Origin of the sequence: Streptomyces zhihengii (assembly GCF_016919245.1) — a bacterium.
Classification (GTDB): Bacteria; Actinomycetota; Actinomycetes; order Streptomycetales; family Streptomycetaceae; genus Streptomyces; species Streptomyces zhihengii.
Genome location: NZ_JAFEJA010000001.1, coordinates 5,846,450 through 5,902,541 on the forward strand (window position 1 = coordinate 5,846,450; position 56,092 = coordinate 5,902,541).

Below are 56,092 nucleotides of genomic sequence, written 5' to 3' on the forward strand. Positions count from 1 at the left end.
GCTGCGCGGGGTGGAGCATCCGCTGCCCGACCCGCTGACCCTGCTGGAGACGCTGACCGACGCCTGCGCCCGGTACGCGGATGAGCGGGAGCACACCGACCACCACGAGCCCGCCTGGCCGCTGGGCCGCTGAGCCGGCCCGGCCGGGCGCGGTCCACCCGGGCCCCGGCTCCGGCAGCCCGGCTCCGGCGGCCCGGACGCGACTGCCCGGACACCGCGGCCCGGGTACGGCCTAGGAGCCCTTGGCCGAGGTGAGCCCGGCCATCCTGCCGAGTATGTCGGACTGCCCGCCGCCGCCTGCCGGGACGGACACGAGCTGGCTGGAGACCCGCTCCTTGGTGAGCGTCGTCTTCACCTCGCCCGTGAGCAGCGCCTTCACGTCCGGGACGACCTTGAGCTGCACGCCCGGCGCGGCGGTCTGGCGTTCGAAGTTCTTCACCGCGAAGAAGACCAGCGCCCCGCCGTCCTGCTGGACGAGTCCGAGCGGCGCGAAGGTGCCCGAGTCCAGCGCGTGGTCGATGTACTGGGTGGACAGCCCGGGCAGCGAGGTGTTCTTCGCCCGGGTCTGGCGCCAGCCCGTGGTGTGGGGGCCCGCCTTGAAGTGCTCCGGGCTGCCGTCCTGGAGGTAGGAGGCGTAGTCCTTGCTCAGGTCGCGCGGGGCGACGGCGAGCTTCGCGTCGTCCGGGGCGACGGCCTCGGCCCAGCCGTCCGCGTCCCGCTTGAACGCGGGGATCCGGTCCGGGGCCAGGATCGTCAGGTAGGCGGCCTTCCAGGTGTCCTCGACCCCGGTGCGGACGAACACCAGCAGCCAGCGGTTGTCGAGCTGGCCGCTGTTGTCCCGGTCGCGGTTGGAGTCGGTGTCGGCGAGGAACCAGCGGGGCCAGCCCGCCTTCTTGGGGATGACGAACCGGGCGTCCGTCAGCTCCAGCGGCACGTGCTGCGGGTTGCCGTCGGGGTAGTTGGTCCCCCGCGCCTTCAGCCCGGCCTGGTTGACGGCCCCGAGGGCGCCGGTCACGTGGTCGGCGTCGAGGGCCGGATCGTACGCCTTGTCGGCCTCGTTGTACGCCGCCGTGAACTCCTCGAGCGCCTTCGCGGCCTCCGCCTCGGTCGCCGTCGGGACGACCTCCCGCTCCCCGTGCACGGTCACGCACGCGCTCGCCGTCAGGGACAGCACCACTGTCGCCGCGAGCCCCGCCGCCGCCCGACCAAGCCTTCTCATCGGTTGCCTTCTGCTCCTCGCCCCGCACTGACCGTTGGAACCCTACCGGTGCCCGGGGCGGGCCGGGTGCCGGGACCGGCCACAGCGTCCACACCGTGACCTGCCGGGCGCCGGTGGCCCGTTCACGGGTGCGGCCGGGGCGCCGCCGCGCTCACGGGGAGCGCAGCGGCAGGACCAGCGGGACTCCGGTGCGCGGGTGCGGCAGCACCTCGACGGGCTGCCGGTAGACGCGGTCCAGCAGTTCGGGGCCGAGCACCTCGGCGGGCGGCCCGTCGGCGGCGACCCGGCCGTCGTGGAGCACCGCGATCCGGTCGGCGCAGGCCGCCGCCAGGGAGAGGTCGTGCAGCACGACGACGACGGCGTCCCCGGCGTCCGCCCGCTCCCGGCAGATGCGCAGCACCAGTTCCTGATGGCGCAGGTCGAGCGCGGCGGTCGGCTCGTCGAGCAGCAGCAGCCGCACCCGCTGGGCCAGCACCCGGGCCAGCGCCACCCGGGCCCGTTCGCCGCCGGACAGCGCGGAGAAGGTCCGCCCGGCGAACTCCGTCACCTCGGTCGCCGCCATGGCCGCGGCGACGGCGGCGTCGTCCTCGTCCTCGGCGGGGGTGCCGTGCCAGGGGGCGCGGCCCATCCGCACCACCTCGGCCACCCCGAACGGGAAGGAGAGGTTCGCGGACTGCGGCAGTACGGCCCGCCGCAGGGCGAGTTCGGCGGCGGACCAGGCGCGGGCGTCCCGGCCCGCGATCCGCACCGTGCCGCCGGCGGCCGGCTCGTCGCCCGCCAGGACCGACAACAGGGTGGACTTGCCCGCCCCGTTGGGGCCGACCAGCGCGAGCACCTCGCCGGCGCGCACCGCGAGCGAGGCGCCGCGCAGCACCGGCCGGCCGCCGAGGGACAGCCGTACGCCGTCCGCCTCGGCCGCGGCCCCGCCGGCCTCGGCGGGCCCCGGGAGTTCGCGGGCACGGCGGCGGGAGAAGGGGAGTGTCAGCATGGGGGCCTTCCCTCGGACGGGGCCGCGGTCACCGCGGCGGAGTGTGCCGGGCGGAGGACGGGGCTCATGCCCAGCCTCCCTGCCTGCGCCGGGTCCTGCGCAGGAGCCAGAAGAAGAACGGGCTGCCGAACAGGGCCGTCAGCACACCGAGCGGCAGCTCCGCCGGGGCGGCGGCGGTCCGTGCCGCGAGGTCGCCGGCCGCGAGGACGACGGCGCCGCCGAGCGCGCTGCCGGGGACGAGGAACCGGTGGCCCGGCCCGTTCGCCATGCGCAGCAGATGGGGCACCAGCAGGCCCACGAAGGTGATGATGCCGGCGACGGCGACGGCTGCCGCGGTGAGCAGCGCCACCACCAGAATGAGCACCATGCGCAGCCGCTCCACGTCCACGCCCAGGTGGCGCGCGGGGCGTTCGCCGAGTGCGAGGAGGTCCAGCTTGCGCGCGTAGAAGGGCGCGACGAGCAGACCGAGGAGCGCGAACGGCAGGACGGCGAGCACCTTGGGCCAGGTCGCCTGGGAGAGCGAGCCGAGCTGCCAGAAGGTGATCTCGGTGATCTGCGCGTTGTCCGCGAAGAAGATGGACAGGCCGATCAGGGCGCCCGCGAAGGCGTTGACGGCGATGCCCGTGAGGATCAGGGTGACCACCTCGGTGCGGCCGCCCGAGCGGGACAGCGCGTAGACGAGGAGGACGGTCGCCAGGCCGGAGACGAACGCGCAGGCGGTGACGGTCCAGGTGCCGAAGAAGGAGAGCCCGAGGGCGATGGCGCCGACCGCGCCGACGGCCGCGCCGGAGGAGATGCCGATGACGCCCGGTTCGGCGAGCGGGTTGCCGAACACGCCCTGCATCAGGGCGCCGGCGCAGCCGAGGGACGCGCCGACGAGCAGCGCGAGGACGACCCGGGGGAAGCGCACGTTCCACAGCACGCTCTCCCCGACCCGGTCGAGCGCGTGCCCGCCGAGGCCGATCCGGTTGCCGATGGACGCGAGGATGTCGCCGAGCGGGATCTCGTACGCGCCGACCCCGGCGGAGACCAGCGACACGAGGGCGAGGGCGACCACCAGCCCGGCGGTCAGCGCCCAGCCGGCCCCGCGCGGCGCCCGTGCCCGCCCGTCCGTCTTCGCCGCGGACTGCCTCGCGGCCTTCGCCGCGAACTGCCCTGCGGCCATCTCCGCGGCCTTCTCCGCCGGGCGAGCGTCCGTGACGGGAGCGGCGCCGGTGTCCCCGGGTGCGTCGGGCGGGTTCCCGGTGCTCGCCGGGTGCGGTGGTGTCGTGGTCACGCCGCGTCCCCGGATCCGTAGAGCTGCTCGACGATGGTGGCGAGCACCTGGTCGGTGCGCGGGCCGTAGTTGAGGAGGACGCCGTCGGCCACCGAGACCACGCGGCGGTCCATGCCGGCCGGGGTCTGGGCGACGCCGGGGATCTTCACCAGTCCGTCGATCCCGTCCACGGACTCGAGTCCCTTGGTCATGACGAGGATCGCGTCCGGTGCCGCCTTGACCAGGGCCTCGCTGGTGATGGGCGTGAAGTCCTTCGTCAGCCCGGACTCCTTGCCCGCGTCCACCGCTCCGGCGGCCTCCAGCAGGGAGACCGCGCCGGACTCGGCGCCGCCGATCAGATAGACGGCCGCCGAGCCCCGGACGTAGAGGAAGGCGACGCGGGGCTTCTCGCCCCCGTGGGCCGGGATCTTCTCCTGGACGGCCGCGATCCGCTCCTCGGTCCGCTGCTTCAGCTCGGCTCCCCGCTCCTCGACCCCGAGGACGGCGGCGACCCGCTCGATGCGCCGGCCGACGTCGGCGAGGCTCTTCGCCGGTTCGACGACGACGAGCGGGATGCCCGCGTCCCGGATCTGGCCGATGGCCTCGGCCGGGCCGGTGCCGCTCTCCGCGAGGACGACCGAGGGCCGCAGCGACAGCACGCTCTCGGCCGAGACGTCGTGGGCCCGGGTGACGACCGGCAGCTTCTCGGCCTGCTGGAAGGTGGCCGTGATGTCCCGGGCCACCACCCGGTCGCCCAGACCGAGGGTGAACACGATCTCGTTGAGGGAGCCGGTGAGCGGGACCACCCGGTCGGCGTTCTCGATCGTCACCCGGCGCCCGTCCGCGGAGTCGACGGTGACCGGCATCGCGGGCTCCGGCCGGCCGGCCAGCGGTTCGACCCGGTCGGCGGCCGCCTGCGCGGGCCGCTGCGTCCCGCCGGCCTCGTCCGGGGCCTCCTGGTTCGCGCAGCCGGTGGCGGCGATGGCGAGGGCAAGCACGGCTATGAGTGCACCTGCCAGGCGTGGAGTGCGCACGAAGGGCACCGTCCTGTCTGTCCGTCAGCTATGGCTTCGTCGTCCCCGTGCCGGCCCCGTGCGATCGGCGCCCGCGAGGTGTGCGGATCGTCGGGGGTTCCCGTGAAGGAAGGGTTCCGGTCCAGGCTGGAGATAGCTTAGGTTAGCCTTACCTTGCTTTCCAGCTCCGGGCCGGTTCGGCCTGTTCCTCCCGTTTTCTGTGCTCTCGTATCCCGTGCGGAGTGACCTCATGCTTTCCTTCAGGCCGTCCCGTGTCTTCGCGGTGACGCTTCTCGCGGCACTGCTCGGTGCCCTGCTTCCCGTGCACGCGGCCCACGCCGAGAACCGGACGGTGCAGGGAGGCCGGCTGGACTGGGGCATCAAGGCGTCGTTCCAGAGCTACATCACCGGGCCCATAGCGGGCGGAAGCTGGCGCCTCACCGGGGGCGCGGCGACCGTCGGCGGCAGCCTCTTCCGCTTCCACTCGGCGACCGGCTCCTACGACCCGGCGACCGGTGCCCTGCGCTCCGGATTCACCGGCGGGGTCCACTTCCTCGGCCACCAGAAGCCCGGCGGCGGCCACGAACTCGACCTGCGGGTCAGCAATCCCACCGTCCGGATCTCCGGCGGCCGGGGCGCCGTCCACGTCGACATGGTCAGCAAGGCGCGCGGCAGCGGAAAGGTGACCACCTATCAGCAGGTCGCCTTCGCCTCCCTCGACCTGTCCGGCGTCGACATGCGCGGCGGCGGCAGCCCGGTCTCCCTCTCCGGCGTGCCCGCCACGCTGACCGCGCAGGGCGCGACCGCCTTCGCCGGCTACTACACGGCCGGCACCCCGCTCGACCCGGTCAGCCTCTCCGTCGACGTCACCGCCCCCGCCGCGAAGCCGACCGCCCGGCCGGACCCCTCGGCCGGCGCGGACGGGAAGAAGGACGACAAGGACGCGCGGGCCGAAGGGGCCTTCCACGACGCGGCCGTCGACTGGGGCGTGCGCCGCACCTTCCGCGAGTACGTCACCGGCTCCATCGCCCAGGGCGAATGGACCCTCTCCGGCGGGGCGCAGGACGGCGGCGCGCTGTTCCGGTTCGCCGGCGGCAAGGGCGCCTACGACGCGCGGAAGCAGACCCTCGACGCCGCCTTCGCGGGCAGCGTCCGCTTCACCGGCAAGGACCTCGACCTGACCCTGGCCGGCGTCCGGGTCCGCGTCGAGAAGGGCAGGGGCAGCCTCCTCGCCGACGTCACCGGCGGCGGGAAGACCGAACGGGCCGTGCCCCTCGTCACCTTCGAGGCCCGGGACTTCGCGCCGAAGGACGGCCTCGCGCGGCTGACCGAGGCGCCGGCCACCCTCACCGAGGGCGGGTCGAAGGCGTTCGGCTCGCTCTACCGGGCGGGCACCGAGATGGACCCGGTCTCCCTCGCCGTCGCCGTCGACGACGCGGCGGAACTGCCCGCCCTGCCCGACCTCGGCAGCGCGCCCACCCCCTCGGCTTCCGCCGCCCCCGCGGCCCAGAAGCCCTCCCCGAACCCCACCGAGCAGGCGGACGGCACACAGAAGGCCGCCTCGTCGTCCTCCACCGGGACGTACGCGGCCCTCGCCGCCGCCCTGCTCGCCCTCGTGGCGGCCGTCGTCTGGGCCGCCCTCCGGCGGCGCCGCGCGACCGCCCCGGCTTCTCCCCCCGCGGCCGCGGACCCCCGTCCGGCCGCCGGCGACGAGAGCTGAAACCACCCCCACTCCACCCCCGTTGAACCCATCAAGGAGACCTCCGCCCATGGCCGCAACCCGCCGCCCCCTCGCCCTCGGCGCCGTCATCGCGACCGCCGTCGCCCTCGGCGCCACCGGATTCGCGCTTCCCGCCCTCGCCGCCGACGCCGCCCCGGCCGCCGCGCCGAAGCTGGAACTCGTGGACGGCACCCTGGAATGGGGCCTCAAGGAGTCGTTCCGCAAGTACGTCGCCGGCCCGATCGCCCACGGCAGCATCACCGCCTCCGACGGCGCCTCCCAGGCCGCCGGCAACGGCGTCTTCACCTTCACCGACGGCGCGGGGAGCTACGGCACCGGCACCCACGCCTCCGACACCGCCTTCAAGGGCACGGTCCGCTTCCAGGGCCACGGCGGCGTACTCGACGTCCAGATCGGGGACATCAAGGTCGCCACCGGCCGTGAGTCGGGCACCGTCACCGCCGACTTCACCAGCAAGAAGATGGACGGCACCGTCGTCACCAAGGACGACGCCGTCATCGCGAACCTGAACCTCACCTCCGTCCGCCCGGGGCAGGGCGAGGGCGGCGCGATGGTCTTCAAGGACATCCCCGCCACGCTCACCGCCGACGGCTCCGAGGCGTTCGCCGGCTTCTACGCGGCCGGCGCCGCCCTCGACCCGGCCACCCTCACCGTGAAGCAGGCGCCGCCGGAGCCCAGCCCCTCCCCGTCCGAGCCGACGACCGACCCGGAGCCGACCCCGTCCACGGACCCGAAGCCCACGCCCACGAAGCCGACGACCGACCCGGAGCCGACCCCGTCCCAGCCGACGGCCGAACCGGCGCCCGAGGACGGCCCGGTCGTCGACGGCAACCTCGACTGGGGCGTGAAGGAGTCCTTCCGCGCCTACGTCGCCGGCCCGATCGCCAAGGGCAAGGCCGAACTCGGGGACGGCGCCGTCAAGAACGGCGAGATCTACCGCTTCACCAAGGCCCGGGGCGCCTTCGACAAGGACGGCCAGAGCCTCGACGCGGGCTTCGACGGATCGGTCCGCTTCCTCGGCCACCAGGAGGCCGGCGGCGCGTACGTCCTCGACCTCGAGCTGAGCGACCTGCGCACGGAGGTGAAGAACGGCAAGGGCACCCTGCTCGCCGACGTCTCCGCCAAGGACCAGAAGACGCACGAGGTCGCCACCTACGAGGACCTGCCGCTGGCCGCCCTCGACCTGCCGAAGGGCGACATCGCCGCCAAGGACGGCGTCGTCACCCTGAGCGGCGTCCCGGCCGAGCTGACCGCGGACGGCGCCAAGGCCTTCGGCGGCTTCTACCAGGCCGGCGCCGAGATGGACCCGGTCTCCCTCGCCGTCTCCCTCGACAAGGACGCCGAACTCCCGGGCGGCACCGGCGGCTCGACCGGCGGCGGCACCGGCGGTTCGACGGGCGGGTCGGGCGGCTCGACCGGCGGCGGAACCGCAGGCGGCGGCACGGTCGGCGGCGGAACCGTCGGCGGCGGCACCGGCGCCCTCGCGAACACCGGGGCCGGCGCTCCCACCGGCGCCCTGCTGGCCGGCGCCGGCGCGATAGCCGCCGCGGGCGCGGCCGTCGTCGTGGCCGTGCGCCGCCGCGGCACGGACGCCACCGCCTGACCGGCCGGGCCCGTGCCCGCCCCGCGTGACACCCGCGCCTGACCTGCGGGTTCCCCCGCACCACCGCGCCGCCGCCCCGGACCGTCCACGGCCCGGGGCGGCGGCACGCGTGCGTGCCCCCGCCCGGAGCCCGGCCCTCCGCCGCGGGCGCGGAGTACGCCGGCGCCGGACGGATGCCGGGGGCAAGTGCTTCAATGCCGGGGTGAACGAACTCGACGTGCTCCAGGTCTTCTGCGCCCCGGACGGCGGCTTCGGCAACGCACTGGCCGTCGTACGCGACCCGCGCCCGTACCCCGACCAGGCGTCCCGGCAGGCGCTCGCGGACGAACTCGGCTACAGCGAGACCGTCTTCGTCGACGACCCCGAGCGCGGTGTCGTCGACATCTACACCCCGGGCGCGCGGCTGCCGTTCGCGGGCCACCCGCTCGTCGGAGCCGCCTGGCTGCTGGACCTGGAGGCGGTCAACCCGCCCGCCGGCGAGGTGTGGGCCCGCAACGACGGGGAGTTCACCTGGATCACCGCCCGCGCCGAGTGGGCGCCGCCGCGCACCCTGGAGCGGTACGCCTCACCGGCCGAGGTCGACGCCCTGCCGGCGCCGCCGCCCGGCGAGGGCTGGCTCTACGCCTGGGCGTGGGAGGACGAGGCGGCCGGGCGGGTGCGGGCCCGGGGCTTCCCGCGCCGCGAGGGCGGTGTCGTCGAGGACGAGGCGACGGGCGCCGCGGCCCTGCTGCTGACCGAACTGCTCGGGCGGGCGCTGAACATCACCCAGGGCCGGGGGTCGCAGATCCTGACCGCGCCCGGCCCCGACGGCATCGTGGAGATCGGCGGCCGGGTCCGCCTGGTGTCCGCCGCCGGGGCGGCCGGCGAGGGCGTCCCGCGTGCGGACGGCGGCCGTGCGGACGGCGGCCGGGGAGCGGCCCGGATAGCGCCCGTGGAACGCCTCACCCGCTCCCGCCTGCCCCACGCGGTCACCCTCCCCTCCACCCCGGTCCCGGCCCCCTGAGGCCACGGGGCGGCCGCCCGGTGTTCCGGGCCTGAGGCCGGGGACCGCCGGGCGGTGTCCCCGCTTCGAGGCCACGGGCCGCCCGGTGTGCCGGCCTTGCCGGCTCCATGCCGCCCGGGGCCGGTGTCCCGGTCCTGAGGCCAGGGGCCGCCCCGGAGCTCGGCGGGTGCGCGGGTACGGGACGACGACGAGGGCGGGGCGCGGCCGGAAGTCCGGCCGCGCCCCGCCCCGTCCGCCCGCCGGGACCTCCCGGCGGCGGGCTCACGCGCTGAGCGGGAACTCCGCGTCCAGTTCGCGGAAGACCGCCCCGTTGTAGTCGAAGGCGCGCTTGCACTCGTCGACGATCCGGCGGCGCTCCAGCTCGTCCGCCTCGACGGCGTCCAGCAGCTCCCGGTAGAGGCGCTTGAAGGCGGCCGGGTTGGCGATCTCCTCGAAGACGTAGAACCGGACGCCGTCGCCCTTGCGGTCGAAGCCCCAGGTCTTCTCCGCGCGGTCGCGGATGATCTGACCGCCCGAGAGGTCCCCGAGGTAGCGGGTGTAGTGGTGGGCGACATAGCCGCCGGTCCAGCCGCTCGCGCACTCCGTGACCCGGGCCGCGTACGCGGCGGTCGCCGGGAGCGCGGTGAGGCCCTCGCGCCAGTCCGGGCCGCGCAGGTGCGCGAGATCGCGCTCCAGGGCCGCCGTCCGCATCAGCTCCGGCCGCACGAACGGGCCGGCGACCGGGTCGTCGCGCAGCGCCGCCGCCGAGTCCTCCAGCGCGCGGTACACGAACCAGAGCTGTTCGGTGTAGCGCGCGTACGCCTCCACGCCGAGCCGCCCGCCGAGGAGGTGCCCCATGAAGGGCGAGGTCTCCGCCTCGGTGTGCTGCTCGTGCGAGGCGACACGGATCTGTGTGGAGAAGGGCGTGTCCAAAACGGACCTCCGGAGCCGGAAAGGGACGGGAACCGGTGAGGATCATCGCAACTTAGGCTTACCTAAGTCAACTGGTTCCCGACGTCTCGTCGGTAACATTCCCGACGCCCTGTCGGTAAAAACGGCCGCGACGCCTCCGTACGCGGCGCGGACGGGACCTCTCCGCCGCGCCCTACGGCAGGGTGAGGATCTCCGCGCCCGTCTCCGTCACGACCAGGGTGTGCTCGAACTGGGCCGTCCGCTTGCGGTCCTTGGTGACGACCGTCCAGCCGTCCTCCCACATGTCGTACTCGTACGTCCCCAGCGTCAGCATCGGCTCGATGGTGAACGTCATGCCCGGCTGCATGACCGTCGTCGCGTGCGCCGCGTCGTAGTGCGGGATGATCAGGCCGGAGTGGAACGACGAGTTGATCCCGTGCCCGGTGAAGTCGCGCACCACGCCGTAGCCGAACCGCTTCGCGTACGACTCGATGACCCGGCCGATGACGTTGACCTGGCGGCCCGGCTTCACCGCCTTGATCGCGCGGTTCAGCGACTCGCGCGTACGCTCCACCAGCAGCCGGGACTCCTCGTCCACCTCGCCGCACAGGTAGGTGGCGTTGTTGTCGCCGTGCACCCCGCCGATGTACGCGGTGACGTCGAGGTTCACGATGTCGCCGTCGCGCAGCACCGTGGAGTCCGGGATCCCGTGGCAGATCACCTCGTTGACCGAGGAGCACAGCGACTTGGGGTAGCCGCGGTAGCCGAGCGTCGACGGGTAGGCGCCGTGGTCGCACATGAACTCATGGGCGACCCGGTCCAGTTCGTCCGTGGTCACCCCGGGGGCGATGTGCTTGGCGGCCTCCTCCATGGCCTGGGCGGCGATGCGCCCGGCGACACGCATCCGCTCGACGGTGTCGGCGTCCTGGACCTCCGGTCCGGTGTAGGGCGCCGGCGCCGGCTTCCCGACGTACTCGGGGCGGCGGATGGCGGCGGGAACGGAGCGGTGGGGGGAGAGCTCCCCCGGTACGAGCAGCGACTGGCCAGACATGCCAGCGAGTCTAACCAGGCTCGGTGGGGCAGCATGGCCTAGAGGAAGGAGCAGCAGATGGCCCTGTTCAAGAAGCGCACGGTGGGCAAACCGGGCGAGTGGTACTACTGCCTGGAGCACAAGAAGGTCGAGGAGGGGCCGGAGTGCCCGGCCAAGGACCGGTTCGGGCCGTACGCGTCGCGGCAGGAGGCGCAGCACGCGATGGAGACGGCACGCGAACGGAACCTCGAGTGGGAGAACGACCCGCGCTGGCACGACGCGCCCGCGCGCCCCGAGGAGTGAGCGTCCGCCGCGCGGGACGGGTGCCCCCGTACCCGCGCGGCGCGTCCCGCCCGAGGGCTCAGCGCCGGGCCGCGGGCTCCTCGCCCGCGGCCTCACCGGCGTCCTTCGGCGCGCCCCCGGCCGCGGCCTCCGCCGCGGCCTGCTGCTGCGCACGGCGGCGCTGCGCGTCCTCGTCCGTGAGCGCGTCGTAGGTGACCAGCTTCGGCAGCGTCGCCGCCAGCAGCCCCACCGAGACCACGCACACCAGACCGCCGGACCAGATCGCCGGACGGGTGCCCGTCCAGCCCGCCATCGCGCCCGCCCGGACCTGTCCGAGCTGCGGGCCGACGCTGTACGAGAGCACCTCGATGCCGGCCAGCCGGCCGCGCAGCTCCTCCGGGATCGTCTGGTTCCAGATCGTCGAGCGGCCGAGCCCGCTCAGCATGTCGCCCGCCCCGGCGAAGGCCAGGCACACCAGGACCAGCCAGACGTTCGAGAACCAGCCCGCGGCGAAGATCGCCAGACCCCAGCCCGCCGCGCCGAACACCACGAACAGGCCGTGCCGCCGGACCCGGGACGTCCAGCCGCTGGTGAGGCTCAGCACCACCGAACCGACCGATCCGGCCGCGTACATGAGGCCGAGCGACCACTCGGCGTCCAGGTCGTCGGCGAGGAACGGGAAGATCGTGTTGGGGAAGGCGAAGAGCATCGCCGCCAGGTCGATCGCGTACGTCCCCAGCAGCACCGGCCGGCTCCACGCGTAGCGCGCGCCCTCCGCGATGCCGCGCAGCGAGGGCTTGTCCGCCCCCTGCGCGGGCGGCGCCGGCGACAGGCGCAGACAGAGCACCACCGAGACGGCGAACCCGGCGATCGTGATCCCGTACGCGGTCGCGTGACCCGCGTACGCCACCACGACACCCGCCAGCGCCGGACCGGCGATCGCGCCGACCTGCCAGCGCAGGGCGTTGAGCGCGGCGGCGGCCGTGAGCTGGTCGTGCGGCACGATCCGCGCCATCAGCGAGTCCAGCGCGGGGCGCTGGAGCCCGGCGAGCGCGGAGACGCCCGCGGCGACCACGTACAGCGGCCAGAGCATGGGCTCCGGCAGCATCGCGTTCACCAGCAGGATCAGCGCGAGCAGGCCGAGCCCGGCCTCCGTGCCGAGGATCATCCGGCGGCGGTCCACCGCGTCGGCGAGCGCGCCGCCGTAGAGGCCGAAGACGATCAGCGGCACCAGTTCGACGGCGCCCATCGCGCCGACGGCGAGCGGTGAGCCGGTCAGGTCCTTGATCTGGAGGGGCAGCGCGATCATCGCCATGAAGCTGGCGAAGTAGGTGACCAGCCCCTGCACCCACAGCAGCCGGAAATCGGGTGAGGAACGCCATGGCGAGAGGTCGGGCAGCACGGCGGAGAGCTTTGAGGTCACAGAGGGCCATGCTCGGCGTGATGGTCGTCCGGGGCAACCGGATTTGACCAAGATCACAGGTCGGGAGGGTTGCCGGGACGCGCGGCGGGTGGCGGGGAGGGGCTCCGGCCGGGAACCCCGGGGCACCGTGGGGAGGGCCTCCGGCGGGGACGCGGCGGGCGGCTACCAGCGGGGCGGGGGAGGGGCGGTGAGCTGGTCCGCCAGGCGGGACAGCCGGTCCCGCAGCCGGGGCCGGGTGCTGCCGCGCGGCGCCGGTACGCCGTTCTCCCCGGCCGCCGCGCTCACCAGATGCTGCACGGTGTCGATGTCCACCTCGCCCGCCGCCGGGACGGTCAGCGCCTCGTGCGCCAGCCCGTGGACCTCCGGCTCCCCGCCGTCCACGGCGAGCACCGTCGCACCCGCCCGCCGGGCGTCGTGGACGCGTTCGAGCAGGTGCTCGCCGGGCAGCCCCGGCGCCACCAGCAGCAGGGTCTCGCCCCGGCCCGCCGCCTCCAGCCGGCCGAGGCCCACCGCGAGATGCGCCGGGTCGCCGGGGCGCACCCGGTGCCGCACGAGGGTCGGGTTCAGCTCCGGCCGGCCCGACCACGCCGCCTCGTCCACCAGATGGGCCGCCAGGTGCCACGGCTCGTACGCCTCGGTGCCCACCAGCAGCAGACCGCCCCCGCGCCGTTCCACGGAGTCGCGCAGCGCCCCGGCGAAGTGGCGGGCGGCCGCGGGCCAGCGGGTCGTGGCGAGGACCTCGCGGAGCAGCGCGACACGTACGGCATCCATGCCGCCCCATGCTGCCCCGGCCCCGGGGCGGCGCGGGCCCGGTCGCGGCCGGGTCACTCTTTCGGGAGACCTGCCGCGCCCTGGGGAAGCGACCCGACGCGCCAGTAAGGTCGGGCCATGACTTCCACTGAGAACACGGGAACCGCTGCCAAGGCCCCGGCGAAGGACCCCTGGGACCTCCCCGACGTGTCGGACCTCGTCGTCGGTGTGCTCGGCGGCACCGGGGACCAGGGCCGTGGGCTCGCCTACCGGCTCGCCAGGGCCGGCCAGAAGGTGATCATCGGCTCGCGTGCCGCGGAGCGCGCCGAGTCCGCCGCCGCGGAGCTGGGCCTCGGCGTCGAGGGCGCCGACAACGCCGAGTGCGCCCGGCGCAGCGACGTCGTGATCGTGGCCGTGCCGTGGGACGGGCACGCCAAGACCCTGGAGACGCTCCAGAAGGAGCTGGCCGGGAAGATCGTCGTCGACTGCGTCAACCCGCTCGGCTTCGACAAGAAGGGCGCCTACGCCCTCAAGCCGGAGGAGGGCAGCGCCGCCGAGCAGGCCGCCGCCCTGCTGCCCGACTCCCGGGTCACCGCGGCGTTCCACCACCTCTCGGCGGTGCTGCTCCAGGACCCGTCGATCGACGAGATCGACACCGATGTGATGGTCCTCGGCGAGGCCCGCGCGGACACCGACGTGGTGCAGGCCCTCGCCGCGCGGATCCCCGGCATGCGGGGCGTCTTCGCCGGCCGGCTGCGCAACGCCCACCAGGTCGAGTCGCTCGTCGCCAACCTGATCTCCGTCAACCGCCGTTACAAGGCGCACGCCGGGCTGCGCGTCACCGACGTCTGACGCGCCCGCCGCGCCCCCGCCCCCGACACCTCCCCGGTGTCCGGGGCGGGGGCGCGGCGGCGGGCGGGGCATGGGGGACACTGGGGGGACGCACCTCCCCCGACGTCCTGGCGGGCGCGGGAGGCGCCCCCATCCGCAGGACCCGACAGGAGCCGCACCCCATGCCCCGCCTCGCTCTCTACTCCCTCGCCGTCTGTGTGCTCGCCGTCGCCGCGGCGGTGGTGTCCTTCGTCCAGGGCATGTGGTTGGGGATCGTGTGGATCCTGCTCGCCGGCGTCTCGTCGAACATGGCCTGGTACTACCACCGCCGTGCGCGGGCGGAGCGCGAGGCGTCCGCGCACGCCGCCTGAGGGCCGCACCGCCCGGTCAGGGGGCCGTGCAGTACGCGCTCGTGCCCTGCCAGAACATGAAGAGGTCCCGGCCGCACCAGATCTCCGCCTCGCGGACGCCGAAGGCCTCCATCACCGCGTAGACCGCGTCGAAGAAGACGCCGTTCACCGCCGGGATCCACAGCACGACGAACACGGCGAGCAGGCCGAAGGGCGCGATCGGCTCCACCTGCCGCCGCACCGCGTGCGACAGCCACGGCTCGACCACCCCGTAGCCGTCCAGGCCCGGCACCGGCAGGAAGTTCAGGATCGCCGCCGTGACCTGGAGCATCGCGAGGAATGCCAGGGCGAACCGGAACGGCCAGGGCACCCCGTCCAGCGCGCCCAGCCAGAACGGGGCCGTGCACACGAGGGCGAACAGCACGTTGGTCAGCGGACCGGCGGCCGAGATCAGGCTGTGCCGCCAGCGCCCCCGGATGCGGTGGCGCTCGATGAACACCGCGCCGCCCGGCAGACCGATCCCGCCCATGATCACGAACACGACCGGGAGCACGATGCTCAGCAGGGCGTGGGTGTACTTCAGCGGGTTCAGCGTCAGATAGCCCTTGGCGCCGATCGAGATGTCGCCGCTGTGCAGGGCCGTGCGGGCGTGGGCGTACTCGTGGAGACAGAGCGAGACGATCCACGCGCCGACCACGAAGAGGAAGACGGCGAGACCCGGGACGGCCGAGAAGTCCGTCCACACGGCCCAGCCCGACACCGCCGTCACGGCCACGATCCCGAGGAAGACGGGACTGATCCGTCGGTCGCTGTGACGCCGGGCGGCAGTGGTCATGGGCGCGTCTCCTGAACGGGGCGGGGTGCGTGCGGGCCGGGCTCGGCGGCGCGGGGGACGGACCGCGGTGGTGACACGGGGACAACGTGCCCGTCCCCGCGCCGGTTCCTGCCGCCCCGGGGACGCGCCGTCCCGCGCCGCTTCCTGGCGTCTGCCCTGCGCCGGGCTTCGGGAACAATGGGCGGCGTGCGTTTCAGTCTCCTCGGCACCACGCGGGCCGTTCACGACGACGGCAGCCCCGTCGCCCTCGGCGGCGCCCGGCTGCGCGCCCTGCTGACCGTGCTCGCCGAGCGGGCCGGGCGCACGGTGCCCGTGGCCGTCCTCGTCGACGAGGTGTGGGCCGGCGACCCGCCCGCGGACGCCCCCGGGGCGGTGCAGGCGCTCGTGGGGCGCCTGCGGCGGGCGCTCGGCCACGCGGCGGTCGCCTCGGCCGAGGGGGGCTACCGGCTGGTCGCCGACGCGGACGACGTGGACCTCCACCGCTTCGAGCGCCTCACCGCCCAGGGCGTCCGGGCGCTCGCGGACGGCCGCGCGGCCGACGCCGCCGCCGCCCTCGACGAGGCGCTGGCGCTGTGGCACGGGCCCGCGCTCGCCGATCTGCCCGACCGCACCGCCGCCGGGGCCCGCTGGGAGTCCCGCCGCCTGGACGCCCGCCGCGCCCGCCTCGGCGCGGCACTCGCCCTCGGCCGCGCGGAGGAGGCCCTGCCGGAGCTGACCGGGCTGTGCGAGGCCCACCCGCTCGACGAGTCCCTGCACGCCCTGCGCATCCGCGCCCTCCGCGACACCGGCCGCGCCGCGCAGGCCCTCGCCGCGTACGAGGAGGTCCGCCGCGACCTCGCGGCCCGCCTCGGCACCGACCCGGGCCCCGACCTGACCGCCCTCCACACGGCCCTCCTGCGCCCCCGGCACGCCGCGCCGGAGGCGGGCGCGGGCGCGGGCCCCGGCCCGGCCGCGCCGGGGGCGCACCCCGGGTGCGGGGCAGCCGGTGGGCCCGCCCGCCCCGGGGCGCCCGCCCCGGACGCGGGGCACTCCGCGCCCGCGGGCCCGCACACCCCGGGTGCTGGTGTGGACTTCGGCCCGTCCGTGCCGGGCGCCGAGCCCGCGCATGTCCCGGGTGCGGGGCACTCCGCGAGCGCCGGGGCCCCGCCCGCCCCGGGTACCGGGCAGCCGGTGGGGCCGCCCGCCGTAGACGCGCAAGCCCCGGACGCGGGGCACTCCGCGCCCGCGGGCCCGCACGCCCCGGGTGCGGGGCACTCCGCGAGCGCCGGGGCCCCGCCCGCCCCGGATGCCGGGCAGCCCGCGAACCCGCCCGCCCTGGACGCGCACGCCCCGCACGCGGGGCACTCCGCGCCCGCGACCCCGCACACCTCTGGCGCGACGCCCGCGCACACCCCGGGTGCGGGGCACTCCGCGAGCGCCGGGGCCCCGCCCGCCCCGGATGCCGGGCAGCCCGCGAACCCGCCCGCCCCCGGGGCCCAGTACCCGGACGCCCCCGCCCCGCGGGGCAACCTGCGGGCGCGGCTGACGAGTTTCGTGGGGAGGGAGCCCGAGGTGCGGGCCCTCACCGGGGATCTGGGGGCCGCGCGGCTGGTGACGCTGCTCGGGCCGGGCGGGGCGGGCAAGACGCGGCTGTCCCAGGAGGCGGGCGAGGCGCTCGCCGGCCGCTGGCCGGACGGCGTCTGGCTCGCCGAGCTCGCGCCGGTGGACGACCCGGCCACCGTGCCCGAGGCCGTGCTCACCGCCGTCGGCGGGCGCGAGACGGTGCTGCGGGCGGGCGGCGCCGAGGAACTGCGGGCGGCCGACCGGCACGGCGACGACGCCACGACCCGGCTGACCGAGCACTGCGCCCGCCGCCGGATGCTGCTGCTCCTCGACAACTGCGAGCACGTCGTGGACGCGGCCGCGGCCCTGGCGCAGCGGCTGCTGGAGGAGTGCCCCGGGCTGACGGTGCTGGCGACCAGCCGTGAACCGCTGGGCGTCCCCGGGGAGTTGCTGCGCCCGGTGGACCCGCTGCCCGACCCGATGGCGGTCCGGTTGTTCGCCGAACGCGGCGCCTCCGTGCGGCCCGGCTTCCGCGCCGACGCCGACGAGGAGACGGCGTCGGCGGTCGCCGAGATCTGCCGCCGGCTGGACGGCATGCCCCTGGCGATCGAACTCGCGGCGGCCCGGCTGCGCATGCTGACGCCGCGCCAGATCGCGGACCGTCTCGACGACCGGTTCCGGCTGCTCACCACCGGCAGCCGCACCGTCCTGCCGCGGCAGCAGACCCTGCGCGCGGTCGTCGACTGGTCCTGGGACCTGCTCGCCGACGACGAGCGCGCCGTCCTGCGCCGGCTCTCGGTCTTCGCCGGCGGCTGCGACCTGGAGGCGGCGGAGTCCGTCTGCGCCGCGACGGCCGCGACGGCCGAGACGGCCGCGACGGCCGAGACGGCCGAGACGGCCGTGAGCGCCGGTGCCCCCGCCCCGTCCGCCGGTCTGCGCGCGGCCGACGTGGCGGAGGCCGTCGGCGCCCTGGTGGACAAGTCGCTGGTGGTCGCCGAGCCCGCGGACGACGGGCGGATGCGCTACCGGCTGCTGGAGACCGTGGCCGAGTACGCCGGGGAGCGGCTCGACGAGGCCGGGGAGCGGGCCGGGGCCGAGTGGCGCCACCTCGTGCACTACCGCGAACTGGCCCGCACCACCGACCCCGAGCTGCGCGGGCACGGTCAGCAGGCCGCCCTCGGCACGCTGCGCCGCGAGTACGAGAACCTGCGCGCCGCCGTCCGCCGGGCCGTCGCCCGCGGCGCGGAGCAGGAGGCGCTGTGCCTGGTCATCTCCCTGTCCTGGTACTGGCAGATGCGCGATCTGCGGTCCGACGCCCGCCAGTGGACGGGCATGGTCGCCACCCTGCACGAGGACCCGTTCGCCTCCCCGCCGCGGCCCGCGCCCCCGCTGACCGCACGCTGCACCGACGAACCGCCGCCCTTCGCGCCGGAGATGCTGGCCGAGGCCAGACGCCAGGTCGCGCTGATCCGGATGGTCAGCATGGACTACGGCGCCGAGGACTGGACCGCCCCCGACAGGACGAAGTGGCTGGAGAGCGTCGTCGGCGTGTACGACCCCGGTCTGCCGCAGGCGTGCCGCTTCCCGGCCTCGCTCTGGTTCTACGCCGTGCTGCTGACGGGTGACGGCGCACGGGTGGGCGACATCCTGAACGAGAGCGTGCGCACCGCCGAGGCGGCGGGCCACCCCTGGGACCTCGCCGTCACGCTCCAGCAGCGCGCCAACCTCCTCGCCAACCGCGCCCAGTGGGCGGGGGACGCGCTCCGGGACGCCGACCGCAGCCTGGAGATCTTCGAGCGGCTCGGGGACGCCTGGGGCATCGCCGAGGCGCTGTCGTCGCGGGCGGAGGCGCACGAGCGGCGCGGCGAGTTCGAGCGGGCCGCCGCGGACTGCCGGGCGGCGATCACCCATGCGCGCCGGGTCGGCGTCGGCGGCCAGGTGGACCTGCTGCGCGCCCGGCTCGCCAACACCCTCGCCGAGAGCGGGCACACCGGCGAGGCCGAGGCGATCCTGCGGGACGTCGTCACCGGCGGCGGCGAGGCGGCGCACGAGGCGCTGCCCGCCGCCCGTCTCTTCCTCGCGGTGCTGCTGGGCCGCACCGGGCGGACCGGCGAGTCCAGGGAGCAGCTCCGTCTGCTGAGCGAGGACCTGAACGGGGAGACGCTGGTGCTCTTCCAGGCCATGGTCACCGGCATGGTGGCCTGGCTGGACCTCCGGGAAGGCCTGGTCGCCGAGGCGCTCGCCGGGGCGCGGGCGGCGCTCGTGACGGCGATGGAGCCGCTGTCGATGACCATCGCCCCGCAGCTTCCGGCGATGCACGTGCTCACCGCGGCCGGCGCGCTGATCGCCCTCGACACGGACGCGGCGCGCAGGGGCGCGCGGCTGGTCGGCGCGCACGCCGGTCTGCTGCCGCCCGGCCATGTCGCCACCGTGACGGAACGCGACGACCTGCGCCGGGTCGAGGAGGCCGCCCGCGCCCGGCTCGGCGACGACTTCGCCGCCCTGTACGAGGAGGGGGCCGCCCTCACCCTGGAGGAGGCCGCCGCCCTCGTCCGCGCCCCGCAGGGGCCGGCCACGACCACGGACCGGCCTGCCCCGTAGCCCCCGGCGGGCGGACCGGCCGGCCCCGTAGCCCCCGGCCCCGGGTGACCGCCGCCGCACCGGACGGGTGCCGGGCACCCGTCCGTCAGGTCTTGCGGCGGAAGCGGGCGACCGCCAGCGGGGCGGTGACCACCGTGATGCCCACGGCCCAGGCCAGCGTCACCCAGACCGAGTGGGCGACCGGGCCGCCGCCCACCAGCGCGCGGGCCGCGTCGGCCAGGTTCGACAGCGGGTTGTAGTCGGTGAAGGTCTTCAGCCAGCCCGGCATCGACTCCGTGGGGGTGAAGATCGACGAGCCGAACTGCAGGGGCATCAGCACGAGCATCGCCACTCCCTGGACGGACTGGGCGGTCTGCATGGTCAGACCGAGCAGGATGAAGATCCACATCAGCGAGGCGCCGAACGCCATGGACAGGGCGACGGCCGCGAGCAGCCCGAAGGCGGACGTCTCGACCTGCAGGCCGAGCAGGAAGCCCATGGCCAGCAGGATCGTGATCGCGATCAGCATCCGGCCGGCCTCGACGACGATCTTGGCGATCAGCACCGAGGAGCGGGCGATGGGCATGGTCCGGAACCGGTCCATCACGCCCTTGCGGAAGTCGTCGTTGATGCCGGTGCCGACGGCCATGGCGATGTTCATGCCCATCATGGCCATCAGCCCGGGGACCAGGTAGCTGACGTATGCGTCCTGGTTGCCCTTGCCGGAGATCGCGCCGCCGAAGACGTACACGAACAGCAGCGTGAAGACGACCGGCATCAGCAGGACGTCGAACATCGACTCCGGGTCCTGCTTGATCTGGAGGGCGTTGCGGCGGACGAGTGCGCCGATGTGCCGCAGGTTGGCCCGCAGTCCGATCCGCCCCTCCGAGGCGGGGACGGCGGTGGGGACGGTGATCGCTGCCGCGCTCATGCCGCGACCTCCTCGGGGATCGTGCCGCTGACGGCGGGGGCGGCGGGCGTGGTGCGCTCGCCGGTGACGGCGAGGAACACCTCGTCCAGGCTGGGCAGTTGGGTGGCGATGTGGGCGATGCCGAAACCGTGTCCGGCGAGCAGGCCCACCACCGCGGTGAGCTGTTCGTCGGTGAGGATCGGCACATGGAGCTGTGCCTCGTCGGGCACGGCCTGCACGCCGCCGACCCCGTCGAGCCCGGCCTCGGTCACCGCCCGCGCCATGGCGGGCAGATGGGCCGGGTCGCTCGGCCTGATCAGCAGCGTCCGGCCGCCGACGGTGCCCTTCAGCTCGTCGACCGTGCCGCCGGCGATGACCCGTCCGCGGTCGATGACGGTGAGCTCGTCGGCGAGCTGCTCCGCCTCCTCCATGTACTGGGTGGTGAGCAGCACGGTCGCGCCTTCGGCGACCATCCGCCGGACCTCGTCCCAGACCTCGTTGCGGGTGCGCGGGTCGAGCCCGGTGGTGGGCTCGTCCAGGTACAGCACCGCGGGGCGGCCGATCATCGAGGCGGCCAGGTCGAGCCGGCGCCGCATGCCCCCGGAGTACTGCACGGCCGGACGCTTCGCGGCCTCGGTGAGGGAGAAGCGCTCCAGCAGCTCGTCGGCGCGGGTGCGGGCGTCCTTGCGGGACAGGTCGAGCAGCCGCCCGATCATGTACAGGTTCTCCCGGCCGGAGAGCTTCTCGTCGACGGAGGCGTACTGGCCGGTGAGCCCGATCCGGCGGCGGAGCTGCCGCGGCTGGCGCACCACGTCGCAGCCGGCGACGACGGCGTGCCCGGCGTCGGGGACGATCAGGGTGGAGAGGCAGCGGACGAGGGTGGTCTTGCCGGCGCCGTTGGGGCCGAGGACACCGAGCACGGTGCCCTCGCGGACGTCGAGGTCCACGCCGTCCAGCGCCTTCGTGTCGCCGTAGTGCTTCACGAGGCCCCGGACCTCGACGGCGTGCTTGTCGATGCGTGTCATGGCAACGACGATGCCGGGGCCCGCCGACAGACCCCCGACAGACCGCCGACAGACCGCCGACGGGGTGCCGACAGGCCGGTGCCGGCCCGTCGGCACCCCGCGCCCGGGTACGCCGGGGGAGGCCCGCGGCGTACCGTGGAAGACGGACTCGGGAGCGTCCTCACGGAGCCAGGAGGCGGTTCCCATGGCGGGAATCGTGAGCAGGAACTTCGACGCGGCGGACGAGACCCGCCCGTTCGAGGAGGGCAAGGGGAGGCTGGACCTCCTCAACACCGATCACGGCCCGGTCGGCAGGGCCGTCTTCGAACCGGGCTGGCGCTGGTCCTCCCACGTCAAGCCCCTCGCGGGCACCGAGAGCTGCATGGCGGCGCACGTCGGCTACCTGGCCAGCGGCCGGATGAAGATCGTCATGGACGACGGCGAGAGTGCCGAGGTGGGCCCCGGCGACTTCATCTCGATCGCCCCCGGGCACGACGCGTGGACCCTCGGCGACGAGGCGTGCGTGGTGCTCGACTGGGCCGGCTTCGGCGACTACGCCAAGCGGTAGCCGCCCGCCCGGCACGGCCGGGGACAGGCGACAGCCCGCCGACGGGGGAAGATCGGCGGGCTGTCGTGGTGCCGGAGATGGTCAGTGGAAGGTGTGCTCCGCCGCCGGGAACTCGCCGCCCGCGACGTCCTCGGCGAAGGCCCGCGCCGCGTCGCCGAGGGTCTGGCGCAGGTTCGCGTACTGCTTGGTGAAGCGCGGCACCTTGCCGCCCGTCAGGCCCGCCATGTCCGTCCACACCAGGACCTGGGCGTCGGTGTGCGGGCCGGCGCCGATGCCGATGGTGGGGATGTGCAGGGAACGGGTCACCTCGGCGGCGACCTCGGCGGGCACCAGCTCCAGCACGACGGCGAACGCGCCCGCGTCCTGTGCGGCCTTGGCGTCCCGCAGCAGCCGGTGGGCCGCCTCGTCGCCGCGGCCCTGGACGCGGTAGCCCATGGTGTTCACCGACTGCGGGGTCAGGCCCAGGTGCGAGACGACGGGGATGCCCGACTCGACGATGAGCTCGGTCTGCGGGAGGGAGCGCTCGCCGCCCTCCAGCTTCACCGCGCCGACGCCCGCCTCCTTCACCAGCCGGGTGGCGTTGCGCAGCGCCTGGACGGGGCCCTCCTGGTAGGAGCCGAAGGGCAGGTCGCCGACGATCAGCGCGCGCCGGGTGCCGCGGACGACCGCCGCGGACAGGACGGTCATCTCGTCCATCGTCACCGGCACGGTGGTCTCGTAGCCGAGGTGGCAGTTGCCCGCGGAGTCGCCGACCAGCATGACCGGGATGCCGGCCTCGTCGAAGACGGACGCGGTCATCGCGTCGTAGGCGGTGAGCATGGCCCACTTCTCGCCGCGCTCCTTGGCGCGGGCGATGTCGTGGACGGTGGTGCGGCGGTTGCGGGTGCCCCCGTAGAGCGACTTGGTGCCCTCGGCGGGCGGAGTGGCGGCGGTGGCGTTCTGCGCAGCCTGAAGCGTCATGGCTGATCGGCTCCTTGTTTCGTCATCTCGAGGCGCCCTGACGGCGTCCCCGGACCGCCTCCATGGTGGCACTTCGTGCCGCCCCGGCGGAAGGGGGCCCGCCGCGGGGCCCGGCACCACCCGGTAATCCCGCAGGTGACAGCGGTGCCGCCGCCCCCGGACGGCCCCGCCCGACCCCCGCGAATGTGCGCGTTTCGTCACAGGGACGGCCCCTGCGGCAGAGCCAGGAACCCCCCGCGCCCACCCTTCGTCATCGCATCAGTACGGCCGTCCCCGGTGCCCGGCGCGCGACGGGGAGGCCACCGGTCTTCGCCCCCGGCGCGCGAGGGTTCTAGGGTCCTTGCAGGACCCGGTGCCCGAGCCCCGGCCGCGGGACGGCGGACCGGTGTGACAGCACGGCAGTGAGCACGGCAGTGAGGACGGCTACATGGCGCAGGCGTACACGACGGAGACGGGGAACGGCGTGTCCCAGACGCGGCCGGCCGGCTCCCGGCTGCGGGGCCTGCTCGACCGGTGGCGGGGCGACCGGGGCATCTGGCGCCGGGGCGCGCTGCTGGCGGTGTTCGCGGTGCTGATCGCGCTGGTGATGATCCTGCACGCGCAGATCCCCAACCGGATCGGCAATCTCGGCAGCCTGGTCGAGACGTTCCTGCCGTGGTCCGGGGTGTTCGTGCCGCTGATCCTGGTGGGCGCCGCGGTGCGCCGGTCCGCGACCGCGATGGTGGCCGTCCTGCTGCCGCTGGTCGTCTGGCTGAACCTCTTCGGCGGGCTGCTGACCGGCAAGTCCGCCGCCACCGGCGGCGATCTGACCGTCGCCTCGCACAACGTGAACGCCGGCAACCCCGACCCGGCCGGCACCGCGCGCGAGGTGGCCGCCTCGGGGGCCGACGTCCTCGCGCTCCAGGAGCTGCCCGCCGGCCAGGTCGGCACCTACGAGAAGGCGCTGGCGGAGGCGTACCCGTACCACGTGGTCGAGGGCACCGTCGGCCTGTGGAGCAGGTACCCGCTCACCGGCGAGGCCCCGGTGGACATCCGGCTCGGCTGGGACCGCGCCCTGCGCGCGACGGTCATGGTGCCCGGCAAGCCGGTGGAGGTGTACGTGGCGCACCTGCCGTCGGTGCGGGTGAAGCTGAACGCGGGCTTCACGGCCGGGCAGCGCGACGCGAGCGCGGACGCCCTGGGCGAGGCGATCGCCGGATCGCGGCACGAGCGGATCGTGCTCCTCGGCGACCTCAACGGCACCATGAACGACCGCTCGCTCAACGCGGTGACCTCGCAGATGCGCTCGACCCAGGGCGCGGCGGGGGACGGGATGGGCTTCAGCTGGCCGGCCGCCTTCCCGATGGCGCGGATCGACCAGATCATGGTCCGCGGTGTCGAGCCGGTCTCCTCGTGGACCCTGCCGCGCACCGACAGCGACCATCTCCCCGTGGCGGCGCGCGTCACCCTGTGACGGCCCCCGCGGGGGAGGGGACGCGGTGGCGCCGGGGCGGGGTGACGGATGCGGGGCGCGCGGTGTGAGTTCCGTCGCGTCCCGGCGTTCGCAACCCGGTGTTCACCGGCGGGAACGAAACCTCTGGGAGAATTTGTTCCGGTCAAGAACTTATGGTGGGGTCCGTGCTGACCGGGCCACCCCGCCGCCCGCCCGGACACCCCCTCGGAAAGGTCCCCGCTCCATGCCCACGGCGCTGCTCGCCCTCGCCCTCTCCGCCTTCGGCATCGGGACCACCGAATTCGTCATGATGGGCCTCCTCCCGGAGGTCGCCGGGGACCTGGGCACCTCGGTCCCCACCGCCGGATACCTGGTGTCCGCCTACGCCCTCGGCGTCGTCGTCGGCGCCCCGCTGCTCACCGCCTTCGGCTCCCGCGTCCCGCGCAAGCGGATGCTGCTGCTCCTGATGGCGCTGTTCACCGTCGGCAACCTCGCCTCCGCCCTCGCGCCCGGCTTCGCCACGCTGCTCGCCGGCCGGGTGCTCGCCGGGCTGCCGCACGGCGCCTTCTTCGGCGTGGGCGCCGTCGTCGCAGCCCGGCTGGTCGCCGAGAACCGGCAGGCCAGGGCCGTGGCCACGATGTTCCTCGGACTGACGGTCGCCAACATCGTCGGCGTGCCCGCGGCCACCGCCCTCGGCCAGCACCTCGGCTGGCGCGCCACCTTCCTGGTGGTCACCGCCATCGGCCTGGTCTCCATGGCCGCCCTCGCCCGGCTGATCCCGGCCGGCGAGCCCGAGACCCACCGGGGCATCGGCCGGGAGCTGCGCGCCCTCGGCGACCGGCAGGTGCTGCTGGGCCTGCTCACGGCCGTCTTCGGCTTCGCGGGCGTCTTCGCCGTCTACTCGTACCTGGCCTCCATGACCACCGAGGCCATGGGCTTCGGCGAGTCCGCGGTCACCCTGGTCCTCGCCCTCTTCGGCATCGGCATGACCCTGGGCGCGCTGGCGGCCGGACCGCTCACCGACCGGGCGCTGCGGCCCACCCTCTACGGCTCGCTCGCCGCGCTGGCGGTGGTGCTCACCGCGTTCCCGTTCGCCGTGCGGATCCCGTGGCTCGCGCTGGTCACCGTGGTCGTCCTCGGCGCGGTCGGCTTCCTGACCACGACCCCGCTCCAGATGCTGGTCATGCGCAAGGCCCAGGACGCGCCGACCCTCGCGTCCGCCTCCAACCACTCCGCGTTCAACCTCGCCAACGCGGGCGGCGCCTGGCTCGGCGGCGTGGCCATCGCGGCCGGCTGGGGCTGGACCTCGCCCGCCTTCGTCGGCGCCGGGCTCACCGTCGTGGGCCTGGCCGTCGCCGTCGTCGCCGGACTGCTGGACCGGGGCCGGACGGCGAAGGGGGCCTCCCGCCTCGTGGCGGGAAGCCCCCTCGGTGCGGAGCAGCCGGTCAGCCCGTCGTCTCGCGCCAGCGGTTCGTGATCGGCAGCCGCCGGTCCTTGCCGAACCCCTTCGCCGAGATCTTGGTACCCGGCGGGTACTGGCGCCGCTTGTACTCGGCCGTGTCCACCATCCGCAGCGTCTTCGCCACCAGCTCCTCGTCGAAGCCGGCCGCCACGATGGCGTCCTTGCCCTGGTCCCGGTCGACGTACAGCTCCAGGATCCGGTCCAGCACGTCGTAGTCGGGCAGCGAGTCGGTGTCCACCTGGCCGGGGCGCAGCTCGGCGCTCGGCGGCTTGCTGATCGACGCCTCGGGGATCGGCGGGGTCTGGCCCCGCTCCTCGGCGGCGCGGTTGCGCCACTTCGCGAGCCGGAAGACGGTCGTCTTGTAGACGTCCTTGATCGGCCCGTACGCGCCGACCGAGTCGCCGTAGAGGGTCGAGTAGCCCACCGCCAGCTCGGACTTGTTGCCCGGCGCGAGCACGATGTGGCCCTCCTGGTTGGAGACCGCCATCAGCATCGTGCCGCGCAGCCGCGACTGGAGGTTCTCCTCGGCCAGCCCGGTCAGCCCCAGCGAGCCCATGTACGCGTCGAACATCGGCTCGATCGGCACGGTGCGGAAGTTGAGCCCGGTGCGGCGGGCCAGCTCGGCCGCGTCGTCCTTGGAGTGGTCCGAGCTGTACTTGGACGGCATGGAGATGCCGTACACGTTCCGCGCGCCCAGCGCGTCGCAGGCGATGGCGGCGACGAGCGCGGAGTCGATGCCGCCGGAGAGGCCCACCAGCACCGAGCTGAAGCCGTTCTTCGCCGCGTAGGCGCGCAGCCCCACCACCAGGGCCGTGTACACCTCCTCGTCGTCGTCGAGCCGGTCGGCGTACCCGCCGGTGAGCTCCGCCCCGTAGGCCGGCAGCGGCTCCTCGGAGAGCACCACGCGGTCGATGCGCAGCCCGTCGTCCACCACACCGGTCGCCGGCTCGGCCGCCGCGGCGGGCAGGTCCAGATCGAGCACCACGCTGCCCTCGGCGAACTGCGGGGCACGCGCGATCACCTCGCCGTCGGCGCCGACCACGATCGAGTCGCCGTCGAAGACCAGCTCGTCCTGGCCGCCGATCATCGCGAGGTACGCGGTGGTGCAGCCGGCCTCCTGGGCCCGCTTGCGCACCAGTTCCAGCCGGGTGTCGTCCTTCTCCCGCTCGTACGGCGAGGCGTTGATCGACACCAGCAGCCCGGCGCCGGCGCTGCGGGCCGCCGGGACGCGCCCGCCCTCCTGCCACAGGTCCTCGCAGATCGCCAGGGCCACGTCCACGCCGTGGACCCGGATCACCGGGAGCGTGTCGCCGGGGACGAAGTAGCGGAACTCGTCGAAGACGCCGTAGTTGGGCAGGTGGTGCTTGGCGAAGGTCAGCGCGACCTCGCCGCCGTGCAGCACCGCCGCGGCGTTGCGCGGGGCGCCGGCCGGCTGGCCGTACCGGACGCTGCCGCTCTCCGAACGGTCCAGGTAGCCGACGATCACCGGCAGCCCGCCGAAGCCCTCGTCCGCCAGCCGCGCGGCGAGCGCCCGCAGCGCGGAACGGGAGGCCTCGACGAAGGAGGACCGCAGGGCCAGATCCTCGACGGGGTAGCCGGTCAGCACCATCTCGGGGAACGCGACGAGATGCGCCCCCTGTTCGGCGGCGTGCCGGGTCCAGTGCACGATCGCCTCGGCGTTGCCGGCGAGGTCGCCGACGGTCGAGTCGATCTGATTCAGGGCGAGACGTAGTTGAGGCACGCCGCCCAGTGTAATCGTCTGACTGACGCGATGTCCCGCGCGGGGGGTGTGCGCGCGGGGCGCGCGGGGCTGGACGGGCCTGTGGGGCGCTCGCCCGGGTCCGGGGGGCGCGGTCCGGGGCGGGCGGCCTTCGGCGCGCGAGGTCCGGTACCGGGTCCCGGAGTGCGGGGGTCCGGTCCCGGGGCGGGTGCGGGGGCGCCGGAGGTCCGGTCCTGGTCGCGGTCGCGGTCGTGGGGCGGGTGCCGGGGCGCCGAGGGTCCGGACCTGGTTCCGGTGGCGGTTCCGGTCCCCGGGGCGGGCGCTGGGGGCGTCAGGGGCCCGTTCCTGGGGCGGGCGGCGGGGCGCCGGGAGTCCGTCCCGTGCCCGGGGCGCCGGGAGTCCGTCCCGTGCCGGCCCGGCGCGGGCTGCGGCACGGGGCGGGCGGACTCCCGCGGTGGTGCGTGCGTGCGGGCGGGGCCCCGGGGCCCTGCCCGCATGGGGCGCCACCGGCGCCGGCGGTCAGCGGGGGCCGCTGTGCGCGTAGACCTGCTCCGTCCACCGGGCGATCTGCGGCGCGTTCAGGTGCTGGGCCAGGTCCGCCTCGCTGATCATCCCGACCAGGCGCTTCTCCTCGATGACCGGCAGCCGCCGGATCTGGTGCTCCTGCATCTCGTGGAGCACGGCGTCGACGTCCGCTCCGGCGTCGACCCAGCGCGGCGTCCCCTGGGCCATCTCACCCGCGGTCACCCGCGCCGGGTCGTGGCCCATGGCCACGCAGCCGACCACGATGTCCCGGTCCGTGAGAATGCCGCAGAGCCGCTCGTTCTCGTCGGCGATGGGCAGGGCGCCGACGTCCAGCCGGCGCATCAGCTGCGCCGCCCGGTCGAGGGTCTCGTGGGCGGGGATCCACTGGGCCCCCGGGTGCATGATGTCCTTGGCCGTCGTCATGAGGTGTGCCTCCTGGATGCCGTAGGCCCCGAGCCATGCCATTGTCGATGGGCCGTTCGGCGTACGCGACCGGGGACGACGGGACCGGCGACACGGCCCCGCGCCCTGGCCCCGGTCCGGCGCCCGGGCCCCGCGCCCTGGCCCCGGTCCCGCGCCCGGAACTCCGCGCGCCGGTCCCCGGCTCGGGCCCCGCGCCCGGGACCCCGCCCCCGAAACGGCCACGCGGTCCCCGCGCCCCGCCCCTGCCACCCGCCCCCCGCAAGCCGACGGCCCGCCCCGCGGGTGCGGGGCGGGCCGTCGTGCCGGCCGGGGCCGGGGTCAGACCAGCGGCTGCGCGCCGCGCTTCTTCAGCAGGCCGACCATCAGCTCCACCTCCGAGCGCTGGGCGTCCACCATGCCCTGGGCGAGCGACCGCTCGGTGCCGACCTCGCAGAGCCGCACACAGCCCTCGGCCATCGCCACACCGCCGTTGTGGTGGGTGATCATCAGCTGGAGGTAGTAGATCTCGGCCTCCTTGCCGTCCAGCCCCGCCAGCTTCGCCATCTCGGCCTTGGTCGCCATCCCCGGCATCAGCGGGGCGTCCTCGGCGTCGTCGGCGGCCCCGCCGTGGCCGGCGTGACCGGACGTGCCGCCGTCCCCGTGCATCCAGGCCATCGGCTCGCTGCCGGCCTCGACCTTGGGCAGGCCCCACAGGTCGAGCCAGCCCAGCATCATGCCGCGCTGGTTCGCCTGGGTGTTGGCGATGTCGTAGGCCAGCCTGCGGACCTCCTCGTCGTCGGTCCGGTCGCGGACGACGAACGACATCTCGACGGCCTGCTGGTGGTGGACCGACATGTCCCGCGCGAAGCCCGCGTCCGCGGAGGCGGACGACGGGGTGCTCGCGGCCGGCGTGCCGCCGCCCGCGGAGGCCACCGTGGCGGCGCCCGCGAACAGCAGCGCGAGCACGACGGCCGTGACCGCGGCCCAGTGCGTGCGGGTCATGCCCATCACTTGCCGCTCAGTCCGCCGGTGCAGGCGGCGCCGGGCTCCGGCGTCTGCGGGCCCTGCACGTACTTGGTGAAGAACTGGTTCACCCGCGGGTCGTCGGCGGAATCGACGGCCACCTGCTTGCCCCAGGCGCTGAGCATGATCGCGCCCTTCTGGTCCTTGTACGGGCTCATCAGGGTGAACGGGGTCTCCTTGACCTTCTCCCCGAGCTTCTTCACATCGGCCTCGGCGGCCTTGTCGGAGTAGGTCACCCAGACCGCGCCGTGCTCCAGGGAGTGGACCGCGTTCACGTCCGGTATCGCCTCGGTGTAGACGTCGCCGTCGCAGTTCATCCACACCTGGTTGTGGTCGCCGCCGACCGGGGGCTTCATCTCGTAGGTCACCGCGGTGTCCACGTGGTTGCGGCCCAGCTTCTTCGCGTCCCAGCTCTGCTCGCCGGTGACGGGCGCCTTCGCCGCGGCGGCCTCCTTGTCCTGCTCGTCCGACTTCTTGTTCAGGACGAACGCGCCGAAGCCGACGAGGGCGGCGACGACGACGGTGCTGACGCTGATGGTGATGATGCGGTTGCGGCGCTCACGGGCCTGCTCGGCCTTGCGCATCTGCTCTACGCGGGCCCGGCGCTCGTTGGTCGTGTTGCGGGAAGCCATGGTGGGGTCGTCCTTCGTGAGGATGGGGGATCTGCGGTGTGCGTCTGTACGTGTGCCGGGTGGCGTGCGGGCCGTGTCACGTCCGCAGCACTTGAAGGACGTGCAGATCGGGCGCGCGGGGCTGCGCCGCGGAGTGCCGGTGGCCGCCGGGGGGCGCGGGCGGCACGGTGTACGGCGGCTCGGCGGCGGCCTGGAGCGGGGTGTCGAGCGGTGGCGCGGTGAGCACGGCCGGGCTCAGCACGGGCATCAGCCCGCAGCCGCCCCGGTCGTACGGGCAGCCGAAGGTGGGCGTCCGGTCGTGCCCGGGGGCGGCGGAGAAGACGCCGCGGCCCTCGCCGGCCGGGTGGTGCGCGGGCGCGGGGCCGGTCCCGGTGCCGAGACAGAGGAAGAGCGCGCCGACGAGCGTCGCCACGGCACTCACCAGAGCCGTGGGACGCACACGGTGCGCGACGCGGACCCCCCGCGAACCCCTCATGGCCCGAGATCGTAGTGGGCGAGGGGAAGGGCCGGGAGGGCTGGTCCGTACCGGGCGCCGATCCCTCGGCGCCGAGAGCGGGACAAGCGGGTACGAAGCGCCCAAGTGTGCCACCGGTGAGGGGCGGGGCCCCTCGCCCGGGCACGGCGGAGGGGCCCCGCCGCGTCACACGGCGGAGCCCCTTCCCCTTCGGCCTTCGCGCCGCCGGGATCAGACCCGCTGCGACTCCCGCCCGCGGTCCGCGGCGGGCTCCCCGGTCCCGGTCCCGGTCGCGGTCCCGGTCGGGGGCGGGTCGCCGGCCGCCGTCGCGGCAGCATCCGCCGTCGCGGCACCGTCGGCCGCTCCGGCACGGGCCGTGAACAGCCGTCCCGGCCACCAGAACCACCGGCCGAGGTCCAGCGCGAGCGCCGGCACCAGCACGGTGCGGACGAGGAAGGTGTCCAGCAGCACCCCGATGCCCACCAGCACGCCGAGCTGGGCCATCGTCACCAGCGGCAGCACCGCGAACACGGCGAACGTCGCCGCCAGCACCACACCGGCGCTGGTGATCACGCCGCCCGTGGTGGTCAGGCCCTCCAGCACGCCCCGCCCGAGACCGAGGCGCTGCGCCTCCTCCCGGACCCGGTGCATCAGGAAGATGTTGTAGTCGATGCCGAGGGCCACCAGGAACACGAAGCCCATCAGCGGGATCGACCAGTCCACCCCCGCGAAGCCGAGGACGTGCTCGAAGAGCAGGTTGGACGCGCCGAGGGCCGCGAAGTACGAGATCACCACGGTGGCCAGCAGCAGGACCGGCGCGACGAGGGACCGCAGCAGCCCCACCAGCACCAGCAGCACGACCACCAGCACGGCCGGGATGACGGTGCGCAGGTCCCGGTCGGCGGCCCGCTGGGTGTCCAGCGCCTGCGCCGTGGTGCCGCCGACCAGGGCGTCCGCCCCCTCGACGGCGTGGGCCGCGGTGCGCAGCGCGTCCACGGTCTGCTTGGCGGCGTCCGAGTCCGGTGCGTCGGCGAGCACGACCCGGAGCGTGGCGAGCCGTCCGTCCGCGGTGCGCTCGCCGGCGTCGACGCGCGCCACCCCCTCGACGTCCGCGAGGGCGGCCCCGACCGCCCCGGCCCGGGCCGCGTTCGTCACTACGGTGGCGGGGTCGGACGCGCCGGACGGGTAGTGCGCCGAGAGGCGCTCCTGAACGACGACCGACTCGGGCTCGTCCTGGAACATCTCGGCCTGGGTGAGGCCCAGCGAGATCCCGGTCGCGCTCAGCGCCAGCACACCGGTCACCGCGACGGACATCAGCCACGACCAGCGCGGACGGCGGGCCACCGCGCCGCCGATGCGCGCCAAGACGGTGACCTGCTTCCGGACGGGCGTGCCGAGCCGCGGGACGAAGGGCCAGAACACCCAGCGCCCGGCGATCACCAGCAGGGCGGGCAGCACGGTGACCATGGCCAGGAAGCCGCAGACCACGCCGATCGCGCCGACGAGCCCGAGGGAACGCGAGGAGTTGATGTCGGCGAGCGACAGGCAGGCCAGGCCGACCGCGATCGTGCCGGCGGAGGCGAGCACGGCCGGGCCCGAGCGGCGCAGCGCCAGCCGCATCGCCGTGTGCCGGTCCTCGTGGCGGTGCAGCTCCTCGCGGTAGCGGGCGATCAGCAGCAGGGCGTAGTCCGTGCCGACACCGAAGACGAGGACCATCAGGATGCCCGCGCTCTGCGGGTCGACCGGCAGCCCGGCGTGCTTCGCCAGCAGATAGGTGCACACCTGGGTGAGGACGGCGGCGAAGCCGACGGCCAGCAGCGGGAAGAGCCACAGCACGGGGCTGCGGTAGGTGATGAGCAGCAGCACGGCGACCACCAGCGCGGTGGCGAGCATCAGGGTCGAGTCCAGCGAGCCGAAGACGGCGACCTGGTCCATCAGGGAGCCGGCCGGGCCGCCGACCGCGACGTCGAGACCGGGCGGGGCGTTGGCGGCGGCGATGTCGCGGATCTTCTCGACCCGGTTGCCGAGGTCGTCGCCGAGCGGCACGACCACCATCAGCGCCTTGCCGTCGTCGGAGGGCAGCGCCGGGGACATCCGCTGCCCCGGGGCGACGTGCTCGGCGAAGGCGCGCCGGTCCGCCTCGGCCTTGGCGCGGGCGTCCGCCCCGAGGGCGCCGTCCGTGCTGTAGACGGCGACGACGGGCATGATCTCGTCGGTGCGGAACCGCTCCAGCTCGGTGTTGACCCGGGCCGACTCGGCCCCGCGCGGCAGGAAGGCGTTGGGCCCGGTGTCCTCGACCTCGCCGAGCTTGCCGGCGAGCGGGCCGAGGGCGACGGCCAGGATCACCCAGCCGACCAGGACCAGCCACTTCGTACGCCGTCCGCCCGGCGCTGATGCCAGGCGCTTGATCAGCGCTTTCATGAGTAGTCTCCTGTGTGTGGAGTGAGTGGCACACCGCTGCGCGCCGTGGCGCGACGGGTTTGCAGACCTGCCGCGGGGCGGGCGATGTGCCTGGGACGTGATCTCCATGGGTACGGCCGGGAGTTGCAGCTCCTGGCCGTACCGCGTGAGGGGGCGCCGCACCGTTGGAGGGGGCGCCCTGGCGGGCGCGTCACTCGATCTCGCGCATCATCCGTTCCATCGAGGTGAGCGAGGACCTGGTCTGGGTCAGCTCGTCCAGGGTGCGCCGGTGCAGTTCGGTGCTGTCCTCCAGCAACTGCGCGTACTTCTCGGCGAGTTTGCGGTACTCGGTGTCGCGCGTCGCCAGCGCGCGGGCCCGCCAGGTCGCTGCGACCTGCCAGACGATGACGATGCACAACAGGAAGGCCCCGGCGGCCCCGACCGCTCCGACCACGTCGCCGCTCATTCCGCCTTCTCCTTCATCGCGTCCTTGTCCTTGTCCTTCTCGTCGCCCTTGTCGCCGGCCGGGCCCCTGGCCTCGTCCGTGAGCGTGTGCGCCGCCCGCGCGACGACCTCCGGGGTCAGCGCGTAGCAGAACGGCGTGAGCTCGAAGTACTTCATCGCCTTGCCGCCGTCGGAGAGCTCCAGCTCGCCGCGGACCAGCCCGGCCGCCTCCAGCCGCTGCAGGTGCATGTGCAGCAGGGGGCGCCCGATGGCCAGCTCCCGGGCGAGCCGGCTCACGTAGTCGCGGCCGTCGAGCAGGGCCGCGACGATCCGCATCCGGTGCGGATTGCCCAGGGCGGTGAGGATCTTCAGCAGCGCGTCGCCCGTGAGCTCCGGGCCCGCTTCCGGGTCCGGGTTCTCGCTCATCGCGCCCCCTTCTCTCGGGTGTGTCAGTTCAGGCTGACACACCCCGGGAGGACGTGTCAAAGAAACCTGACACATGTCCGGGTCGAGTGAGGGACCCCTCAGGGTCGTCCCCGGGTGTGCCCTGACACACAATGGGCTGAGCCGCGGTGCGCGCAACGCGCCTGAAACCCGGGAATGGCATCCTCGGGGCGGCAGCACGCGGCGGGACCGGCAACGATGGGTGGAATTCTCGAATGGACAAGCAGCAGGAATTCGTGCTCCGCACGCTCGAAGAGCGCGACATCCGCTTCGTGCGCCTGTGGTTCACCGACGTGCTGGGCTTCCTGAAGTCCGTCGCCGTGGCGCCCGCCGAGCTGGAGCAGGCCTTCGACGAGGGCATCGGCTTCGACGGCTCGGCGATCGAGGGCTTCGCCCGTGTATACGAATCGGACATGATCGCCAAGCCGGATCCGGCCACCTTCCAGATCCTCCCGTGGCGCGCCGAGGCCCCCGGCACCGCCCGGATGTTCTGCGACATCCTCATGCCGGACGGCTCCCCGTCCTTCGCCGACCCGCGCTTCGTGCTCAAGCGGATCCTCGCCAAGACCTCGGACCTGGGCTTCACCTTCTACACCCACCCCGAGATCGAGTTCTTCCTGCTCAAGGACAAGCCCGTCGACGGCAGCCGCCCCACGCCCGCCGACAACTCCGGCTACTTCGACCACACCCCGCAGAACGTGGGCATGGACTTCCGCCGCCAGGCGATCACCATGCTGGAGTCCATGGGCATCTCGGTGGAGTTCAGCCACCACGAGGGCGCGCCCGGCCAGCAGGAGATCGACCTCCGCTACGCCGACGCGCTGTCCACGGCGGACAACATCATGACGTTCCGCCTGGTCATGAAGCAGGTCGCGCTGGAGCAGGGCGTCCAGGCCACCTTCATGCCGAAGCCGTTCTCGGACTACCCCGGCTCCGGCATGCACACCCACCTCTCCCTCTTCGAGGGCGACCGCAACGCGTTCTACGAGTCCGGCTCGGAGTACCAGCTCTCCAAGGTCGGCCGCTCCTTCATCGCCGGCCTGCTCCGCCACGCCGCCGAGATCTCCGCCGTCACCAACCAGTGGGTCAACTCCTACAAGCGCATCTGGGGCGGCTCCACCCGCAGCGCGGGCGCCGGCGGCGAGGCCCCCTCCTACATCTGCTGGGGCCACAACAACCGCTCCGCCCTGATCCGCGTCCCCATGTACAAGCCCGGCAAGACCGGCTCCGCCCGCATCGAGGTCCGCTCGCTGGACTCCGGCTGCAACCCCTACCTCTCCTACGCGGTCCTCCTCGCCGCGGGCCTCAAGGGCATCGAGGAGGGCTACGAACTCCCCGCCGGCGCCGACGACGACGTATGGGCGCTCTCCGACTCCGAGCGCCGGGCCATGGGCATCACCCCGCTCCCGCAGAACCTCGGCGAGGCCATCGACCTGATGGAACGCAGCGAACTCGTCGCCGAGACCCTCGGGGAGCACGTCTTCGACTTCTTCCTCCGCAACAAGAAGCAGGAGTGGGAGGAGTACCGCTCGGAGGTCACCGCCTTCGAGCTCCGCAAGTCGCTGCCGGTGCTGTAGGGCGGGTCGGCGGCGCCCCTGACGATGGGGACGCGCCCGGGGCCGGCGGTCGGACGACCGCCGGCCCCGGGGCGTTTCCCTCGCCGGACGGCCTCCGCCCATGAGGGGGAGTGCTGTTGGATGGCGGGAATGGGGGGACTGGACGTCAGGATCCGCACCAAGCCCTGCAAGTGGTGCGGCCGACAGCTGAAGCAGCGCCGCTGGTGGCGGCCGAAGCGGTACTGCAACCGCTGGCACGCCACGAAGTACCGGATCGTGGACGCGACGGTGAACGTGCTCGACTCGCTGTGAGCGGCCTGGTGCCGATGAAACCCGGGCAGGCGTGGTGCGGGCATCCGGCGCTGGTCAACTAACCTTCCTGCCAAGGAAGTCGGCCGGTCCGGCGCCTTCCGGCCACAGTGGGTCGGTGCGGCGGGCGAGCGGGGCACAGGGGGACCGAGGATGACGACGGCGGTGCGGACCAAGCCGTGCAGGTGGTGCAAGCGGCGGCTGGAGCAGCGGCGGTGGTGGCGGCCGAAGCGGTACTGCGGGCACTGGCACGCGGCCAAGTACTGGACGGCGCAGCTGTTCGACATGATCTGAGGGCGCGGTCAGGCGGGCACGAGGGCGTCCCACTCCGCGCGGGTCGGGCCGTCGTACGTTGGGACGAAGTCCGGCCGGGCGGTGAGCCAGGCGGTGACGTGGCGGTCGATCTCCTCGGTGCCGTAGGCCGCGTCGGCCGGCAGGACGAGGTGCCGGACCTGGGCGCGGGCGCGCATGACGACGGGGTCGTCGAAGGCGCAGGCGGTGCGGGCGGCGGCCCGGCGGTCCGTGGGCGGGGAGCCCTCGGCGAGGCGTCGCCCGTTCGTGGTGTCGGCCGTCACCTGTTCGTCGAACCACGGGCGGAGGGTCCGGCGCGTCCAGGCGTGGTAGTCCGCCGGGTCCGCGGCGATGCCGTCGGCGTGGGCGGCGAGGTGCTGGGCGGCGATCAGGCCGAGGGCCGTGCCGTGGCCGAAGGTCGGGTTGGTGTGGATGAGGCTGTCACCGGCCGCGACCAGACCGGTGACGACCGGACCCGCCGCGTCGGCGAGGGCGGTCCAGCGGTTGTCCAGGCCCGCCATGAACAGGACCGGCGACTGCGGTTCGGGGTCCAGGCCGAGCCAGGCGGCGGTGGCGGGGAAGCGGCGGGCGACGGCCTCGAAGACCGCAGGGTCGCGGAGCGCGCCGCGGGTGGGGTCGTCCGTGGAGAGCACCACGCTCACCGCGAAGGTGTCGCCGTCGGACGGGAAGACACCGGCGAACGCGAACGGTGACGCCGAGCCGGTCTTCACGCGCCCGGGGTCACGGGGGCCGTCCGGGCGGAGGCGGTACCAGCGGCAGACGTAGGCGATCCCGGTGCGGTGGCTGTCGACGACGGGCGGCCGGCAGCCGGCCGCCCGCAGCCAGGCGGGGACCGGGGAGCGGCGGCCGGAGGCGTCGACGACGAGGTCCGCCCGGTGGGTGCGGCCGCCCGTCACGACGCCGGTGACCCGGGCCGGGGCGTCCATCCGCAGGGCGAGGGCCTCCACCCGGCTGCCCGTGCGCACCTCGACGGATGCCTCCCGGCGGACCGCCGCCGTGAGCGCGGCCTCCAGCACGATGCGGCGTGCGCGCAGGGTCACCAGTTCCTCGTCGCCGGACCGGCGCGGCGGATGCTCGTCGAACCAGTCGAACTCGTGCCACTCCCGGGCTCCGCGGGCCAGCAGGTCCGCGTGGACGTCGGGGGCCTCGGCGAGCAGCACCCGGCGCACCGGGGCGAGCAGCGAGTGGGGGTGGACGGCCTGCGGGGTGCGGGGCCTGGGCCAGTGGAAGAAGTCCCGGTGAAGGTCCTCGCCGGCCTGCCGCGGCTCCTGTTCGAACAGGGTGACGGGGTGGCCCCGCCGACCGAGCATCAGGGCCGTGCCGAGCCCGCTGATTCCCCCGCCGATCACCGCAACCCGCGCCACCCGAGCTCCCCTTCGCGTCGTGTTGCGGGGCGAGCCTACCGGGGCGGGGCCCGCGGGCCGGTGCAGGGTGCGCGGACGGGAGCCCGTGCATCGAGGACAGGTCCTGTCCTCGATGAACGCTCCTGCGGATGCGCTTCCCGTGGTGTGCGCCGACCCTGGAGAGGTGACGGGGGACTCTGCGTCGAGGAGGAAAACCTCATGTCCATGATGGACAAGCTCAAGAACATGCTCAAGGGCCACGAGGATCAGGCCGGCAAGGGCGTCGACAAGGCCGGAGACATGGTCGACGAGAAGACCCAGGGCAAGTACTCGGGCCAGGTCGACTCCGCCCAGGACCGCATGAAGCAGCAGTTCGGCGGCGGGGAGCAGGACAAGCCGCCCTCGCAGTGACACCCACGCACGCGGCCCGGGCCGGGGCGCACTCCCCGGCCCGGGCCGCCGCATGCCCGGGCCCGTACGGCACCGGGCGCGTCCCGGCCCGCGGTGCGGTCAGGCGGAGCGCTCCCACTCCTCGGCCGAGACGGGGTGGGCGAAGGGGCGGCCGGTCACGTACCGCTCCAGTTCGTCGGCGGCCGCGGCCGCCATCCGGTGGAGCTCGTTGCCCAGCGAGCCGGCGATGTGCGGGGTGAGCAGCACGTTGGGCAGCCCGTAGAGGGGCGAGCCGGGCGGCAGCACCTCGGGCACGGTCACGTCCAGGACCGCGTCGAGGCGCCCCGACACCAGCTCCTCGGTGAGCGCGTCCTGGTCCACCAGCGACCCCCGGGACGTGTTGATCAGCGTCGCCCCGGTCCGCAGCAGCGCCAGCCGGTCGCGGCTCAGCAGATGGCGGGTGGCGGGCAGTTCGGGCGCGTGCACGCTCACCACGTCGCTGCGGGAGCACAGTTCGTCCAGCTCCACGGCCCTCGCGCCGAGCCGCTCGGCCTCTCCCGGGAGCAGGTACGGGTCGTGCACCAGCAGCTCCAGGTCGTGCGGCCGCAGCAGTTCCAGCACCCGGCGGCCGATCCGGGAGGCGCCCACCACGCCCACGGTCCTGCGGTAGTTGCCCGCCGTGGCGTAGGCGGCCTGCCAGTCGTGGACGGCCCGGCGGTCCCGGTAGTCGTCGCGGATCCGCAGCAGGTCCTTGCCCGCGAGGAGCACGAAGGCGACGGTGTACTCGGCCACGGGCAGGGCGTTGGCCCAGGCCGCGGAGGTGACGGTGATGCCCCGGCGCCAGCAGGCGTCCGTGATGTGGTGCTTGACGGATCCGGCGGCGTGGATCACGGTGCGCAGCCGGGGCGCCCGGTCCAGCACCTCGCCGGTCAGCGGCGGGCAGCCCCAGCAGCTGATCAGGACCTCGGCCTCGCGCAGGGCGGCCGCCGCCGCAGGGGCGCCGAAGTCGTCGGCCACCAGCGACGGGTCGAGATCGGCGAGGCCGGTCAGCCGGCGCATCGTCGGCCCGTCGATCAGCCTGGCCGCGAGATCGGAGTGCATGGCGAGCAGCGCACGGGGGCGGCGGCCCGTCGTCGGCGGCCGGAGGGCGCCGGGGGCGGAGGGGAGGGTGGGCACGGGCTGCTCCCGGAGGGGGTTGTGCGCGGCGGTCGGCTGGGGGGCGCGGGCGGCGGAGGTCACTTGACCGCCCCGGCGGTCATGCCCGCCTTCCAGAAGCGCTGGAGTCCGACGAAGGCGACGACCAGCGGCACGACGGCGAGCAGCGAGCCGGTCACGACCATGGGGTAGTACTCGGGGAAGGCGCGGGTCTGGGTGTTCCACGCGTACAGGCCGAGGCTCACCGGGAAGAGCTCGGTGTCGGAGAGCATCACCAGCGGCAGGAAGAAGTTGTTCCAGATGGCGGTGAACTGGAACAGGCAGATGGTGACGAAGCCCGGCATCACCATCCGCAGCCCGATCGACCAGAAGGTGCGCAGTTCCCCGGCGCCGTCCATCCGCGCGGCCTCCAGCACCTCCCCGGGAATGTATCCGCGGCAGAAGACCCGGGCGAGGTAGACCCCGAACGGATTGACCAGCGAGGGCACGAAGACGGCCCAGAAGGTGTTGACGACCCCGGCCTTCGAGGCGAGCAGGTACATGGGCAGGGCCAGCGCCGTGGTCGGCACGAGGACGCCCAGCAGGACCAGGCCGAACAGCTTCTCCTTGCCGGGGAAGCGGTACACGTGGAAGGCGTAGCCGGCGGCGACGCAGATGAAGGCGCAGAGCACGGCGCCGACTCCCGCGTACAGCAGCGAGTTGAGGTACCAGCGGAAGTAGATCCCGTCCCCGGTGGCGGCCAGGTCGGCGAGGTTCTGCCCCAGGTGCCAGCGGTCGGGGGTGAGGGTCCGGCCGCCGAGCAGGTCACCGGTGTTCTTGGCGGCCGCGGTCACCAGCCACACCAGCGGCAGCACCATGTAGAGCGTGGCCAGCAGCAGGACGCCGTTGACGGCGGCCTTCGACATCGACCGGTGGTGGCGCCGGGCGGTGTCCAGCGGGGGCGGCGGGGCCTGGCGCTGCGGCCTGCGGGGCCGCGCGGGGGCTGCGGTGCTCATGCGTGTCCTCCCTTTCCGGATCGCCTCGCGGATGCCTTCGCGGTTGCCTTCGCGGATCCCTCCCCGGATCCGGAACGGCCGCCGGAGAACCGGGTGACCAGGAACGAGAGGGCGGCGGCGGCCAGCGCCAGCAGCACGGAGGAGGCCGCGGCGAGGCCGTAGTCGTTGCGCTCGAACGCGGCGGTGTAGGCGTACATGTTGGGCGTCCAGGTGGTGACGACGCCGGGGGCCGCGCCGTGCAGGATCATCGGTTCGGTGAAGAGCTGAAGCGAGCCGATCACAGTGAAGAGGCCCACCATGGCCAGCGACGGCCGGATGAGCGGCACCTTGATGCTCAGGGCGGTGCGCAGCGGCCCGGCGCCGTCGACGACGGACGCCTCCAGCACCTCGCGGGGGATCGCCTGGAGCGCGGCGAAGAAGATGATCAGGTTGTAGCCCGTCCACTCCCAGAGCGCGATGTTGACCACCGCGGGCACCGGCGTGCCGAGTATGTCGGCCTGGACGCCGGCCGCGTCCAGTGCCCCGATCACCGGGCTGACGCCGGGGGTGTAGAGGTACATCCAGATCAGGGCGGCGATGATGCCGGGCACCGCGTGCGGCAGGAACAGCGCGAGCTGGAAGAAGCGCTTGGCGCGGGCGAGGGTCGAGTCGAGCAGCAGGGCGAGCAGCAGCGACAGGCCCGTCATCAGGGGGATGTAGAGCAGGCAGTACAGCGCGAGGTTGAGGAAGCCGTCGCGGAACGCCGGGTCGCCCAGCGCGGCCGTGTAGTTGCCGAGCCCGCTGAAGACGCGCTCCACGCCGCCGAAGCCGAGGCCCGAACGCTTCTCGCTGTAGAGGCTGAGGTGGACGGCGTTGCCGATGGGGACGAGGGTGCAGACGGTGAACAGGACGAAGAACGGGAGCAGCAGCACGGCCGGGGCCCCCGGCCGCCACCGCCGCCGGGGGGCGGGGCGGCCGGCCGGGGAGCCGGTGCTCAGGGGCACGGCCATCAGCGGGTCACCTTGAGCCCGCGGTTCTCCAGCTCCTTCACGGTGGCCGCCTCGGCCTTCCGGACGGCGATCATGATGTCGTCGCCGCCGCTGTGGACCTTGGCGAAGGAGTCCTTGAGGGAGTTGTTGGTGGTGCCCATCACCGGGCCCCACGTCCAGTCGGCGCGGATCGACCCGGCGGCGTCCGCGAAGAGGCCGTAGAGGTCCTGGTCGCCGAAGAGGGTGCTCTTGAAGGCGCCCTCGGCCACCGGGAGCAGGGCGGGCGCTGCCGGGTAGGCGGACGAGGTGCCGCTCTCGATGCGGGCCTTCATGCCCTCCTCGGTGGTGGTCGCCCAGCGGGCGAACGCCACGGCGGCCTCGGCCTTGTCGCTGTCCTTGGACACGGCGAACGTGGTGCCGCCGAGCATCCCGCTGCCGGGGGTGCCGTCGAAGGTGGGCATCGGGGCGGCCGCCCACGCGCCGCTCTGGTCGGGGAGGGTGCCGCCGAGCACGCCGGCGCCCCAGCTCGCGCCCAGGTAGCCGACGGTCTGCCCCTTCTGGAGGGAGGCGGTCCACTGCTGCGAGAAGGAGGGCGCGACCTGGACGAGGTCGTCGTCGATCATGCCCTGCCAGAACTCCGCGGCCTTCTTGGTGCCCGCGTCCTGGAAGGCGACCTTCCAGGAGTCGTCCCCGGCCTTGAACCACTGGGCGCCGGCCTGCCAGGCCATGGCCTCGAAGGTGTTGGGGTCGTCGGGGAAGAAGGTGGCGATACGGGCCGCCGGGTCGGCCTTCCTGATCTTCTCGGCGTCCGCGCGGAACGCGTCCCAGGTCTTCGGCGGGGTGGTGATCCCGGCCTTCTCGAAGACGTCCTTGCGGTAGAAGAACGCCTGCGGCGCGGCGTCCAGCGGGAGGGCCCAGGTGGATCCGCCGAGGGTCGTCATCTGCATGGCCTGCGGCAGGTACTGCGCCTTGAGGTCGTCGGAGACGTGCTCGCCGATGTCCTGGACGGCGCCCCGGCTGACGAAGTCGGGGAGCTGCGGATACTCGACGTTGAAGACGTCGGGGGCGTTGCCCGCCTTCACGGCGTTGGAGATCTTGGCGTAGCCGCCCGCGTTGCCGGACGGGATCTCCTGGAAGGTGACGCGGATGTCCTGCTGGGAGGCGTTGAAGGCGTCCACGACCTCCTGGGTCCCCTTGGTCCAGCCCCAGAAGGTGAGGGTGACGGGGCCGTCCTTCGCGGACGCGTCGGCGCCCTCGCCGGATCCGCACGCGGAGAGCGTGGCGAGACACAGCGCGGTCGCCGCCGCGAGCAGGCCCGAACCGAAGGCTCTGCGGCGGGCCGGCCGGCGGGGGAGGGAGGAGGAAGGCATGGCGCGGCTCCTTGGAGAGGTCACGGGCACCGGAGTCCGCCCGGCGCCGCGAGGTCACGCTGAATTGACGGCCATCCTGGGGTGCACTTCGATCGCCGTCAAGACTTTTCGATCGAATGATCTGATTCGATCGATCTGGGGTCGCTGGGTTGCGGGGGTGAAAACACGGCGTGGACATGCGGAAACCTGCCTCTTCCCGTCCGTCGGCAGGGGCTGGTACCGTGCGATCGAAGTGATTACTTGATCAGGGTGGTGATACGGGGTGCCATCCGCTCACCCCGGGCGGGAACCCCGGGACGGACCCGCCGCCGGCCGTCCCTCCGCCGCCCGAGGCAGCCGCCGACGAAGGATCCCGCCATGCAGCTCCCGCCCGAGGACCGCGCCCTCAGCCCCCGCACCGGCTGGACCAGGGCCCACTGGGAGGCGGCCGCCGACGGCATGCTCGCCGCCGTGCGGCCCTACGCCGGCCCCCGCCACGCGCTGATCGACCTCCCGGGCCCGCGCCCCAGCGTCTCCGGCCGGCGCTCCGACGGCCTGGAGGGCTACGCCAGAACCTTCCAGCTCGCCGCCCTGAGGGTGGCCGGCGCCGGCGGCGAGGACCCGCACAACCTGCTGGAGCGCTACGCCGAGGGCCTGGACGCGGGCACCCGCACCCCCACCGCCGAACGCGACCTCGCGGACGGCGACACCACCTCCTGGGGCGTGATCACCGACCGGAGCCAGGCCATGGTCGAGGCCTCCTCCGTCGCCCTGAGCCTGCGCCTCACCCGGCCCTGGCTGTGGGACCGGCTCGACGACGGCGTCCGCGAACGGGCCGGGCGCTGGCTCGCGGGAGCCCTCCACCACCTGCCGCACGACAACAACTGGTGGCTGTTCCCCCTGACCGTCGGCGGCTTCCTCGCCGAAGCGGGCATCGAGACCGAGGCCGCGGAAGCGGCCGTCGACCGGGGGCTCGCCGCGATCGAGCAGTGGTACCTCGGCGACGGCTGGTACACCGACGGACGCCCCCGCGCCTTCGACCACTACAACGGCTGGGCCCTCCACCTGCTGCCGGTCCTCCACGCCCACCTCACGGGCGACACGGCGCTCACCGCCGCGTACGGCGACCGGCTCGCCGCCCATCTCGACGGCTACGCCTCGCTGTTCGGCGGCGACGGCGCCCCGGTCCACCAGGGCCGCTCGCTGAGCTACCGGTTCGGCGCGGCGGCCGCCGTCTGGGCCGGCGCCCTCACCGGCCGGGCCCCCCTGACACCCGGCACCACCCGCCGGATCGCCTCCGGCGCACTGCGCTACTTCCTCGACCGGGGGGCCCTCGACGAACGGGGACTGCTCACCCTCGGCTGGCACGGCCCCTGGGCCCCGCTGGTGCAGCCCTACTCGGGCCCCGCCTCGCCCTACTGGTCCGCCTGCGGCTTCCTCGGGCTCCTGCTGCCGCCCGACCACCCCGCCTGGACGGCGACCGAGGAGCCGGCGCCCGCCGAACGGGCCGACCGTGTAAGGGCGTTGCCCGGGCCCGGCTGGCTGGCCCAGACCACCGCGGCGGACGGTGTCGTACGCCTCCACAACCACGGCAGCGACGACCAGCCCCGCGACCAGGTCACCCCCGACGAGCCGCTCTACGCGGCCCTCGCCCACTCCACCGTGACCGGTCCGACCACAGATCTGCCGGACAACCACTTCGGCCTGGAGACGGGGGAGACGGAGACCGAGGAGACGGGGGCGCAGGGGCCGGGGGCGGGCGGCGGTGTCAGCGGACGCGGCCGGATCGAGCCCCTCGGCACGGGCCCGGGCTGGGCCGCGTCGGCCCACCGGCCCCGGAGCGGCGGCCGGGAGATCCCCGGCGTCACCGTCACCGCGCTGACCCTCGCCCACGGGGCCGACGAACTCCGCTGCCACGTCGTGGCGGGCGCGGCGCCCGGGACCGCCGTCGTGCACGGCGGCTGGGCGGTGACCGGCGAGAGCGTGGACACCCGCGTGCACACCGGCGACCGGCCCGGCGGCGTCGCCGTCACCGGTGCCGGACTCCGCTCCGAGGCGCGGTGCCTGTGGGGGCTGACCGAGGCACGGGTCCACCGGTCCGGCGCGCCCACGGCCTTCGGCCCGTCGGCTGCCGCTCCGGTGCTGCGCGGCGTCGTCACCGAAGGCGCCGGCTCCCTGTTCGCCGCCGCGTTCCGCCTCGACGGGCCCGGGGCCGACGGCGGCGACGACCGCCCGCGGACCGCCGTCACCCGTCTCCCGGACGACGGCTGGTCCCTCACGGTGACCTGGCCGGACGGATCCGCCCACCACGCGGAACTGCACCCGTGGCGGGTGCGGGTGACGTCGGGGCCCCGGGGCTGAGGGCCGCGCGGGGCCGGACCTCCTCAGCCCGTCCGGCGTGTGAGGGCACGGCCGTAGGCCGTGCCGGGGGCGTACCGGCCCTGTGTGCGCAGCCCGGTTCGGCGGGGCCGCCCGGGCGCTCGGCGCCGCGGACACTGCCCCGCGCCCCGCGCCGCGATCTCCTCCTCCGGCCTGGCGGCCGTGGGAGGTGCCCCCCCCCGTGAGGGCTGGAAGGTGGCCGGCCGTCCCCGCGGGGCCGACCCGCGGTCCGCATCGTGCGGGTCCGCCGACGGTGTCCGTCAGCTCACCGGCGCGCCGCAGGACTTGCGGATCTTGAGGGTCGGGAGCAGCTCGGTCTGGTGGACCGGCAGGTCGTCGCCCTCCGAGAGACGCCGGAGCAGCAGGCCCAGCGCCTCCGAGCCGACCGCGCGCTTCGGCGGGGCCACCGCGGTCAGGGGCGGCTCGGAGAGGGAGGCGTACACGTCGTCGTACGAGATCAGGGCCATGTCCTCGGGCACCGTGAGGCCGTGGGCGCGCAGCAGCGGCGGGAGCTGGATGGCGTCCTGGTCGTTGTGCACCAGCACCGCCCGCACGCCCGAGCGGGCGGCCTCGGCGATCCGGGCGGCCAGGTCGCCGTCGTCCCCGGGCGAACGCGGGCCGGCGGGCGAGGGCACGTCGATCACCGGCAGTTCCGCCAGGCCCAGTTGCCCCACCGCCGCCGCGTACCCCGCGCGGACCTCGTGGGCGGTACGGGTGTCGGCGCGGGCGGCCAGCAGCACCGAGGTGTGGCCGAGCCCGGCGAAGTGGCGCAGCGCGAGCAGCACCCCGTGGCGGTGGTTCGAGCAGACCGCGTCGAGCCGGGCCGCCGGGCTGGCAGGGGCGGCCCGGCGCTCGGCGAGGACGGCGGGCACCGGCAGCTCGCCGAGCCAGTCGCTGCCCACCAGCCCCTCGCCGGGCGTCCAGTTGGGGGTGAGCAGCAGCCCGTCGACGTCCGACTCCAGCAGCCGCTCGACCTGGGCGCGGTCGCTGTCGGCCCCGTACGGGGCGATGCCGAGGATCACCCGCGCGCCCGCCGCCGTCGCCGCGGCGCTGGCCCCGGCGACGACCTCGTCGAAGTACTGGCCGACGGTCGGCACCAGCATGCCGATCACCCGGCCCTGCCCGCCGCCCCGTCCGCCGGCGGCCCCGCTGGGCAGCGCGACCGAGCCGTGGGTCCGCTCCAGCCTGCCGTCGTCGGCGAGCGCGGCGACGTCCCGCCGGACGGTCACCGCGGGGATGCCGAGGCGCTCGGCCAGCTCCACGACCCGGATCGACCCGGCCTCGCGCACCAGACCGAGGATGCGGGTGCGCCGTTCCTGTGCCGAAGCGGCCATGGCTTCTCCTCTGGGATGTTGGGCTCCGGATCGGGCACCGCCCGCTCGGGTGGAGCGCCGCCGAGGGGCGGCCGACTCTGCCTGAGACCGTATCTGATCACGGGCTGGTCATCTGATCAAACCTGAACAGCGGGCCCGCGGCCGGCCGGCGCGTCAGCGGCCTTCAGAGGTAGCACTCCAGGATCAGCGGCAGGTCCTCCAGCCACTCCTGGAGGCGGGACCGGCGGCGCGCCGTCAGCAGGCAGTGGTGGACGGCGCCGTCACGGAGGCGGACGACGACGCGGAGGTGCTTGGGCCCCTCGGGCGCGTACTGGACGGTGCCGATCTCGGGCCAGGAGAAGTGGAGATGGTGCTCGTCCGTGCTCAGCGCGACGCCCGAGGCGTCGATCAGGACCGAGGCCCTGGGGTCGACGGCCATGAACACGGGCTCGGCGCCGTCCGGGGGGAAGGGGGCGGTGGGCGCCTGGTGGTACGGCGGCGCCGCGCCGTACGGTCCGGCGGTGGGCGGCGCCGCACCGTAAGGGGCGGCGGCGGACGGCGTCCCGGCGAACGGGGCCGCACCGTGCGGCGGGGTTCCGAACGGGGTGGCGCCGTGCGGCGGAGGCCCGAACGGCGAGGCCCCGTACGGCGCGTAGGAGGGCGGCGGCGGGAGCGCCACCGTGGGCGGGTGGGCGGCCGGATCGGGCAGGAACAGGTCCAGCAGGCTCTCCGGCGTGGGCCGCCCGCCGGGCTCCTTCGCCAGGCACGCCGCCACGGCCGGCCGCAGCCCCTCCGGCACCGCCCCGAGGTCCGGCGGCTCGTGCACCGACCGGTACATCAGCCCCATCGGCGTGCCCGCTCCGAAGGCGCTGCCGCCCGCCGCCGCCACCAGCACGGCGCCCAGCGCGAACACGTCGGCGGCGCCGCCGACCTCCTGCCCCTGCGCCTGCTCGGGCGCCAGGAACCCCGGGGTCCCGAAGGCCGTCCCGGTGGCCGTCAGCCGGGTCGACTCCAGCGCCCGCGCGATCCCGAAGTCCAGGACCCGGGGGCCGTCCTCGGCCATGATGATGTTGCCGGGCTTCAGGTCCCGGTGCACCAGCCCGCAGGCGTGGATGGCGGCCAGCGCCTCGGCGAGGGCGGCGCCCAGCCGCCGCAGCCGGGCCTCGTCCATCGGGCCCCCGTCCGCGATCAGGGCGGAGAGCGTCGGCCCGGGGATGTACGCCGTGGCCAGCCAGGGGGCCGCCGCGTCCGGGTCCGCGTCCACCACCGGGGCCGTGTGGAAGCCGCCCACGCTGCGCGCGGCGGCGACCTCGGCGCGGAACCGCTCACGGAAGTGGGGGTCGGAGGCGAGTTCGGGGCGGGCCACCTTCACGGCCACGGCACGCCCGCCGCGCGAGCGCGCCAGATAGACGGTGCCCATGCCGCCGGCGCCCAACTCCCGCTCCACGGCGTACCCGCCGATACGCTCCGGCAGGCCCGAGCCGTCCACACCCTGCACCATCCGCCGTCTGCCCCCTCGTTCCCGGCGCACAGTATGACGCACCGGCAGCCCCCTCCCGGGCGTCACCGGGAGGGGGCCGCCGCAGCGGGCGGGAGAACCGGTGCCGCACCGCGCCCGGCGGCCCCGCGCCGGCGTGACGGCGGGGGTCCGCGCCGTTCAGGCGGCCCGGCGGAACAGCCCCGTCCAGAGGAACGGTTCACCGAAGTGCCGGGACCCCTCCGGCTCGTCGCGCATCCGCCGCAGCTCGACCTCGTGGAGGCCGGAGAAGATCCGGCGCAGCGCGTCGGGGGTGTAGGCGAGGCCGCCCCGGAGGCGGCCCTCGCGGTAGAACTCCCGGTCGGGCAGCTCGGATCCCATGGCGCCGGACGCGAAGCACGTCAGCGAGAAGTGGCCGCCGGGCGCGAGGACCCGGTCGAGCAGCGCGAGATGGCTGATCCGCCGGTGCGGCGGCAGATGGTGGAAGCAGCCCGAGTCGTGGATCAGGTCGTACGGGCCGTCGAGGGCGGCCTCGAAGACGTCGGCGCGGTGGAAGCGGATGTCCGCGCCGGCCTCCCGGGCCCGCTCCTCGGCCCAGGCGATCGCCGTGGGGGAGAGGTCGACGGCGTCCACCTCGAACCCCGCCTCGGCGAGGCGGATCGCGTTGCGCCCCGGCCCGCAGCCGAGGTCGAGCGCACGGCCGCCGGGCGCGACGAGCCCCCGCTCCAGATACGAGACCAGGTTCTCGTCCGGCTTGGCGACGAAGAACGGCACGGGCCTGTCGCGGTCGGCGTAGAAGCCGTCCCACCAGTCGGCACCGCCCTCGCTCCAGCGGTCGGCGTCGGGCGCGAACAGGCCGTCGAGGAGTGCGAGCACGTCCTCGACGGTGCGGATGCTGCGGTCCATCGAATCCCCTTCCCTCGTGGGGAAGTTTATGGCCCGAGGCGAAGAAAGCCCAGGTCAGATGGTGTGCGGCGAAGGCGTGGGTGCCCGCGCGCGGGCCGCCGGCAGCCCGGTGGAACACCGGCCCCCCGCCCGGCGGGCAGGCCCGCCCACGCGGCCGTGGAACACCCGCACGGGGCCGTTCCCGGCGGAGCCGGAGCGGGTTTCCCGACGAGTTCCGGCGCGGCTCTGCCCGCGGGCTTCCCCGGCCGCCGGCCGTCCCGCCGCCGGGTTCGGGGGCGCCGTCGGCGGGGCGGCGCCCCCAGCCCCACCCCGCCCGGCACCGGCCGGGCAGCCCCGGTGGGTGTCAGCGCTCCGAGAGGGGGGCGGGGGCCTCCTGGACGCACCAGGAGTTGCCGTCGGGGTCCTGGAAGAACATGAACGAGTTCCACTCCTGCCCCGGGCCGTCCTCCCAGCCGGTCTCGCCGACGTGCTGGACCGCCGAGACCGGCACCCCGCGCGAGGCGAGCTCGGCATGGGCCGCGGCGATGTCCGTGACGCACATCTGGAGCGCGTGCAGGGAGCCGGGCGCCATCTCGGGCTGACCCGGGTTCCGCGGCATCCCGCTCATCAGGACGACGGAACAGCGTGAGCCCGGCGGGGTGAGCTGCACGATCCGCATGCCGGGGGCCACCTCCTGGTCGAGGTCGGCCTTGAAGCCGACGGCGTCGGCGTAGAAGGCCTTCGCGCGGTCCAGGTCGGAGACCGGGATCGTCACCACTTCGAGCGTCATGTCCACAGCGTCCTGCTCTCGGTCGGTCGTGCTCGGGTCGTGCTCGGATGGATCGTGCTCGGGTCGTGCGGCGGGTGCTCGGGCCGGACGGTGGCGCCCGGGGCCGTGCGTCCTCGTGGCGGTCTCGGACCGCCCCCGCTCCGGGTCAGAGCGGGAAGCGCCAGCGGGTCTGGCCGAAGGGAGCGCCCTTGGCGAAGCCGAAGGCCGTCCGTGGCGCCACCCGGAATACCAGGGCTTCGCCGCCGTCGCCGGTGAACACGCCGTCACCGACGCCGAACGTCCAGTCCGGCCCGTACTTCCTGACGTAGGCCGACGCCAGCGCCCGCAGCGCCGGGTCGTCGGTGACGCGCTCGGCCTCGCCCTCGACGACCAGGTCGCAGCCCTCGCCGAGCGCGTTGCCGCCCGTGGTGAGCACCACCGCCGGGTTGTCGCGCAGGTTCTTCGCCTTCCGCTCCGCCGGGCCGGTGCAGAAGTGCAGCGCGCCGTCCTGCCAGACGGCGATCAGCGGGGTGACATGGGGGCGGCCGTCGGGGCGGACGGTCGTCAGCCAGAAGACCTCGGCGGTCTCCAGCACGGCGAGCGCGTCGGACCAGGGTGTCGCGGACGCTTTCGGATCGCTGAAGCGCGTGTCCAGCCGGCCGCTCGGCTCGGCCGCGGATGTCGGGGGCGTCGGGGGCATGGGCGGTCCTCTCGTCTCGCGCGGCGTCGGCGCCGCTGAGATGGTGACCGCCCCGGCGCCCCGGACTCATCGCCGCCGGCCGCCCGGATATCCCGGACTCATCGCCGCCGACCGCCCGGCGGCCCCCGGGCCGACCGGTGCCGCCCCGGCCGGCCCCGCCCCGGCCGCGGTCAGCCCACCGGGGTCCAGGCTCCCGAGCCCCCCGGCTCCGACCAGTGGAGGCGGCCGTCCTGGCCCACCGCGCCGAGGCCCGTGCCGGTGCCCGAGGGGGCGCCGACGAAGAGGGGGCCGGCGGTGTGCCAGCGCGCCGTGCCGGTGGCGCGGCCCGCGGTGCCGACGCCCCCGCCCCCGCCCGCGGGCGGCAGCGACAGGCCGGGCGCGCCGGTGCCCGAGCGGGCGGCGAGCAGCGTGTTGCCGGGACCGGAGGCGCTGACGGGGCCGAAGCCCGCGGGGCCGCCGAGCTCCGTCACCGCCGAGGCCACCGGGCCGTCGAAGCGGGCCGTGCGGACCGCTCCGGAGGCGGGCTTGCGGAACCAGAGGCGTACGCCGTCCCCGTCCGGGGCCGCGCTCAGCGCGAGCGTCGTCGGCGGCAGGCCGGTCGCCGCGGGTCCGGTCAGCGGGGCGCCCGGCGCGGCCTGGGTCCAGGACCGGACCGTCCCGGGGCCGGCCGCGAAGACGTGCTGGCGGCCGGTCGCGTCCGTGGCCGCCACCGGGTCGCCGTGCAGATCCCGGCCGCCCCGGTCGCGCCAGCCGTCCCAGCCGCCGTCGGTGCGCTGGGCGCGGGAGCTCAGGGTGTAGCGGCTGGTGCGCAGGTACACGGTGATCCGGCCGGCCCGGTCGACGGCCGCCGCGGGCGCGCTGATGTCGGAGAGCCCGCTCGCGTCGTCCCGTTCGGGTGTGCCGAGCGACCGCCACGGGCCGAACGCCCCGTCCGGTGTGCGCTGGACGGCCGTGACCACGTCCCGGCGGTAGTCGCCGGGGCCCTCGCCCAGCGTCGTACGGGTCGCGAAGACCGCGATGCGGCCGTCCGGCAGCCGCACCGGGGTCACGCCGCTGTCGAGGCCCGTGCCGGGCAGCAGTCCGGGACCGCTCCACGCGCCGCCGGCGCCCGGCGCGCGGTGCCAGACCGCGAGCCGGGTGTCGAGCACGGAGAACGCCCACAGCCCGCCGTCGCGGCCCGGCTGCACCCAGGACGTCGACTCGCCGCGGGTGTAGCGGACCGAGTCCGTCCAGCCGTGGCCGCCGGGCCGCGCCGCCACCTTCCGGTCGCCGCAGCCCGAGGCGGACGCGCAGTAGTTCTCCTCGTCCATCCAGGCGTAGGTGTGCATGGTGCGCAGCTTCGCCGCGGCGCTCGCCGGGTCGAGGGTGCGCGGCAGCCCGCTGGTGAAGTAGCCGAGGTAGTTCTGCACGCTGAAGACGGGGCGGTCCGGCGTCCGCGCGTAGCGGGCGAGGGCCGCCTGGGCGAACCGGGCGCCGAAGAGGTGGTCCTGGTGGTCGGTGTACGGGCCGTCGCCGCCGACCCGGCCCGGGGTCGGGTCCTGCATCCGCACATGGGTGGGACGGAACCGCTCCAGCAGCCCGGCCACCGTGGCGACGACGTCCTCCTTGCGGTACGCGAAGCCGTGCCGCACCGGGGAGCCGGCGGCGAGCTGGGAGGGGAGGGCCGCGACCCGGCCGTCCCACAGGCCGTGCAGGCTGACCGGCCGGTCGCCGGTGACCGACCCCGCCTCCCGGAGCTGCACCCACACCAGGGCGATCCCGGGGCGGGCGGCGAGCCGGTCCAGCTCGGCCGTGCCGCCGCCGGCGGTGGGTATCGCGGTGCGCCGCCACGGGCTGGTGCGGTCGCCCGTCGCCATCTCGGCGTAGGCGGCGCGTATGCCGTTCTGCCGGGCCTCCGCGTAGGCCGCCTTGTCGGCGGCGGGGGCGGCGGCGGTGCTGAACGGGCCGGTGCGGGCCGCGTTCACCCCGTCCGACTCGCCCGCGGTGAGGTACACGGAGGTCAGCCGGGAGCCGGAGACGAGGGACTGCCGGGTGTCCGGGTTCATGAAGAACAGGTCGTCGTCGGGGTGGGCGACGATCTGCACCACCGACGCCGGGCCGTGGGCGGCGCGCACCGGCGTGCCGCCGCGGGTCTCCCGCGGCGCCGCCGGGCGCGCGGCGGGCCTCGGGGCGCTGTGCGCGGCCGCGGTGTCCCCGGCCGGGCGGGGAGCGGGCGCGGCGCCGCCGGCCGTGCCGGCGAACCAGCCGGCCACCGCGACCGGGGCGATCAGGAGGGCTGCCGTCGGGCCACGACGGGACAGCAGGGCGGAGCGGAGGCGGGGCCCGGACGTGCGCATGACGGTGGTGCTTTCGGTGTTCAGGTGGAGAGGTGCGGGACCGTCCGGCCGGATGCGGGCCGGGGGAGGGGCCGGCGTACGGGGCGCGGCCGGGACCCGGACCGCGGCGCCGGGAGGCGCCCGAAAGCGGCGAACGGCTCTGTTCGCCACCGACCGGTCAGGAGGACGGAAACACCGATCATGCGGTTCATCGAGGCGTTTGTGCCAGGAACATGGCATATCTCACGCCGCGCACGCCACTCCCCACCCGCACTCCCCACCCGCCGGTGACCACGGCACACGGCTTAGTCTCGGACCGGTACCCGATCCGCGCGGGCCGGGCCGGTCAGAAGAGGAGAACGGGATGACCCCGGGGCGCAGAAGCAGCACCTTCAGCCGGCTCCTCCGGCACGGCTTCACCGACCCGTCGGCCGCCGAGCGGCTGCTCGACCTCCCCGAGATGGCGTCCGTCCGCGACGACTCCGTGCTGCTCGACGCGCTGGGCGCCACCGCCGACCCCGATCTGGCGCTGCGCTCCCTCGTCCGGCTCGCCGAGGCCCACGACGACGGCGAACGCCGCCGCTTCCTGGACACCCTGGTCACCGCCAAACCGCTGCGCGACCGGCTGCTCGGCGTCCTCGGCGCCTCCGAGGCCCTCGGCGACCACCTGGCCCGTCACCCGCGGGACTGGCAGGCGCTCTACACCTACGAGTCCGCCGATCTGCACCCCGGAGTGGCCGAGTTCGAACGCGGTCTCGCCGACGCGGACGACGCCGTGTCGCTGCGCGTCTCCTACCGCCGCTGCCTGCTCGCCATCGCCGCCCGCGACGTGTGCGGCACCACCGACGTCGCCGAGGCGGCCGCCGAGCTCGCCGACCTCGCCACCGCCACGCTGCGCGCCGCGCTCGCCGTCGCCCGTGCCGCGGCCCCCGAGGACGCCGCCCTGTGCCGGCTGGCCGTGATCGCGATGGGCAAGTGCGGCGGGCACGAGCTGAACTACGTCTCCGACGTCGACGTGATCTTCGTCGGCGAGCCCGCGGGCGGCGCCGACGAGGCCAAGGCGCTCCAGGCCGCCACCCGGCTCGCCTCCCATCTGATGCGGATCTGCTCCGAGACGACCGTCGAGGGCACCATCTGGCCCGTCGACGCCAACCTCCGGCCGGAGGGACGCAACGGCCCGCTGGTCCGCACCCTCTCCAGCCATCTGGCCTACTACCAGCGCTGGGCCAAGACCTGGGAGTTCCAGGCACTGCTGAAGGCCCGGGCGGTCGCCGGCGACCTGCCGCTCGGCGAGGAGTACATCGAGGCCGTGTCCCCGCTCGTCTGGCAGGCCGCCGAGCGCGAGAACTTCGTCGCCGACGTGCAGAAGATGCGCCGGAGGGTCGTCGACAACATCCCGGTCACCGAGATCGAGCGCGAGCTCAAGCTCGGGCCCGGCGGCCTGCGGGACGTCGAGTTCGCCGTGCAGCTCCTCCAGCTCGTGCACGGCCGCAGCGACGCCGGGCTCCGCAGCGGCACCACCCTGGACGCCCTCCAGGCCCTCGCCGCCGGCGGCTACGTCGGCCGCGCCGACGCCGCCCAGCTCGACGACGCCTACCGCTTCCTGCGCGCCATGGAGCACCGCATCCAGCTCTACCGGCTGCGCCGCACCCATCTGGTGCCCGAGCAGGAGGCCGACCTGCGGCGGCTGGGCCGCTCGCTCGGCCTGCGCACCGACCCGGTCACCGGCCTCAACCGGGAGTGGAAGCGCCACGCCTCGGTCGTGCGCCGGCTGCACGAGAAGATCTTCTACCGCCCGCTGCTCGACGCCGTCGCCCAGCTCGGCCCCGGCGAGGCCCGGCTCAGCACCAAGGCGGCCGGCCAGCGGCTGGAGGCACTCGGCTACGCCGATCCGGCCGCCGCCCTGCGGCACCTGGAGGCGCTGTCCTCCGGGGTCAGCCGCAAGGCCGCCATCCAGCGCACCCTGCTGCCCGTGCTGCTCGGCTGGTTCGCCGACTCCGCCGATCCCGACGCCGGGCTCCTCGGCTTCCGCAAGGTCTCCGACGCCCTCGGCAAGACGCCCTGGTACCTGCGGCTGCTGCGCGACGAGGGCGCGGCGGCCGAGAACCTGGCGCGGGTGCTCTCCGCCGGACGCCTCGCCCCCGACCTGCTGCTGCGCGCCCCCGAGGCCGTCGCCATCCTCGGCGACCCCGGCGGGCTGACCCCGCGCGGGCGCGACCACCTGGAGCAGGAGGTGCTCGCCGCCGTCGGCCGCGCCGACACCGCGGAGGCGGCCGTCGCGGCGGCCCGCGGGGTCCGCAGGCGCGAGCTGTTCCGCACCGCCGCGGCCGATCTCATCGGCTCGTACGGCACCGAGGACAGCCCCGCCGAGGCCGACCCGGGCGCGCTCGTCGACCGCACCGGCACCGCCGTCACCGATCTGACCGCCGCCACGATCGCCGGGGCCCTGCGGGCCGCCGTCCGCGCCCAGTGGGGCGACACCCTGCCCACCCGGTTCGCCGTCATCGGCATGGGCCGCTTCGGCGGCGGGGAGCTCGGCTACGGCTCCGACGCCGACGTGCTGTTCGTGCACGAGGCGCGGGAGGGCGTCGACGAGCAGGAGGCGGCACGCGCCGCGAACACCGTGGTCGCCGAGATGCGGCGGCTGCTCCAGCTCCCCACCGCCGACCCGCCGCTGCTCATCGACGCCGACCTGCGGCCGGAGGGCAAGAGCGGCCCGCTGGTCCGCACCCTGCCGTCCTACGAGGCGTACTACCGCCGCTGGTCCCTGGTCTGGGAGAGCCAGGCGCTGCTGCGCGCCCGCCCGATGGCCGGCGACCAGGACCTGGCCGCCCGCTTCATCGCCCTGGTCGACCCGCTGCGCTACCCCGACCAGGGGCTCGGCGAGGACGCGGAGCGCGAGATCCGCCGGCTCAAGGCCCGGATGGAGTCCGAACGGCTGCCGCGCGGCGCCGACCCGACCCTCCACGCCAAGCTGGGCCGGGGCGGGCTCAGCGACGTCGAGTGGACGGTGCAGCTCCTGCAGATGCGCCACGCCTGGTCGGTGCCCGGACTGCGCACCACCCGGACCCGCGAGGCGCTGGCCGCGGCCCTCGATGCCGGTCTGATCGCGGCGGACGACGCGGCCGTCCTCGACGAGGCCTGGGTGCTGGCCACCCGGGTGCGCGCGGGCGTGATGCTGGTCCGCGGCCGGGCCGGCGACACCTTCCCCTCCGACGGCCGCGAACTGGCGGCGGTCGGCCGCTACCTGGGCTACGGGCCGGGCCACGTGGGCGACATGCTGGACGACTACCGCCGTGTCACCCGGCGGGCACGGGGCGTGGTGGAGGAGCTGTTCTACGGCGGGTGATCCGGTGGGCGCGGCGCGCAACCGGGCGGCGGGCCCGGTGCGCGCCCGCGGGCGTCACGCCCGTGAGCGGCGGCCCAGGCGCCCGAGGCGCGCCGAGAGCGGGGTGCGCGGGGTGTTCAGGTCGGCCGGGACGTGCTGCGGCAGGCCCTGGGGGAGCGCCCGGTACCACGCGTAGGAGACGGCGAAGCCGAACGCGAGGCAGATCATCCCGCCCACGGCGTCGAGCCAGAAGTGGTTCGCGGTCGCCACGATCACGACCAGCGTGAGCGTCGGGTACAGCGCGCCGAGGATCTTCGCCCACGGGGCCGTCGCCAGCGCGCAGATGATCAGACCGCACCACAGCGACCAGCCGATGTGCATCGACGGCATCGCCGCGTACTGGTTGGACATGTTCTTCAGGTTCCCGGAGGCCATCGACCCCCAGGTCTGGTGCACCAGCACGGTGTCGATGAAGTCCTGCCCGTTCATCAGCCGGGGCGGCGCGAGCGGATACAGGTAGTAACCGACCAGTGCCACACCGGTGGTGGCGAACAGCACCAGACGGGCCGCGGCGTAGCGGCCCGGGTGCCATCGGTAGAGCCAGACCAGCACACCGATGGTCACCACGAAATGCAGCGTCGCGTAGTAGTAATTCATCGACACGATCAGCCATGTCACCGAGTTCACGGCATGATTGACCGACTGCTCGACCGCTATGCCGAGGGTCTTCTCGACGTCCCAGATCCAGTCGGCGTTCTTCAGCGCCTGCTGCTTCTGCTCGGGGACGGCGTTGCGGATCAGCGAGTACGTCCAGTAACTGACGGCGATCAGCA

Annotated in this window: 48 protein-coding genes and 1 pseudogene (2 of these 49 cut by a window edge); 17 read left to right on the forward strand and 32 right to left on the reverse strand. The window is 74.7% G+C overall.

All coding sequences use genetic code 11. The features are described from left to right. Positions 1–133 carry the 3' end of a bifunctional DNA primase/polymerase gene (locus JE024_RS24840; protein ID WP_205375706.1) on the forward strand. Its footprint begins 644 nt before the window's first position, so 133 of the gene's 777 nt are visible here — the last part of the coding sequence; the start codon falls outside the window, past its left edge; it ends in the stop codon at positions 131–133. A 99-nt stretch (positions 134–232) separates the two neighbouring features. Here the strand turns inward: JE024_RS24840 and JE024_RS24845 are convergent, their stop codons facing one another. From JE024_RS24845 to JE024_RS24860, 4 genes are all read right to left on the reverse strand, one after another. After that, a complete protein-coding gene (locus JE024_RS24845) occupies positions 233–1,219 on the reverse strand; it encodes an SCO2278 family lipoprotein (RefSeq protein ID WP_205375707.1) in 987 nt (328 codons plus the stop codon). A 151-nt stretch (positions 1,220–1,370) separates the two neighbouring features. Then, on the reverse strand, positions 1,371–2,207 hold the full coding sequence (locus JE024_RS24850) for a heme ABC transporter ATP-binding protein (RefSeq protein ID WP_205375708.1): 837 nt from the start codon (positions 2,205–2,207) through the stop codon (positions 1,371–1,373). A 64-nt stretch (positions 2,208–2,271) separates the two neighbouring features. After that, positions 2,272–3,372 carry a FecCD family ABC transporter permease gene (locus tag JE024_RS24855; RefSeq protein ID WP_205376713.1) on the reverse strand — a complete coding sequence of 367 codons (1,101 nt, stop codon included), beginning with the start codon at positions 3,370–3,372 and terminating at the stop codon, positions 2,272–2,274. A 107-nt stretch (positions 3,373–3,479) separates the two neighbouring features. Next, on the reverse strand, positions 3,480–4,496 hold the full coding sequence (locus JE024_RS24860; protein ID WP_244883062.1) for a heme/hemin ABC transporter substrate-binding protein: 1,017 nt from the start codon (positions 4,494–4,496) through the stop codon (positions 3,480–3,482). A gap of 229 nt (positions 4,497–4,725) precedes the next feature. Here JE024_RS24860 and JE024_RS24865 point away from each other — a divergent pair, with 229 nt between their 5' ends. The 3 genes and pseudogenes from JE024_RS24865 to JE024_RS24875 form a co-directional block, all read left to right on the forward strand. Further along, positions 4,726–6,195 carry an HtaA domain-containing protein gene (locus tag JE024_RS24865; protein ID WP_205375709.1) on the forward strand — a complete coding sequence of 490 codons (1,470 nt, stop codon included), beginning with the start codon at positions 4,726–4,728 and terminating at the stop codon, positions 6,193–6,195. 49 nt (positions 6,196–6,244) lie between these two features. Then, entirely contained in the window at positions 6,245–7,819 is a 1,575-nt protein-coding gene (locus tag JE024_RS24870) for an HtaA domain-containing protein (RefSeq protein ID WP_205375710.1), read from the forward strand. 202 nt (positions 7,820–8,021) lie between these two features. Further along, positions 8,022–8,660, forward strand: a pseudogene (locus JE024_RS24875) (PhzF family phenazine biosynthesis protein); the annotation flags it as partial. 423 nt (positions 8,661–9,083) lie between these two features. Here JE024_RS24875 and JE024_RS24880 read toward each other — a convergent pair. Beyond that, a complete protein-coding gene (locus tag JE024_RS24880; RefSeq protein WP_205375712.1) occupies positions 9,084–9,734 on the reverse strand; it encodes a biliverdin-producing heme oxygenase in 651 nt (216 codons plus the stop codon). Positions 9,735–9,906: 172 nt separating this feature from the next. Next, positions 9,907–10,764, reverse strand: coding sequence for a type I methionyl aminopeptidase (gene map / locus JE024_RS24885; RefSeq protein WP_205375713.1), 858 nt, complete (start codon positions 10,762–10,764; stop codon positions 9,907–9,909). A gap of 57 nt (positions 10,765–10,821) precedes the next feature. Here map and JE024_RS24890 point away from each other — a divergent pair, with 57 nt between their 5' ends. Then, positions 10,822–11,046: a hypothetical protein gene (locus tag JE024_RS24890; RefSeq protein ID WP_205375714.1), complete on the forward strand. Its 225-nt coding sequence runs from the start codon at positions 10,822–10,824 to the stop codon at positions 11,044–11,046. A gap of 58 nt (positions 11,047–11,104) precedes the next feature. Here the strand turns inward: JE024_RS24890 and JE024_RS24895 are convergent, their stop codons facing one another. Further along, positions 11,105–12,448, reverse strand: coding sequence for an MFS transporter (locus tag JE024_RS24895; protein ID WP_205375715.1), 1,344 nt, complete (start codon positions 12,446–12,448; stop codon positions 11,105–11,107). 162 nt (positions 12,449–12,610) lie between these two features. Beyond that, positions 12,611–13,219 carry a hypothetical protein gene (locus JE024_RS24900; protein WP_205375716.1) on the reverse strand — a complete coding sequence of 203 codons (609 nt, stop codon included), beginning with the start codon at positions 13,217–13,219 and terminating at the stop codon, positions 12,611–12,613. A 117-nt stretch (positions 13,220–13,336) separates the two neighbouring features. Between JE024_RS24900 and npdG the strand changes: the two genes are divergently transcribed. Then, positions 13,337–14,050 carry an NADPH-dependent F420 reductase gene (npdG, locus tag JE024_RS24905; RefSeq protein WP_205375717.1) on the forward strand — a complete coding sequence of 238 codons (714 nt, stop codon included), beginning with the start codon at positions 13,337–13,339 and terminating at the stop codon, positions 14,048–14,050. Positions 14,051–14,211: 161 nt separating this feature from the next. Beyond that, positions 14,212–14,400, forward strand: coding sequence for a hypothetical protein (locus JE024_RS24910; protein WP_205375718.1), 189 nt, complete (start codon positions 14,212–14,214; stop codon positions 14,398–14,400). Between the two features lie 16 nt (positions 14,401–14,416). Here the strand turns inward: JE024_RS24910 and JE024_RS24915 are convergent, their stop codons facing one another. Next, positions 14,417–15,214: a site-2 protease family protein gene (locus tag JE024_RS24915; protein ID WP_205375719.1), complete on the reverse strand. Its 798-nt coding sequence runs from the start codon at positions 15,212–15,214 to the stop codon at positions 14,417–14,419. A 177-nt stretch (positions 15,215–15,391) separates the two neighbouring features. On the opposite strand from JE024_RS24915, the gene JE024_RS24920 reads away from it, so the two are divergent. Continuing rightward, positions 15,392–19,357 (forward strand): AfsR/SARP family transcriptional regulator, encoded by a 3,966-nt coding sequence (locus JE024_RS24920; RefSeq protein ID WP_205375720.1) that lies wholly within the window; start codon positions 15,392–15,394, stop codon positions 19,355–19,357. A gap of 85 nt (positions 19,358–19,442) precedes the next feature. On the opposite strand, the gene JE024_RS24925 is transcribed toward JE024_RS24920, so the two are convergent. Together JE024_RS24925 and JE024_RS24930 are read right to left on the reverse strand one after the other, a co-directional pair. Further along, positions 19,443–20,267, reverse strand: a complete 825-nt coding sequence (locus tag JE024_RS24925) for an ABC transporter permease (RefSeq protein ID WP_205375721.1) — start codon at positions 20,265–20,267, stop codon at positions 19,443–19,445. After that, positions 20,264–21,271 (reverse strand): ATP-binding cassette domain-containing protein, encoded by a 1,008-nt coding sequence (locus tag JE024_RS24930; protein WP_205375722.1) that lies wholly within the window; start codon positions 21,269–21,271, stop codon positions 20,264–20,266. The genes JE024_RS24925 and JE024_RS24930 overlap by 4 nt, the downstream gene beginning before the upstream one ends. Before the next feature lie 184 nt (positions 21,272–21,455). Between JE024_RS24930 and JE024_RS24935 the strand changes: the two genes are divergently transcribed. After that, positions 21,456–21,818: a cupin domain-containing protein gene (locus tag JE024_RS24935; protein WP_205375723.1), complete on the forward strand. Its 363-nt coding sequence runs from the start codon at positions 21,456–21,458 to the stop codon at positions 21,816–21,818. Between the two features lie 81 nt (positions 21,819–21,899). Here JE024_RS24935 and panB read toward each other — a convergent pair whose 3' ends face one another. Beyond that, positions 21,900–22,778: a 3-methyl-2-oxobutanoate hydroxymethyltransferase gene (panB, locus tag JE024_RS24940; protein ID WP_205375724.1), complete on the reverse strand. Its 879-nt coding sequence runs from the start codon at positions 22,776–22,778 to the stop codon at positions 21,900–21,902. A gap of 427 nt (positions 22,779–23,205) precedes the next feature. Between panB and JE024_RS24945 the strand changes: the two genes are divergently transcribed. Together JE024_RS24945 and JE024_RS24950 are read left to right on the forward strand one after the other, a co-directional pair. Continuing rightward, positions 23,206–24,231: an endonuclease/exonuclease/phosphatase family protein gene (locus JE024_RS24945; RefSeq protein WP_205375725.1), complete on the forward strand. Its 1,026-nt coding sequence runs from the start codon at positions 23,206–23,208 to the stop codon at positions 24,229–24,231. 223 nt (positions 24,232–24,454) lie between these two features. Next, positions 24,455–25,687, forward strand: a complete 1,233-nt coding sequence (locus tag JE024_RS24950) for an MFS transporter (protein WP_205375726.1) — start codon at positions 24,455–24,457, stop codon at positions 25,685–25,687. Here JE024_RS24950 and JE024_RS24955 read toward each other — a convergent pair. From JE024_RS24955 to JE024_RS24990, 8 genes are all read right to left on the reverse strand, one after another. Continuing rightward, a complete protein-coding gene (locus tag JE024_RS24955) occupies positions 25,656–27,413 on the reverse strand; it encodes an NAD+ synthase (RefSeq protein ID WP_205375727.1) in 1,758 nt (585 codons plus the stop codon). The two genes, JE024_RS24950 and JE024_RS24955, sit on opposite strands and share 32 nt — an antisense overlap. Positions 27,414–27,911: 498 nt before the next feature. Then, positions 27,912–28,340, reverse strand: coding sequence for a CBS domain-containing protein (locus JE024_RS24960; protein WP_205375728.1), 429 nt, complete (start codon positions 28,338–28,340; stop codon positions 27,912–27,914). Positions 28,341–28,658: 318 nt separating this feature from the next. Next, positions 28,659–29,321, reverse strand: a complete 663-nt coding sequence (locus JE024_RS24965; RefSeq protein WP_205375729.1) for a DUF305 domain-containing protein — start codon at positions 29,319–29,321, stop codon at positions 28,659–28,661. 5 nt (positions 29,322–29,326) lie between these two features. After that, positions 29,327–29,974: a thioredoxin-like domain-containing protein gene (locus JE024_RS24970; RefSeq protein ID WP_205375730.1), complete on the reverse strand. Its 648-nt coding sequence runs from the start codon at positions 29,972–29,974 to the stop codon at positions 29,327–29,329. Positions 29,975–30,050: 76 nt separating this feature from the next. Then, positions 30,051–30,386, reverse strand: coding sequence for a hypothetical protein (locus JE024_RS24975; protein WP_244883063.1), 336 nt, complete (start codon positions 30,384–30,386; stop codon positions 30,051–30,053). A gap of 273 nt (positions 30,387–30,659) precedes the next feature. Next, a complete protein-coding gene (locus JE024_RS24980; RefSeq protein ID WP_205375732.1) occupies positions 30,660–32,849 on the reverse strand; it encodes an MMPL family transporter in 2,190 nt (729 codons plus the stop codon). 190 nt (positions 32,850–33,039) lie between these two features. Further along, positions 33,040–33,294 carry a hypothetical protein gene (locus JE024_RS24985; RefSeq protein ID WP_205375733.1) on the reverse strand — a complete coding sequence of 85 codons (255 nt, stop codon included), beginning with the start codon at positions 33,292–33,294 and terminating at the stop codon, positions 33,040–33,042. Continuing rightward, positions 33,291–33,698, reverse strand: a complete 408-nt coding sequence (locus JE024_RS24990; protein ID WP_205375734.1) for an ArsR/SmtB family transcription factor — start codon at positions 33,696–33,698, stop codon at positions 33,291–33,293. Before JE024_RS24990 ends, JE024_RS24985 begins: the two co-directional genes overlap by 4 nt. 233 nt (positions 33,699–33,931) lie before the next feature. On the opposite strand from JE024_RS24990, the gene glnA2 reads away from it, so the two are divergent. The 3 genes from glnA2 to JE024_RS25005 all read left to right on the forward strand — a co-directional run bounded on the left by glnA2 (position 33,932) and on the right by JE024_RS25005 (position 35,875). Beyond that, positions 33,932–35,293 carry a gamma-glutamylpolyamine synthetase GlnA2 gene (gene glnA2, locus JE024_RS24995; RefSeq protein WP_205375735.1) on the forward strand — a complete coding sequence of 454 codons (1,362 nt, stop codon included), beginning with the start codon at positions 33,932–33,934 and terminating at the stop codon, positions 35,291–35,293. A gap of 120 nt (positions 35,294–35,413) precedes the next feature. Next, positions 35,414–35,584, forward strand: coding sequence for a hypothetical protein (locus tag JE024_RS25000; protein ID WP_205375736.1), 171 nt, complete (start codon positions 35,414–35,416; stop codon positions 35,582–35,584). A gap of 150 nt (positions 35,585–35,734) precedes the next feature. Beyond that, positions 35,735–35,875 (forward strand): hypothetical protein, encoded by a 141-nt coding sequence (locus tag JE024_RS25005; protein WP_205375737.1) that lies wholly within the window; start codon positions 35,735–35,737, stop codon positions 35,873–35,875. Positions 35,876–35,883: 8 nt separating this feature from the next. Here the strand turns inward: JE024_RS25005 and JE024_RS25010 are convergent, their stop codons facing one another. Beyond that, the gene (locus JE024_RS25010; RefSeq protein WP_205375738.1) at positions 35,884–37,257 is read right to left on the reverse strand and encodes an FAD-dependent oxidoreductase; all 1,374 of its coding nucleotides are present in this window, start codon (positions 37,255–37,257) and stop codon (positions 35,884–35,886) included. Between the two features lie 198 nt (positions 37,258–37,455). On the opposite strand from JE024_RS25010, the gene JE024_RS25015 reads away from it, so the two are divergent. Then, on the forward strand, positions 37,456–37,647 hold the full coding sequence (locus JE024_RS25015) for an antitoxin (RefSeq protein WP_205375739.1): 192 nt from the start codon (positions 37,456–37,458) through the stop codon (positions 37,645–37,647). A gap of 99 nt (positions 37,648–37,746) precedes the next feature. Here JE024_RS25015 and JE024_RS25020 read toward each other — a convergent pair whose 3' ends face one another. The 4 genes from JE024_RS25020 to JE024_RS25035 all read right to left on the reverse strand — a co-directional run bounded on the left by JE024_RS25020 (position 37,747) and on the right by JE024_RS25035 (position 42,114). Beyond that, entirely contained in the window at positions 37,747–38,727 is a 981-nt protein-coding gene (locus JE024_RS25020) for a hydroxyacid dehydrogenase (RefSeq protein WP_205376715.1), read from the reverse strand. A gap of 134 nt (positions 38,728–38,861) precedes the next feature. After that, positions 38,862–39,686 (reverse strand): carbohydrate ABC transporter permease, encoded by an 825-nt coding sequence (locus JE024_RS25025; protein ID WP_205376716.1) that lies wholly within the window; start codon positions 39,684–39,686, stop codon positions 38,862–38,864. A gap of 86 nt (positions 39,687–39,772) precedes the next feature. Continuing rightward, positions 39,773–40,765 carry a carbohydrate ABC transporter permease gene (locus JE024_RS25030; protein WP_244883064.1) on the reverse strand — a complete coding sequence of 331 codons (993 nt, stop codon included), beginning with the start codon at positions 40,763–40,765 and terminating at the stop codon, positions 39,773–39,775. Further along, positions 40,765–42,114: an ABC transporter substrate-binding protein gene (locus tag JE024_RS25035; RefSeq protein ID WP_205375740.1), complete on the reverse strand. Its 1,350-nt coding sequence runs from the start codon at positions 42,112–42,114 to the stop codon at positions 40,765–40,767. The genes JE024_RS25030 and JE024_RS25035 overlap by 1 nt, the downstream gene beginning before the upstream one ends. 357 nt (positions 42,115–42,471) lie before the next feature. On the opposite strand from JE024_RS25035, the gene JE024_RS25040 reads away from it, so the two are divergent. Then, entirely contained in the window at positions 42,472–44,454 is a 1,983-nt protein-coding gene (locus JE024_RS25040; protein ID WP_205375741.1) for a DUF2264 domain-containing protein, read from the forward strand. Positions 44,455–44,732: 278 nt separating this feature from the next. Here the strand turns inward: JE024_RS25040 and JE024_RS25045 are convergent, their stop codons facing one another. The 6 genes from JE024_RS25045 to JE024_RS25070 all read right to left on the reverse strand — a co-directional run bounded on the left by JE024_RS25045 (position 44,733) and on the right by JE024_RS25070 (position 51,952). Then, positions 44,733–45,806 carry a substrate-binding domain-containing protein gene (locus JE024_RS25045; RefSeq protein ID WP_205375742.1) on the reverse strand — a complete coding sequence of 358 codons (1,074 nt, stop codon included), beginning with the start codon at positions 45,804–45,806 and terminating at the stop codon, positions 44,733–44,735. A gap of 163 nt (positions 45,807–45,969) precedes the next feature. Then, positions 45,970–47,286 carry a serine/threonine-protein kinase gene (locus JE024_RS25050; RefSeq protein WP_205375743.1) on the reverse strand — a complete coding sequence of 439 codons (1,317 nt, stop codon included), beginning with the start codon at positions 47,284–47,286 and terminating at the stop codon, positions 45,970–45,972. A 156-nt stretch (positions 47,287–47,442) separates the two neighbouring features. Beyond that, entirely contained in the window at positions 47,443–48,168 is a 726-nt protein-coding gene (locus JE024_RS25055) for a class I SAM-dependent methyltransferase (protein ID WP_205375744.1), read from the reverse strand. A 343-nt stretch (positions 48,169–48,511) separates the two neighbouring features. Next, positions 48,512–48,943 (reverse strand): VOC family protein, encoded by a 432-nt coding sequence (locus JE024_RS25060; protein ID WP_205375745.1) that lies wholly within the window; start codon positions 48,941–48,943, stop codon positions 48,512–48,514. 139 nt (positions 48,944–49,082) lie between these two features. Further along, positions 49,083–49,616, reverse strand: a complete 534-nt coding sequence (locus tag JE024_RS25065; RefSeq protein ID WP_205375746.1) for a pyridoxamine 5'-phosphate oxidase family protein — start codon at positions 49,614–49,616, stop codon at positions 49,083–49,085. Between the two features lie 170 nt (positions 49,617–49,786). Continuing rightward, positions 49,787–51,952: a PIG-L family deacetylase gene (locus JE024_RS25070; protein WP_205375747.1), complete on the reverse strand. Its 2,166-nt coding sequence runs from the start codon at positions 51,950–51,952 to the stop codon at positions 49,787–49,789. A 343-nt stretch (positions 51,953–52,295) separates the two neighbouring features. Here JE024_RS25070 and JE024_RS25075 point away from each other — a divergent pair, with 343 nt between their 5' ends. Continuing rightward, a complete protein-coding gene (locus JE024_RS25075; RefSeq protein WP_205375748.1) occupies positions 52,296–55,280 on the forward strand; it encodes a bifunctional [glutamine synthetase] adenylyltransferase/[glutamine synthetase]-adenylyl-L-tyrosine phosphorylase in 2,985 nt (994 codons plus the stop codon). A 54-nt stretch (positions 55,281–55,334) separates the two neighbouring features. On the opposite strand, the gene JE024_RS25080 is transcribed toward JE024_RS25075, so the two are convergent. After that, positions 55,335–56,092: the 3' portion of a phosphatase PAP2 family protein gene (locus JE024_RS25080; protein WP_244883065.1), read on the reverse strand. The gene runs 166 nt beyond the window's last position; 758 of the gene's 924 nt are visible here — the last part of the coding sequence; its start codon lies beyond the right edge, outside the window; it ends in the stop codon at positions 55,335–55,337.

Bases quoted from the DNA above. Each gene is read 5' to 3' on its own strand.
- JE024_RS24845 (WP_205375707.1), bottom strand. From the start codon at position 1,219: ATGAGAAGGCTTGGTCGGGCGGCGGCGGGGCTCGCGGCGACAGTGGTG.
- JE024_RS24850 (WP_205375708.1), bottom strand. From the start codon at position 2,207: ATGCTGACACTCCCCTTCTCCCGCCGCCGTGCCCGCGAACTCCCGGGG.
- JE024_RS24855 (WP_205376713.1), bottom strand. From the start codon at position 3,372: ATGGCCGCAGGGCAGTTCGCGGCGAAGGCCGCGAGGCAGTCCGCGGCG.
- JE024_RS24865 (WP_205375709.1), top strand. From the start codon at position 4,726: ATGCTTTCCTTCAGGCCGTCCCGTGTCTTCGCGGTGACGCTTCTCGCG.
- JE024_RS24870 (WP_205375710.1), top strand. From the start codon at position 6,245: ATGGCCGCAACCCGCCGCCCCCTCGCCCTCGGCGCCGTCATCGCGACC.
- map (WP_205375713.1), bottom strand. From the start codon at position 10,764: ATGTCTGGCCAGTCGCTGCTCGTACCGGGGGAGCTCTCCCCCCACCGC.
- JE024_RS24890 (WP_205375714.1), top strand. From the start codon at position 10,822: ATGGCCCTGTTCAAGAAGCGCACGGTGGGCAAACCGGGCGAGTGGTAC.
- JE024_RS24900 (WP_205375716.1), bottom strand. From the start codon at position 13,219: ATGGATGCCGTACGTGTCGCGCTGCTCCGCGAGGTCCTCGCCACGACC.
- npdG (WP_205375717.1), top strand. From the start codon at position 13,337: ATGACTTCCACTGAGAACACGGGAACCGCTGCCAAGGCCCCGGCGAAG.
- JE024_RS24910 (WP_205375718.1), top strand. From the start codon at position 14,212: ATGCCCCGCCTCGCTCTCTACTCCCTCGCCGTCTGTGTGCTCGCCGTC.
- JE024_RS24915 (WP_205375719.1), bottom strand. From the start codon at position 15,214: ATGACCACTGCCGCCCGGCGTCACAGCGACCGACGGATCAGTCCCGTC.
- JE024_RS24920 (WP_205375720.1), top strand. From the start codon at position 15,392: ATGGGCGGCGTGCGTTTCAGTCTCCTCGGCACCACGCGGGCCGTTCAC.
- JE024_RS24925 (WP_205375721.1), bottom strand. From the start codon at position 20,267: ATGAGCGCGGCAGCGATCACCGTCCCCACCGCCGTCCCCGCCTCGGAG.
- JE024_RS24930 (WP_205375722.1), bottom strand. From the start codon at position 21,271: ATGACACGCATCGACAAGCACGCCGTCGAGGTCCGGGGCCTCGTGAAG.
- JE024_RS24935 (WP_205375723.1), top strand. From the start codon at position 21,456: ATGGCGGGAATCGTGAGCAGGAACTTCGACGCGGCGGACGAGACCCGC.
- panB (WP_205375724.1), bottom strand. From the start codon at position 22,778: ATGACGCTTCAGGCTGCGCAGAACGCCACCGCCGCCACTCCGCCCGCC.
- JE024_RS24945 (WP_205375725.1), top strand. From the start codon at position 23,206: ATGGCGCAGGCGTACACGACGGAGACGGGGAACGGCGTGTCCCAGACG.
- JE024_RS24950 (WP_205375726.1), top strand. From the start codon at position 24,455: ATGCCCACGGCGCTGCTCGCCCTCGCCCTCTCCGCCTTCGGCATCGGG.
- JE024_RS24960 (WP_205375728.1), bottom strand. From the start codon at position 28,340: ATGACGACGGCCAAGGACATCATGCACCCGGGGGCCCAGTGGATCCCC.
- JE024_RS24965 (WP_205375729.1), bottom strand. From the start codon at position 29,321: ATGACCCGCACGCACTGGGCCGCGGTCACGGCCGTCGTGCTCGCGCTG.
- JE024_RS24970 (WP_205375730.1), bottom strand. From the start codon at position 29,974: ATGGCTTCCCGCAACACGACCAACGAGCGCCGGGCCCGCGTAGAGCAG.
- JE024_RS24980 (WP_205375732.1), bottom strand. From the start codon at position 32,849: ATGAAAGCGCTGATCAAGCGCCTGGCATCAGCGCCGGGCGGACGGCGT.
- JE024_RS24985 (WP_205375733.1), bottom strand. From the start codon at position 33,294: ATGAGCGGCGACGTGGTCGGAGCGGTCGGGGCCGCCGGGGCCTTCCTG.
- JE024_RS24990 (WP_205375734.1), bottom strand. From the start codon at position 33,698: ATGAGCGAGAACCCGGACCCGGAAGCGGGCCCGGAGCTCACGGGCGAC.
- glnA2 (WP_205375735.1), top strand. From the start codon at position 33,932: ATGGACAAGCAGCAGGAATTCGTGCTCCGCACGCTCGAAGAGCGCGAC.
- JE024_RS25000 (WP_205375736.1), top strand. From the start codon at position 35,414: ATGGCGGGAATGGGGGGACTGGACGTCAGGATCCGCACCAAGCCCTGC.
- JE024_RS25005 (WP_205375737.1), top strand. From the start codon at position 35,735: ATGACGACGGCGGTGCGGACCAAGCCGTGCAGGTGGTGCAAGCGGCGG.
- JE024_RS25015 (WP_205375739.1), top strand. From the start codon at position 37,456: ATGTCCATGATGGACAAGCTCAAGAACATGCTCAAGGGCCACGAGGAT.
- JE024_RS25020 (WP_205376715.1), bottom strand. From the start codon at position 38,727: ATGCACTCCGATCTCGCGGCCAGGCTGATCGACGGGCCGACGATGCGC.
- JE024_RS25025 (WP_205376716.1), bottom strand. From the start codon at position 39,686: ATGTCGAAGGCCGCCGTCAACGGCGTCCTGCTGCTGGCCACGCTCTAC.
- JE024_RS25030 (WP_244883064.1), bottom strand. From the start codon at position 40,765: ATGGCCGTGCCCCTGAGCACCGGCTCCCCGGCCGGCCGCCCCGCCCCC.
- JE024_RS25035 (WP_205375740.1), bottom strand. From the start codon at position 42,114: ATGCCTTCCTCCTCCCTCCCCCGCCGGCCGGCCCGCCGCAGAGCCTTC.
- JE024_RS25040 (WP_205375741.1), top strand. From the start codon at position 42,472: ATGCAGCTCCCGCCCGAGGACCGCGCCCTCAGCCCCCGCACCGGCTGG.
- JE024_RS25045 (WP_205375742.1), bottom strand. From the start codon at position 45,806: ATGGCCGCTTCGGCACAGGAACGGCGCACCCGCATCCTCGGTCTGGTG.
- JE024_RS25050 (WP_205375743.1), bottom strand. From the start codon at position 47,286: ATGGTGCAGGGTGTGGACGGCTCGGGCCTGCCGGAGCGTATCGGCGGG.
- JE024_RS25055 (WP_205375744.1), bottom strand. From the start codon at position 48,168: ATGGACCGCAGCATCCGCACCGTCGAGGACGTGCTCGCACTCCTCGAC.
- JE024_RS25065 (WP_205375746.1), bottom strand. From the start codon at position 49,616: ATGCCCCCGACGCCCCCGACATCCGCGGCCGAGCCGAGCGGCCGGCTG.
- JE024_RS25070 (WP_205375747.1), bottom strand. From the start codon at position 51,952: ATGCGCACGTCCGGGCCCCGCCTCCGCTCCGCCCTGCTGTCCCGTCGT.
- JE024_RS25075 (WP_205375748.1), top strand. From the start codon at position 52,296: ATGACCCCGGGGCGCAGAAGCAGCACCTTCAGCCGGCTCCTCCGGCAC.